Genomic DNA, 41,378 nt, shown 5'->3' on the forward strand with positions numbered 1-41,378 from the left:
TCCGATGCCAGAGGTCTGGCATCGGATTTTCGATGAAGCCTTGCTGAGACTCAAATACTTAAGTGAACAGCATTACGGCCAGACCGGGATTGTCGGGCAGAGGATGCTGGATGAGCCGGCGTGGAACTGGCCGGATTAAGACTTATGATCACTCCCTGTGGCAAGGGAGCTTGACTGTGGCGAGGGGGCTTGCCCCCGTTCGGCTGCGTAGCAGGCGCAAAAATTTGGGGCCGCTTCGCGACCCAACGGGGGCAAGCCCCCTCGCCACAGGTGGGAATGACCATCAGGCTGGAATCACCCCTGCCACTTCCCACCTTCGACAATCACGCTCTCAGGCTTGGTGTCATCGCTCAGTTCCTTGCGCACGTACTGGTCGTACAGCTTGAGCAAATACTTCTCCTCTCCCAGCTTCGCCAACTCGGCATTCACCCAGTCACGCAACTCGATATTGCCCTTCTTCACCGCTGGCGCAATCGGTGCCTCGGCGCCCAGGGTCTGGCTCAACACGCGATAGCCCGGGTTCTGTTTGGCCCAGCTGAACAGCACCAGATTGTCCTGCGCATACGCATCACCGCGACCATTGGCCAGGGCTTGCAGCGATTCGGAGTTTTTCTCGAATTTCAGCAGCTTCCAGTCCGGGTGGTTTTTGGTCAGCCAGATATCCGCCGTCGTACCGGTAGTGACGATGGTCGTGCGCGTGGCCAGGTCGTCGAGGTTTTTCACCGTGCTGGCTTGTGGCACCAAGGCCTGTACCGCGACTTTGAGGTTCGGGTTGGTGAATTCCACCGCCTCCTTGCGCTCCGGGGTGACGGTCATGTTGGCCAGGATCAGATCGACCTTGTCGCTTTGCAGGAACGGAATCCGGCTGGCCGGCTCCACCGCGACGAACTCGACTTTGTTTTCATCGCCCAACAAATCCTTGGCAAATTGACGGCCGATGTCGGTATCGAAACCGACGTAGCGCCCGGCTTCGTTGACGAAGCCGAACGGTGGTTTGTCGGTAAACACGCCAACGATCAGCTTGTCCCGGGCCTTGATTTTTTCCAGGTAGCTGGCGGTTGCGGCAGGCTTGGCCGGTTCTTCGGTTTTGTTGCAACCGGCCAGCAACGCGAGGCCGAGCAGCGGGAGTAGCAGCAGTGAAGCCTTGGCAGTTTTCATAGCAGTTCCAGTTCCTTTGTGTGAGTCGTTTGGGGTAGTGCGGCGACGTAGGAGAACTTCTCCAGGAACTGCTGCGCTCGTGCGGTTTGCGGGTTCGTAAAGAAAATCTCGGGAGGGTTTTGTTCAAGGATTCGCCCGCCATCCATGAACACGATGCGGTCCGCCACAGCACGGGCGAAGGCCATTTCGTGGGTGACAATCAACAGGGTCATGCCGTCGCGGGCCAGGCCTTGTATGACTTCCAGCACCTCCTTGACCATTTCCGGGTCAAGGGCGGCCGTGACTTCATCGAAAAGCATCACTTGGGGGTTCATGCACAAGGAGCGGACGATGGCGATGCGTTGCTGCTGGCCACCGGAGAGCTGGCGCGGGAACGCATCGCGCTTGTCCGAAAGGCCCACACGCGCCAGCAAGGCTTCGGCCTGGTCACGGGCCTCACGGCGATCACGCTTCTGCACTTTCAGTGGGCCGAGCAGCAGGTTGTCGAGCACGTTCATGTGCGGAAACAGGTGATAGCTCTGGAACACCATGCCGATCTGCTGGCGGACTTCGCGCCAGTCGGTGCCCTTGTCCAGCAGTTCTCGGCCGGCAAAATTCAGGCTGCCGCTGTGCGCGACTTCCAGGCCATTGAGGCAACGCAGCAAGGTACTTTTACCGCAACCGCTGGGGCCGAGGATGACGATCACTTCGCCCGTTTTCACTTGCAGGTCGATACCGCTCAGCACCTGCTGTTCGCCGAAAAACTTGTTGAAACCCTTGAACTCGATCAATGCGCTCATGCGTGTGTCCAGCGCCGTTCCAGCACACGCGAGGCGGCCGAAAGCGGGTAGCAAATGAGAAAGAAAAACAGGAACAGGGCGCCGTAGATCAGCACCGATTCGTAAGTGCGCTCGATGATTTGCTGGCCGACCTTGATCACGTCCACCACACCGATCAACACCGCCAGGGAGCTGGTCTTGATGATGCGCGTGTAGACGTTGAGGGTCGGCGGGGTCATGCGTTTCAGCGCTTGCGGCAGCAGCACATAGCCGTAGAGTTGCGGGCCACTCAAACCAATCGACTCCCCGGCTTCACGCTGCCCGCGCGGCAATGAATGCAACGCGCCGCGCACCACTTCGCCGACTTCGCTGGCGCCCCACAGCGACAACACCAACACCGCGCACCAGAAGCTCGGAAGGCTCAGGCCGAAGAAAATCGGCAGGCCAAAGAACAGCAAATACAGCCAGACCAGCACCGGGATCGCCCGGAACAATTCCAGGTACACCCGCAGGATTGCGTTCAGCCACTTCGAATTCAGCGTGCGCAACACGCCGTAGAGCACGCCGCCGACGGTGCTGATGGCGATGCTCAGAAACGAGATCGACAAGGTTTGCGCGGCGCCCTTGCCCAGTTGCGGCAACGACACCCAGAGTAATTCAAGACCCGAACTGGCCATGCTGGAGCCTCCTTTCCAGTCGGCTGAGCAGCAGCGACAGCGGCAAAAACAACAGCACGCAAATCAGCGTCAACACGGCGAGCATTTCGTAGGTTTTGTAATACAGCGCGATGTAGCTTTTGGTGGTGTAGAGAATTTCCGGCACCGCTACCGCCGAGACCACGGTGGTTTCCTTGAGCAGGAAAATGAAATTGGCGAACAGCGAGGGCAGGCTGAGAATGCCGGCCTGCGGCAGGATCACGTAACGCAGCAACTGACCGTGAGACAGGCCAATGGAACGACCCGATTCAAGTTGCGCCGCAGGGACCGCGTCCACACCGGCGCGCAGCACTTCGGTGAGGTAGGCGCCGCCGAGAAAGGTCATGGTGATGATCGCCGCGGCAAACCCCGACACCTTGATGCCCAGCGCCGGCAAGGCGAAATAGACGAAGAACAACTGGATCAGCAACGGCGTGTTCCGCGCCAGTTCGACGTAGAGCCCGACCAGCCGTTGCAGGTAAGGCGTGCGGAACACCAGAATCGTTGCGTTGATCAGCGCCACCAGTAGCGAGGTGCCGATGGCGATAAAACCAACCTGCAGCGTCACGCCCACGGCCTTGAGAAACGCCGGCAGGGTGCTGAGGATAAATGCGTAATCGAAGTTCATTGAAGATCCTGGACGCCGCTCGGTAAGCGACGGTGGCGCAGTCCATGGGCCGTGGATAACGACCCGGCGGATACCGACTTTAAAGGTATAAAAACAAGAATTTAAATACCGTTAAAGCATATTGATATCACGCAAAAAACTATCCGCTGATTTGCTGTCGCAACAGATGACGACTATTTTCCTTTGCGCTGTAGGAGGGATCTTTTTTTCGAAATGCCCCTCCAAGGACGGACAGCTTTTGGCCAGACTCCCTCGGCCGAACCCTCACAAGGAAGAGAAAATGGCTAACGTAAAAGTGCCAGAGCGACTGGATCCGCAGGACATCGTGAAGTTATTGGTGGCGTTGCGCCGGGCGTTGAAGGCTGGGGTGGCCTGATTCTCCAGAGCGCACAGATTCACCTGTGGCGAGGGAGCTTGCTCCCGCTCGGCTGCGCAGCAGTCGCAAACCAGTCAACGCGGTGCGCCTGAAGAAACGCATGTGTCGGTCTTTAGGGTCGCTTCGCAACCCAGCGGGAGCAAGCTCCCTCGCCACAGAGACCTCATTTGCCAAAAATTGTATGCGCACACAAAAACGCCGACGCTTTATCAGCCGTCGGCGTTTGAAACCTTGAAGGGTTTTGTTGCTGCGTCGAATCAGAACGCTGGCAGAACTGCGCCGCTGTACTTCTTCTCGATGAAGGCTTTCACTTCAGGGCTGGTCAATGCCTTGGCCAGTTTCTGGATGGCAACGCTGTCCTTGTTGTCCGGACGAGCCACCAGGAAGTTCACGTAAGGCGAATCTGCACCTTCGATTACCAGTGCGTCTTTAGCCGGGTTCAGACCCGCTTCCAGCGCGTAGTTGGTGTTGATCATGTCCAGGTCGACCTGATCCAGCACACGCGGCAGCATGGCCGATTCCAGTTCCTTGAACTTGAAGTTGTGCGGGTTCTTGGCGATGTCTTTCGGCGTAGCCAGTGCGTTTTTCGGGTCTTTCAGCTCGATCAGGCCAGCCTTTTGCAGCAGGATCAGGGCACGGCCGCTGTTGCTGCCTTCGTTAGGGATGGCAATGGTCGCGCCATCTTTGAGCTCAGCCAGGGTTTTGACTTTCTTCGAGTAGCCGCCGAACGGTTCGACGTGCACACCGATCACGGTTACCAGGTTGGTGCCTTTGCCTTCGTTGAAGCTTTTCAGGTACGGCAGGGTCTGGAAGTAGTTGGCGTCCAGACGCTTCTGGTCAACCTGTACGTTTGGCTGAACGTAGTCGGTGAAGACTTTGATTTCCAGGTCCACGCCTTCTTTGGCGAGGGTTGGCTTGATCAGCTCAAGAATCTCGGCGTGTGGAATCGGGGTCGCCGCAACTACCAGTTTCTCGCCAGCCTGGGCCAGGCCAGCAGTCAGGGCAGCCGCCAATGCGGTGAACAACAGAACCTTTTTCATGCAGTGTCCTTATCGAAAATCTCGGTCGTCATCGACGACGGCTAAATACAAGTGCCAGTGAAGTGCTATCGCTGGCGTGAAGCGGACAATACCGGGATTTTTTATTCCCGAACAATATCTTTTATTCACTTTCATATTCCATTTTGTTCATACAGATCATTCCAGCGTCTGCGTCAGGCTTTCCAGCAAACGCTTGAGCGCGGAACGTTCCGTGGCAGTGCCGTTTTTGATCAACTGAACCGCCTGCTGCTCGATCTGCGCCAGTGATACGGGCGTCTCCAGCAAATTCAGATGGTCGGGCAAAATCTCGTCGCCGGTGCTCACCAGCAACGCGAAATGAATGACATTTTCCAGCTCCCGGGTATTGCCCGGCCAACTGTGGCGCTCCAGCACCAGTTGCGCGGCCTCGCTGATCAGCGGTACCGGCAGGTCGAGGCGATGGCTGTAGATGCCGAGGAAGTACTCGGCCAACGGCAAAATATCGCCCACGCGGTCACGCAATGCCGGCAACTCCAACTGACCTTCACTGAGGTAGTGATAAAGCCGCTCATGAAATTTCCCGGCGGCCACTGCCTGGGCCAGATCAATGCTGGTGGCGGCGACCAGACGCACGTCGACGGGACTCGGTTGATGAGCGCCAACCCGGGTGACTTCGTGATTCTCAAGTGCTGACAGCAATTTGATCTGGATTGGCAGCGGCAAATCGCCGATCTCATCCAGATAGAGCGTGCCGCCATTGGCCGATCCGAACCACCCGGCGCGGCTGCTGGCCGATCCGGTGTAGCTGCCGGCGGCATAACCGAACAATTCGGCATCGGCGTAGGTCGGGCTGATCGCGCCGCAATTGACCGAAACGAACAACCCGCCGCGATCACTGGCGCGATGGATATGCCGCGCCAGCAATTCCTTGCCCGTACCGGTTTCACCGCGGATGAGCACCGAAATCGAACGCGGCGCCAATAGCTCCAGGTCCTTGCGCAACTGTCGTGAGCGTGGATCGACAAACACCAACGCCTTTGCGCGAATGCTCAGGGGACTTTTTTCTGCATCGGGGAAGGTCAGCAGCGGCTGACCGAAGTGTTCAAAGCTCATGGCAGACTCCCGCCCAAAACCGCCGGGAGACGGGGGGCGATTCTAAAAGAAGAAAAGGTTCAAGCGCGGCGCAGGGCGTGATGTTCCATGCGGTTCTGCAAGCGATAGAGGTAGGCAAAACCCTGCTCCCAGCGCTGGTGACCGGACTTCACATTGATGTGCCCGGCACCCGACAAAATCCCCGACTCGGCACCCCAATTACGCGCCAGTTCAAGGGCTCGCGGCGCACTCACGGCGCTGTCGTTATCGGAACTGACGACCTGGCTCGGGAATGGCAGCAGGTCGGTGGGAATCGGTGCGAAGTTACGCAACGCCGGCGCGCACGCCGGGCGCTCGACATCCGCAGGCGCGACCAGCAAGGCACCGCGCACCTGACGCAGAAACTGTACGGGCGCAGCGGCGGCCCAATGGGCGACGGTGATGCAACCCAGGCTGTGAGCGATCAGGATCACCGGCGTGCTGTCGGCGGCAATCGCCTCGGCCAGCGCCGCGACCCAGTCTTCACGACGTGGAGTCAGCCAATCGGCCTGCTCCACCCGCGCGCTGTTCGGCAGGCTGTTCTGCCAGTGGCTTTGCCAATGATCTTCCGGCGATCCTTGCCAGCCCGGCACAATCAGATAGCGAATTGATTCGTTGCGCATGGGGGAGCTCTCCTGCTGCGTGTCTGTTCCTGATCGAGTATAGGGAGAGGATTTATATTCGTTAAGGAATAAGAAGCTATTTATTAAGACCTATATCGAATATGAACACGATCTACTGTGGGAGCGAGCCTGCTCGCGAAGAGGGCCTCACATTCAACATTGATGTCGCCTGACACTCCGCCTTCGCGAGCAGGCTCGCTCCCACAGGGGATTGGGGTTACTGCCGCGGAATAAAAAAAGGGCCGCACCCTGCCAAGGAGACGGCCCCGGAAAACTGAAATCTGTCAGCGCGCGGTGATCACCGATAATTTGGTAATCCCGGCCCGCTCAATCGACGCCATCGCTCGCGCCACCTCGCCATAATTCACCCCGTCATCGGCCTGCAATTGCACGCGCACCTCCGGGTCCTTGGCTTTCGCCGCTTGCAGCTTGAACTCCAGCACATCCGGCTGGATTTCATCCTTGTTGATGAACAGCTTGCCGGCGCCGTCGATGCTCACCACCAGCGGGTCTTTCTGCTCCACCGGCGCCACGGCTTCGGTCTTGGGCAGGTTGATCGGAATCGCGTTGGTCAGCAGCGGCGCGGTGACGATGAACACCACGAGCAGCACCAGCATCACGTCCACCAGTGGTGTTACGTTGATCTCGCTCAGCACCTCATCGCTGTCTTGCGTGGAGAAGGCCATATCAGGACGCCTCCTTCACTTTTTGCGTGTTGCCCGAGGTTGCAACCTTGTGCGCCGTCGGGTGGATCAATACGCGGAACGAACTCTTCTGCGCCAGGCTGTAGAAGTCATGGGCGAAGTCATCCAGGTCCGCCGCCGTCAGTTTCAACCGACGCAAAAAGTAGTTGTAAACCAGCACTGCCGGCACCGCGACGGCGATCCCCACGCCCGTCGCCACCAAGGCCGCGCCAATCGGCCCCGCCACCGTTTCAAGGCTCGCAGAGCCCGCTGCGCTGATGCCTTTCAACGCTTCCATGATTCCCCACACCGTGCCGAACAAACCAATGAACGGCGAGGTGCTGCCGATACTCGCGACCACCGCCAGACCGGTTTCCAGCGAGCGACGTTCACGCACAATCTGCTGTCGCAACGCACGCTCCAGTCGATCCTGATGGTTGATCGCCTGGCTCAAATCATTCGCCTGTGGCGCCTCGCCGACCTGGATCGCCGCATAGCCGGCCTGTGCCACCCGGGCCGCCGCGCCGGGCTGTGTCTCGCTCAACTCGGCCGCTGAATCCAGACTCGAAGCGGCCCAGAATTGCTTGTGAAATTTACGGTCCTGCGCCTTGAGACGGCCGAACTGCACACCCTTGAGCAATGCCAGGCCCCACGTGGCGACGGAAAAAACCACCAGCAGCCAGATCACCGCGCTTTCGATGGATTCAAGTGGAGATGCCAATAACGTCATGATGAATTCCTCGTGTAAACGTTTCGCGCTAAATAGGTTTCGGTTTAATGAATCTTGAAATCGATGGGCACGCTGACCCAGCCTTCCTGGGCGACATCACCTTGTTTGGCCGGCACGAAACTCCAACGCTTCACGGCGTTCAGCGCTGCCTCGTCGAGGGCATCGCGACCGCTGCTTTTCTGGATCTGGATCTCGCCGGGTTTGCCATTGGCGAGCACATGCACGCGCAGCAACACCGTGCCTTCCCAACCGCGACGCTGCGCCAGTGACGGGTATTCCGGCGCCGGGTTTTTCAGGTACGCGGCACTGGCCGAGGCCGGTGTGACCGGTGCGGGCGCCGGGGGTGCAGGCGGCGCGGCGACCGGGGCTGCCGGTTGTGGCGGCGCCGGCGGTTGCTCGACGGCTTTGGGCGCCGGTTTCGGCACGGGTTTGGCGACCGGTTTGGGTTTAGGAATCGGTTTGGGTGGCGGCGGCTTCACCGCCAGTTCGTCTTCCACCGGAGGCGGCGGTTCGACCACCGGTTGAACCGGCTGCGGCGGTGGAGGCTCGACCACGGGTGGCGCCGGGCGCGAGAACTGGATGGTCATCGGCGGAATCTCCGGCGGCACAATCGGCAGCGCTTTCACCGGCTGCTGATTCACCCAATAAATCACCGCGCCATGCACCAGCAGCGCCAATACACCGAGCAGGATCGCTTCGCGTCGACTCAGAATGCCCTTGGGCGTGCGCTGCAAACGCAGCTGGCCCAAGGGCACGCGGTGCGGCCGGCCGAGGTCGACCAACTCACCACTCGGTGCCTGGCGCCACAGCACCTCATGTGCGCTGGCAGCGGTCTGGACATTGCCCATTGTTTAACTCCCTGCGGTCTCTTTGCGATCACCCGAAACGCCGTGCCTGACATCCCCCGCACGACGTGTCGATGGGTGAATCATTGGCGTTGACGCTTATCTCTTAAAGTAATCTTTGAAGTTATGTTTAGACTCGAAACGAATATGCAAAACACCCGTTTCTCGCCAGGCCCCGCCGTTCAAGGGCTGTGGCGCGGCGGCGAAAAACCCATGCTTTGACGGCATCCAAAGTATTCATCGCAGGCATGGTTTTTCGCCGTTTTTGCCCGGGTTTCAGCGGCTGGCGCTGGTTTGCCGGGCGCTCACAGCGGGCGCAATCACCGCCGTTTCCGCGCGCGGCGTCCCCTGCGGCACCCAGTCATAACTCACCGGCAATGCGCGATAGACCCAGTTGCTGATGGCATCGCTGCCCGGCGCTTTTCCGAGGTAAGGACTGACGTATTCCCAAACGTTTTCACCGCTCGCCGTCACCTGGAAGAACCGCCCGTTCATGCCTTCGTCGATCAATGTGTTGCCATTGGGCAAACGTCGCGCACTGCTGATGAACGAGCTGTAGAACGCCCAACCCGGCTGCTTCGAATTGGCTGCGCTGTACTGCCAGACGACCTGGTTTTTCACCGGGTCGATCTCCAGCACCCGCGAGCCGCTGATCAACCCGAGCGTGACCGATGGATACCCGGCCGAACCCTGGTTATCGAACACCAGCAAATTGCCCGCGCCGGGCAGGCCTGCGGGAATGATGTGAGCGTCATGCTGCCCGACGAACTGATCCACCGGACGTGGCAGTTTCTGCGCGGTTTTCGGATCGATCAGCGGCAGATTCGGGCCAAGACGCCAGACAACCTTGCCACTGCTCTTGTCGATGATTGCGATGAAATTAGCGTTGCGCGAGTCGAGTAGCAGGTTGTCCGGGTTGAAGCGTTTGTCGCCGGCATCGAACCACTTGTTCGGGCCAACGAGGCTGAGGTTGTTGATGTGCAGGTAGTCCGGGTTATCGCTGGCGTACACCAACTTCAGTTGCTCAGGCGTGAAGCCGAATTCACCCAGGTGCTCGGACGCCAGCCATTGCCATTTCACCTCACCTTTGGCGCTGACTTCGTAGATTGCGTCGTCGATCACCTCGGGGACTTTGAAGCCCTCGACCTTGTGCACTTTGTTCGCCAACACCACGGTGTTGCCGTTACTCAGGCGTCGCTGATCATGGTGCTGTTGCGCAGCGCCACCGGGTGCCTTGTCGCCCCACTGCCAGACGACTTTGCCGTTCCAGTCCAGTTCGCCGACGCTCTGATTGCCCAGACCGTTGCCGGCAGAACCGAGTTTGCCGGGGTCCTTGTCACTCAGTTGCAGCAGCACGTGACCGCGCTCGCCGCCGACCAGTTTCGGGTCGATGACAGCTGACGGGAAACCCGCCTGCGGCCAGGTTTTCACCTCGTTGCCATTCATGTCGATCAGGTGCGTCTGTTTGTCCGCGCCGCTGAAAATCACGTACTGATTAAAGGCCTTGGCCGGGTCATAACGGGTCACACCCGTGGGGTAAACGCTCGGCGCCGCGAACGCGCCGGCACTGATCACCGCACTGGACAGCAACACCGGTAAAGCCGTTTTGATGCTCATCATGTTGACGCTCCTTGAATGACGAATCAGAAGTCGTAGCGACCGGTCAGGCCCAGGGTTCGTGGCGTGCCGAGCAAGCCTTCATAACCACCGTTGGAGGCGGTCCACAGGGTCGTGTAATAGGTTTTGTCGAAGGCGTTTTTCAGCCACAGCGAGACGTCCCACTGGCCTTGGTTGAAATCACCGCGCAGGCCGGTGGACAGGTTGACGACGGCGTAGCTCGGGATCTGCCCGAAGTCGGAATCCTCAACCGTGCCCACTGCTTTTGAACGGAAGGCATAGCTGCCGGTGACGTATTCTTCGAGGCCGTTACTGAGGTTCCATTTGTATTCGCCGTTGGCGTTGCCGATCCATTTCGAGGCACCGACCACCTGATGACCGCTCAAGTCGCAAGAGGCAGGTGCGCCGGGGGCCAGGCTGACTTCCGGTGGGCACGGCGCATCTTTGTACGAGAGGTAGCTGACGTCGTTGTAGGAGCCGTTGATGTTCAGCGTCAGGCCCCGCAACGGGATCACCGTGCTTTCAAATTCCACGCCGCGTGAGCGAACGGAACCGGCGTTGGTCAGGTATTGCACACGGTTGACGTCGTCGTAGGCATTGGTCTGGTAGGCGTTGACCTGGGTCCAGAAGACGTTGGCGTTGAGTTGCAGGCGTCGGTCCCAGAGGGTGCTTTTGAAACCGAGTTCGGCGTTGTTGGCGCGCTCGGTGCCGATCAGCAACGAGTCGGCGCCAGCGACGGGCGCGGAGCCGACGCCGAGGTTCACGCCGCCCGATTTCTCGCCGTGAGACAGGGTGGCGTAACCGAGCAAGTCTTCAGTGAAGTGGTAGCTGAGGTTCAGCAGACCGGAAGGACTGGAGCTGTACTGATTCAGATCGCCGGAGTCGTAAGCGCCAGCGCGACCGCGCCGGGCGGTGGCCGCCGCGCCGGTCACTGCTGCGCCGCCCAGCGGTGCATCGCGAGTCACCCAGGCATTTTTCTCTTCATAGGTGCCACGCAGGCCAGCGGTGAAGTCCAGTCGTTGGGTGAGGTGCCAGGTGCCTTGGGCAAACAGGGCGAAGCTGTTGGTTTCGATATGGCCATTGCCGACGCTGTCGACGTTGGCCAGTGCACCGCGTGGCGTGCCGTTCCAGATGTCCGCTTGCGGGCCGTAATAAGAAAATGATTTGTTGTCCAGGTCGGAACCGAAATAGTAGGCGCCGACCACGTAGTCAAAGAATTCGCCCTTGGGCGAGGCCAGACGAAATTCCTGGGAATACTGCTTATCCTCCACCGAGACACCCGCGTTGAACGACGCCGGCACGTTCAGGCCATCGTCGTTGCGCGGGGTGAAATTCCACCAGCGATAGGAGCTGATGGAGGTCAGGGTAAAGTCGCTCGGCAAGGTCCAATTGGCCTCGACCGAAGTGCCACCCTGATGCACGGTGACGTGCTGGTCATTGTCCAGATTGACCTTGCGGTGCGGGCCGTTGACCAGTGTCGCGCCAGCGGCGTTGGCCCGAGCCTGATAGAGGTTGACGCCATTGATGGTCGGCCCGGTGTTGAACAGCACGCGGGTCCCGGCACTGGAATCTTCTTCGTTGTAATCACCGATCCAGCGCAGGTTGAACGACTCATTCGGTTTGAACAGCAACTGCCCACGGAAGCCTTCGCGCGAACCGCCATTCAATTCATGGCCGTTGAATTCGTTCTTGATGTCGCCGTCACTGCGGGTGCGATACGCCGAAAATCGCCCGGCGAGCTCATCGTTCAACGGGCCGGAAATGGTGCCCTTGGTCTGGAAATAACCGTCCTCGCCCACCGAAGTTTCGATGCTGCGTTCAGGGGTAAACGTCGGCGCGCGGGTATTGATGTTGATCACGCCCGCCGTGGTGTTTTTGCCGAACAGCGTGCCCTGCGGACCGCGCAGGACTTCAAGCTGTTCAATGTCCATCAGGTCGAACACCGCCATGCCCGGCCGACCGAGGTAAACGTTGTCGATGTAGAGGCCGACACTGCCTTCCAGACCATCGCTCGCCGGGTTGTTGCCCAGGCCACGGATCGACACGCTGGACTGCCGCGCATGCATGTAGGCGACGTTGACGCTGGGCACCAGTTGCTGCAAATCCTGGATGCGATAGACCCGTTGGGTTTCCAGCACCTGGCCGCTGACCACGCTCATTGGCGTCGGCACATCCTGCGAACTTTCCTCGCGGCGGCGGGTGGTGACGGTCACGGTTTCCAGTTGCGAACTGTCGGCTGTGGCTTTGCCCGCGGGGGCCGGTGAGGGGGTCGTGGTATCGGCCGCATAACCTTGGGTCCAACTGGCGCTCCCCGCCAGCAACAGGGCCAGGGGCAGGCGTTTGAGCCGTCGGGGTGTCAGGGGTGAAGCGAGGTTCAACGGACTCATAAAACGGCTCCTGATCAAAAAACACACAGCGGCTATTCAGCGATGCATATTCTTAAAAGTTATTTATTTATGTTTTTACAAAGATTTACTGCATAAGAGATAGCCTTTATAAGGAGTCGACCTAATGCATATCCAATGCATTTCCCCGATATTTTTTATGTGAAAAATGCATATCGATTTGCGCCAACTTCGCCACTTCATCGCCCTCGCCGATCAGCGCAGCTTCGTTGCGGGCGCATTGGCGGTGAACCTGTCGCAATCGGCGTTCAGCCGCAGCATCCAGGCGCTGGAGCACAGCGTCGGGTGTCAGTTGGTGGATCGTGGGCGCAAGGACCTGGCGCCGACCAAACAGGGGCAAATGCTGCTCGAGCACGCACGGCGGCTGGTCAGCGGCGCGCAGCAGATGGCCAACGAGATCAGCCAGTTCAATGGCCTGGAGGCGGGCGAGTTGCGCTTCGGTTGTGGGCCGGCACCGGCGGCGGGATTGATCCCGCGCGCCATCGGCAGCTTTATCGGGCGCTACCCGAAAGCGCGGGTGCAGTTCCAGGTGGATGACTGGCAGAGTTTGAGCAAGCGCCTGCTCAGTGAAGAGTTCGAATTTTTTGTCGCCGACACCCGTTACTTCGAGGCCGATCCGGATTACCTGACCCAGCGCCTGCGCCCGCGCAAATGGCATTTCTGCTGCCGCGCCGGGCATCCACTGGCCGCCCGCGAAAGCGTCAGTGCCGAGGAATTGATGAGCTATCCGATGGCCGTCAGCATTCGCCCACCGAACCTGCGCAAGGTCATCGTCGACTTGAGCGGTCGGCCGGATTTCACCCCCAATGTCGAATGCGAGAACAGCTACAGCCTCTTGAGTGTGGTGATGCGCTCGGAGGCGATCGGGATTGTCGGCGCGTATTCGGATGCGCTGCATAACGCCAAGGGTGAGCTGGTGTGTTTGAAGGTCGACGGGTTGGCGGATGATCTGGAGGAGCTGTATACGCGGTACGGGATCGTCAGCCGGGCGGGGTATCGATTGTCACCGTTGGCGGAGGCGATGATTGCGCAGATAAAGGCGATTGATGAGCAGGATGAGGAAGTGTGTTCGCTGGAGAATCTCGCTGTCTGATCTGGCCCCTTCGCGAGCAGGCTCGCTCCCACAGTTGAACCCCAGTGTATGCAAGACCCATGTGGGAGCGAGCCTGCTCGCGAAGGCGTCAGCTCAGGCAACGATGCACCTGCTGCATAAAACCCATTCCCCAAATGCACTTGCCCCAACCCCGCCCCACCAGCGAAAACCCTCGCCTGTCTTCTGATCGGTGAACCCCATGTCCAACCCCCAAAACCCCGTGCGCAACGTGCTCTACATCATGTGCGATCAACTGCGCCGTGATTACCTGTCGTGCTACGGCCACCCGCATCTGCACACGCCCAACATCGATCGCCTGGCCGCCGCCGGTGTACGTTTCAGCCGCGCTTATACCCAAGGCACGATCTGCGGGCCGTCGCGGATGTCGGCCTACACCGGGCGCTATGTCAGCAGCCATCAAGTGGCGTGGAACGCCGTGCCTTTACCGCTGGAAGAGCTGACCATCGGCGACTATCTGCGCCCCCACGGCATCCGCACCGCACTGGTCGGCAAGACCCACGCCACGCCCAATCTCGATGCCCTGCAACGGCTGGCCATCGACCCGCTCGGCGATCAAGCCTCGGCGCTGAATGAAGTCGGTTTCGAAGCGTACTTTCGCCATGACGGCATCTTCCCCGACGACCCGCTGTTCGACGATAAACGCGAATCCGCGCCCTACACCCATTACTTGCGCGCCCACGGGTTCGAAGGGCGCAACGCGTGGCACGAATGGGCCAATGCCGCCGAAGGTGATCAGGGCGAAATCCTCAGCGGCTGGAAAATGCGCAATGCTCATTTGCCCGCCCGCATTCCCGAACAGCATTCGGAAACCGCCTGCACCACCGACCGCGCCATCGACTTTATTGCCGAGCAAGGCGAGCAGCCGTGGTGCCTGCACTTGTCGTACATCAAACCCCACTGGCCCTACATCGCACCGGCGCCGTACCACGCGCTGTACAGCGCCGGGCAGGTGATCGACCCGGTGCGTGCGGAGCCTGGAGAGGAAAGCGATCACCCGGTGTACAACGCGTTTCGTCAGCATGAAGAGAGCCTGAATTTTTCCAGGGATGTCGTGCGCCTTAACGTGATTCCGACCTACATGGGCTTGATCAAACAGGTCGACGATCAGCTCGGGCGCCTGTTCGACTTTTTGCAAAGCAATGGCCGATGGGATGACACGCTGATCGTGTTCACCAGCGATCACGGCGACTTCCTCGGCGATCATTACCTGGGTGAAAAAGAGTTTCTGCTGGAGCCTGCCGTCGGGGTGCCGCTGATCGTTCGCGACCCGCGTCCGGCGGCCGATATCACCCGGGGTTCGGTGGATGATCGACTTGCGGAAACCATCGACGCGTTGCCGACCTTTCTTGAAGCCCTTGGCTTGCCAAGCGCCGAGCATCGGCTGGAGGGACGCTCGTTGATTGCGCTGCTGCACGGCATTGAAACCGACTGGCGCGGCTATGCGATCAGCGAGTACGACTACGCGTTCCAAGCGCCGGCTCGCGAACGTTTGGCGCAACCGATCGACCGTTGCCGCATGACCATGGTGCGCAGCGAGCGCTGGAAATATCTGGCGTACGACGGCTTTCGACCGCAGCTGTTTGATCTGCTGAATGACCCGCAGGAGTTACGGGATCTGGGAGCTGATCCAGCGTTTGCCTCGGTTCGCGAGGAGCATGCGGGGTATTTGTTTGAGTGGGTGCGGGGGTTGAAGCGCAGGACGACGATCAGTCATCAGGAGATTGATTTGCGTGGGCAACGGTTTCGTTATGGCGAGCCTGAAACCGAGAAAATGGTGCAAATCGGCGTGTGGTAAAAAGCATCCTCGGAACGCCGCCCGGAGCAAGCGCGCTCCCACACTGGATCTCTGTCAAACCCTAGATCCCCTGTGGGAGCGAGCCTGCTCGCGAAAGCGTCCGATCAGACGCCGCTGATTTCAGCTCCCTTGATCGTCTGACTCCGCTGCCCCGCCACCCCGACCGGCACTTCACCTTTGAGCGTCACACGCCGCACCACACGGTCCTGAGTTCCGTAATCATCAACCGCGTAATGCTGGGTCGAACGGTTGTCCCAGATCGCCACATCACCGGCCTTCCAGCGCCAGCGCACGGTGTTCTCTTGACGAATCACATGGCTTTGCAGCAACCCGAACAAGTGCGCGGAATCCGCCTGCGAATAGCCTTTGATGCGCTTGACGAAATGCCCCAGCAACAAGCTCTTCTCGCCGCTGATCGGGTGTACGCGCACCACCGGGTGTTCGGTCTCGTAAACGGTCGAGGTGAAGATTTTGCGGTAGCGCTCCAGCTTCTCCGCCGAGACGTCAGGCTTGCCGCCAGCGTAGTCATATTCGTTGCTGTGCACCGCCACCAGTTTGTCCGCCAGTTCACGCAGTTCAGGCGCGAGTTCGTTGTATGCGGTCGCGGTGTTGGCCCACACCGTGTCGCCACCGAACGCCGGCGCCACGACCGAGCGCAGGATCGAGGCTTTCGGATAGGCCTCGACGAACGTCACGTCGGTGTGCCACGAGCTGGCGCGCTGACCTTCGGCACCATCGAGTTCCAGCAGAAAACGCGTGCCTTCACGCACCGGCACCGTCGGGTGCGCCACTGGTTCGCCGAGCAGATGAGCGAAGGCCTCCTGGCGTTGATCGTCGAGCTGAGTCTGTTCGCGGAAGAACACCACCTTGTATTGCACCAGCGCCTGTTGAATGGCTTCGACGGTGCTGGCGTCCAGCTCACCGGACAGTTGCACGCCGCGGATTTCGGCACCAATGCGACCGGCCACCGGATGGATTTCAAGCGCGTGAACAGCGGGTTTTACAGCTAAAGCGGCATTGCTCATGGGTAGACCCTCTATCGGATTGCTGACGGTTGAGTGACAGCGAAACAACGCTCTATCTATATTCACTTTAGGTCTAATAGATACTCACATGCTTCGTTGACGGAATAAGAGCTTGCATTTAAAACCTCTAGCAACCCTCGTCGCAAATGCCTTCGAGCTATTTTTAGGATGCCGGGAAAGCATATGGATCTTCGTCAGTTGCGCTACTTCATCGCCCTCAACGAACACCGCAGTTTCGTCCGCGCGGCCGACGCCATGGGCATTACTCAACCGGCGTTCAGCCGCAGTATTCAAGGGCTCGAGCAAGAATTCGGCTGTGTGCTGGTGGACCGTGGCAACAAGGACTTGCGCCCCACGCCGGAAGGCCAGGTGCTGCTGCAACACGCCCTGACGCTGGTCCAGGGCGCGGCCTTGCTCAGCGCGGAAGTGACGCAAATGACCAAGCTCGACGCCGGTGAACTGCGCTTTGGTTGTGGCCCCGCACCGGCGGTCAAACTGGTGCCGGATGCGGTGGCCCGGTTCATCAATGCGCACCCGAAAGTGCGCACCCGTTTCGAGGTGGATAACTGGGAAAAACTCAGCCGCGCCTTGAGCCGCGAAGAGATCGAATTCTTCATCGCCGACATCCGTCATTTCGAAGCCGACCCGAATTTCCAGACGCGGGCACTGACGCCCAAGCGCGGGGTATTTTTCTGCCGGCCCGGGCACCCGTTGCTGGCCAAGGAGAGCCTGTCGACCAACGACATGTTCGATTACCCGCTGGCCACCACGTTGATCCCGCCGGGCATTCGCAAGTTGTTGGCGAATCTCAGTGGGCGGATGGATTTTTCACCGAGTATCGAAACTGAACATTTCCCGGCACTGGTGAAGATCGTGCTGCAGTCGAATGCGATTGGCGTCGGCACGGAAGAAGCGTTTATCGAGGACATTGCCAAGGGGTCGTTGGCGTTGCTGCACTGGCGCAATTTGCCGCAGAACATTGAGAGCATGAATGCGCGGTGCGGGATTGTGAGTCGTACCGGGTTTCGGTTGTCGCCGGCGGCGAGGGCGATGATTGAGACGTTGGTGGCGGTGGATACGCAGCAGATGGGTGTCGCGGTTTAGGGACCCTTCGCGAGCAGGCTCGCTCCCACAGGGGATCCAGGGTGTGGCAGAGATCCAATGTGGGAGCGAGCCTGCTCGCGATAGCGTCCGCATGAACGCCAGAGATTCAGAGTTTTGCAGCCGCCAGCTCAGGCGCCACCCAATCACTCACCTTGAACGGCTTGCGAATCAGCTTCTGCTGCGAAGCCAGGTCCACCGCGTCCTGCAACTTGCCAAGAAACACCGGATCCAGCGTCGACGGGAACACCTCACTGAGTTTCTGATCCTGCAAATCCCGCGTGAGGATCACCGGTGGATAACTCGCCAGTCCCGACACCAGATCGATGTACGCCTGCTTGTTGCTGTCCTGCGTCAGCCACGCCACCGCCTGCTGCTGCGCCTTGAGCAGTTTGGCGACCACCTCGGGGTTTTCGTCGACAAACTTTCCAGTGCCGACCAGTACGGCCTGAACGCTACCCGCTCCGCCCAGATCCTTGGTGCTCAGCGGTAACTCGGCCAACCCTTTTGCTTGCAACGCGGCCAACCCGGAGCTGCCCCAGGACGCGTCGATCTGCTTGGCCGCGAGTGCCGCGACGGCACCGCTGAAGTCGAGGTTGATGACCTTCACGTCCTTCTCGCTTAACCCCTGACTGGCCAACGCCGCATCAAAGGACAACTGGGTGGCGGTCCCCCGGAAGATCGCCACGCGTTTGCCTTTGAGGTCTTGCAGCGTCTTGATCCCCGAACCCGGAACCACCCCCAGATACTGCTTCACCCCACGCGCGGAGGCACTGAGCAGCCGGGTGTCCAGACCGTTCGACTTGCCGATGATTGCCGCCAGATCCCCCAGGTAAGCCAGGTCCACCTGGCCATTGGCAAACGCTTCATTGATCACCGGCCCTGCGCCCTTGAAGAAACTCCACTGGATCTTGATGCCCTGATCCGCGAAGGCTTTTTCAAACACCTGCTGGTCACGCAACACGTCCACCACGCCGCCACCACTGTGCTGGGTCCCGGCGCTGAGGTCGGGCACCGCGATCCGGATTTCCTTGAGTTCGGCGGCGTTGACGGTGAATGCCAGCAACCCCGCCAGGGCCGGTGCGGCGAACAGACTGATGACACGTTTGAAGGGAAGGCTCATGGGTGCGGCTCCTGATGGCGACGGGCGTTGAGGAGCTGAAAGTAGGCGCAATCGGCACCAACACTTAAATACTAAAAATTCACATTTTTAGATCATTTAGTCCTAAGCAAGTCACGCCGGGCATCCTGGGACGGTATGCATAACCAGCATCGAAAATATTCTCCGAATGCATTGGATGCGTGTCGGCTGTAGGCCTTAAATGGCTTGGCTTATCTCTCAATAGCATTGATTTGAAATTTTATAGATCGATTTTGCATACCCGACAACGGAGGTCGCCCATGGCCCGTGTTTCCCTGCTCAGCCTGCCTTTGGCCGCCCCGTCGCTTAAAGCCAGGCCCCTGTGGCCGACGCTGAGCCAACGGTTATTGCCTTGGTTGCTGCCGACCGCCTTGTTTGCCCTTTGGTGGCTGGCCAGCCGCAATCACTGGATGAGCGAGCAGATCCTGCCGGCGCCTTCGCTGGTCTGGAACAGCGCGGTGGAATTGTCCCAAGGCGAGTTATGGAGCCACTTGTGGATCAGCCTGCAACGGCTGTTCTGGGGACTGCTGGCCGGTGTCAGCGCCGGGGCTGCACTGGGTGCGGCGCTGGGTTTCAGTCGCCGGCTTGAACGCCTGGTGTTCCCGACATTTGCCGGGTTGGCCCAAGTGCCGACATTGGCCTGGATTCCGCTGTTCATGGTGTTTTTCGGCATCGGCGAAGTGCTGAAACTGGTGGTGCTGATCAAGGCCATTGTGGTGCCAGTCACTCTGCACACACTCGTCGGCGTGCGCGATGCGCAACCCAAATTGCGTGAAGCTGCGGCGGTGTTGCGCTTGCCACCACGGCTGCTGATTCGACGCCTGGTGCTGCCCGCCGCGTTACCGGCGTTCATGGCGGGCGTGCGCCTGGCACTGGCCGCCGGCTGGACGTCGTTGCTGGCGGTCGAACTGCTCGCCTCCAGCGAAGGCATCGGCTACTTGATGGTGTGGGCACGGCAGTTGTTCATGCTCGACATCGTATTCGTCTGCATCGTGGTCATCGGGTTGATAGGTGTGGCGATGGATCGCGGCATCGGTTGGCTGGACAAAAAATGGGTTCACTGGCCGCATCCCGCGACTGCAGAGATTCGTCGCGGTCCACGTTATGAAGGCTGGCAGCGTCTGCAACCGTGGCTGTTGCCTCTGACATTGCTGGTGCTGTGGCAAGTGACGACGGATCAGCAGTGGATCGACGCCAACATTCTGGTCAGCCCGTTGGCGGTGCTGGAGACCACGGGCAACGGCTTGCTCGACGGTACGCTGATCAGCGGCATGGCCCTGAGCCTGGGGCGCACCCTCGGCGGTTTGTTGCTGGGCGGCGGGCTCGGATTTGCCTTGGGCTTGTTGCTGGGACTGTCGCGCAGCAGTGAGCGTGTGTTGGGCCCGACCCTTGCCGCCATCCGCCAGATCGCGATTTTCGCCTGGGTGCCTTTGCTCACGGCATGGTTCGGCCTGGGGGAATTGGCCAAGTGGGTATTCGTCGCCCTCGCCGCCTTCTTCCCGTTGTTCATCGCCACCCAACGCAGCGTCGCCAATCTCTCGCCGCACCTCAACGAAGCCGCGCAGGTGTTGCGCCTGAGCCTCGGGCAACGGCTGCACAGACTGATCCTGCCGGGCGCTGCACCGGGGATTTTTGCCGGTCTGCGCCTGAGCCTGATTTACGCCTGGCTCGGCACCATCGGCGCCGAATATTTCATGCCGTCCAACGGCGGCATCGGCAGCCAGATGATCGGCGCCCAGCAACTGCTGCGCATGGATCTGATCATGGCCGGCATGTTGCTTGTCGGCCTCACCGGCGCCCTGCTCAACCTCATCGGCCAACGCCTCGAAATCCGCGCTACTCGCTGGAGACACGCATGAACGCACCGATTGTCAGCTTCAACCACGTGGGCAAATCCTTCGACGTCGACGGCTTTGAGCTGGAGGCGATTCGCGAATTCAACCTGGACATCGCCGAAGGTGAATTTGTCGCCATCGTCGGCGCCAGCGGCTGTGGCAAATCCACGTTGCTGCGACTGTTGGTCGGGCTCGACACGCAGTTTCGCGGCCAGATCACCGTGGATGGCAAAGCCGTCAGCGGCATCGGTGGCGAGCGCGGCATTGTCTTTCAGGAACACCGTTTGTTTCCGTGGCTGACGGTGGCCGACAACATCGGCCTGGGCCTGGTCAACGAACCGTTGAGCAGCGAACAAAAGCACAAACGCGTCAACGATTTCATCGAACTGGTGGGCCTGAGCGACTTCACCCGCGCCTACCCGCATCAGCTCTCCGGCGGCATGGCGCAGCGCGTGGCGATTGCCCGCGGCCTGGTGGCCAGCCCACGAATTCTGCTGCTGGACGAACCCTTCGGCGCCCTGGATGCACTGACCCGCCAGCAGATGCAGGACGAACTGCTGGCGATTCGCTCGCGGGCAAAAATCACCACGATCCTGGTCACCCACGATGTCGAGGAAGCGATCTTTCTCGCCGATCGCGTGGTGGTGATGGAGCCGCGTCCCGGACGGATCAAGCAAGTGGTCGAGATTGCCCTGCCCCATCCGCGCCAACGCAGCAGTTTCGACTTCCACCAATTGCGTGAAGAACTGCTGCACGAACTCACCAGCGACGACCACTACCAACCGCCCGTACAGGTGCAGGTGCGCGATCTGCCGCTGTCTTTCATTGCCTGCTGAACTGGAGATTCTTGATGCCGCAACGTCCCAATTTTTTAGTGATCCTGGCCGATGACCTGGGCTTTTCTGATATCGGCGCATTCGGCGGCGAAATCGCCACGCCGAACCTTGATGCGCTGGCCTACAACGGTCTGCGCCTGACCGACTTCCACACCGCGCCGACCTGCTCGCCGACCCGTTCAATGCTGCTCACCGGCACCGACCACCACATCGCCGGCATCGGCACGATGGCCGAAGCGCTGACCCCGGACTTGATTGGCAAACCGGGCTATGAGGGTCACCTTAACGACCGGGTGGTGGCATTGCCGGAGCTGTTGCGCGAGGCCGGTTATCAAACGTTGATGAGCGGCAAATGGCATTTGGGCCTGACCGCCGAACTCGCGCCCCACGCCCGCGGTTTCGAGCGTTCGTTTTCGTTGCTGCCCGGTGCCGCCAACCATTACGGTTTTGAACCGACCTACGATGAACAGACGCCCGGCCTGCTGAAATCCACCCCGGCGTTGTACATCGAGGACGACACTTTCATCGACGAATTGCCGAAGGATTTCTATTCCTCCGATGCCTTCGGCGACAAGCTGCTGGAGTACCTCAAGGAGCGTGATCAGACCCGGCCCTTTTTCGCTTACCTGCCGTTTTCCGCGCCGCACTGGCCGTTGCAGGCGCCGGCCGATGTCGTCGAGAAGTATCGCGGTCGGTATGACGCGGGGCCGGAAGTGCTGCGTCTTGAACGTCTGGAGAAACTCAAATCCCTGGGGCTGATTGACGCCGATGTCGAGCCGCATCCGCTGATCCAGCTCAGCGCGCAATGGGATGCCTTGACCGACGAGCAACGGCAGATTTCCGCGCGAGCCATGGAGGTTTACGCGGCGATGGTCGAGCGCATGGACTGGAACATCGGGCGCGTCGTCGACTACCTGCGCCAGCAAGGGCAACTGGACAATACCTTCATTCTTTTCATGTCGGATAACGGCGCCGAGGGTGCGCTGCTGGAGGCGTTTCCGAAGTTCGGGCCGGAGTTGCTGACGTATCTGAATCAGCATTACGACAACAGCCTCGACAACATCGGCCGCGCCAACTCTTACGTCTGGTATGGACCGAACTGGGCACAAACGGCGACCGCGCCCTCGCGCTTGTTCAAGGCGTTTACCACCGAGGGCGGGATCCGCGTGCCGGCGCTGGTGCATTACCCGCAACTGTCGCTCAAGGGGCAAATCAGCCATGGATTTGGCACGGTGATGGACATTACGCCGACCATTCTCGACCTGGCCGGTGTACGGCATCCAGGCAAGCGCTGGCGTGGCAAGGACGTGGCAGAAGTTCGCGGTAAATCGTGGCTGGGGTTTCTATCGGGCGAGACGGCGCAGGTGCATGACGAACACACCGTCACTGGGTGGGAGTTGTTTGGGCGACGGGCGATTCGGCAGGGGCAATGGAAGGCGGTTTACATCCCGGGACCGGTGGGGCCGGCGACCTGGCAGCTTTATGATTTGGGGAGTGATCCGGGGGAGATTCATGATTTGGCGTTGAGTCAGCCAGAGAGGCTGAATGCCTTGATTGAGCATTGGCAGCAGTATGTGGATGAGACTGGCGTGATATTGAGTGAGTCGCCGTTTCAGCCGGATTGATGGTGCCTGAGATACCGCCTTCGCGAGCAGGCTCGCTCCCACAGGGGATTTTTAGTGTTCACAAGTTTTGTGTTCACTGGAGATCCAATGTGGGAGCGAGCCTGCTCGCGAAGGGGCCATCAGACGCGCACGCCCTCCACGGTTTGCCCCTGAACTTCTTCCTTGCGCTCAAACCGGTTCGCCCTTCCAAACGTCCCGAAATCATTGAAGCGCACACCCATCTCGCGCATCACTTGATGCGCCACCGGCACGGTCATCTGGCGGATGTAAAACGGTTCCTTCACCACAAAGTGATGGATGCCATGGCTGCTGCCGAAGTTGAAGCAAAATGCCTGCAACGGCCACAACCACCAGGCGTTCAGCACTTGGCACTGCTTCATCACGTTGCCCGGCTCGATGTCGCCGTAGTAGTGCATGTTCGAGCTGATGAAGTGCAGGCAGAAGGTGCGCAGCACGTTCGGGCCGATGATCACCACGGCCGCGATGTCGATCACCTGCATCACCGACAACGTCGTTGCCGACCACTCGATTGGCGCGCCCATCAGTGACGCGATGCCGTTGGCCGCATGGAAGCCGAGGAACACGTACCACGCGCCCCAATGCACCAGCGCCAGCGGTGCGTAGACCTTGAGAGTGCGCTGGACGATGCTGAATTTGTGCGCCCAGGTCTTGGCTCGCAGCATGCGGATGAACGACGACATCATGTTGTCACCAACCATCAGCAACCGTGCAATCCCCCAAGGTTCACCGTTGGTGATGGCGCGCTCTTCCATGTCGGTTTCAGTGCCCGACACCTTGTGGTGATTGAGGTGCAGATGGCGGCGGATCCACGGATTGATCGTGCTCGGCCGCGCCAGCCACACCAGCCCCATCATCAGGTTGTGCGGCACACGCTGTTTGCGAAAGTACATGCTGTGGATCAGGTCGTGTTCCAGTTCGTGGGTCAACGAGGCGAAAAACGCGTTGAGCAACAGGCATGCCCACCAGGCCATGTGCCCGGTCATGTACAGCGCCGCCGAACCGATCATCCCGGCCAGGGCAAAGGTCAGAATGCCGGCGCCGAGGGCATCCTGATGATTGAGAATCGGGTAGCGTTGACGCAGTTCGACGCCCTTGGCCAGCACCACTTCACGAATATGTGCTGATCGCTGCGCTGCATTCAGTCGCTGGGGACTTGCAGAAGTACCGTGCATGCTTCCATCCTCTGGTTATTGATGTTCGCATCCTGCCTTGTGAATGTTTACAAGGTGGTAGCCATGAACGCCAACCTGTTGACCGGAAGCGCCAATCAGCATGACTGAACCGACCTCCCTCGCCAGCTGGACCCGCGCCCTGCGCAAGCAACTCGATGCCCTGGGCCTCGACAGCACCGCCCTGTGCCATCAGGCGGGGCTCGATCCGCAATTGATGGACGACCCGAACGCCCGTTACCCGTTGTCCGGCACCACGCGCCTGTGGGAAATCGCCGTGCAGGTCAGTGGCGATCCGGCGATCGGCCTGCGCGTGTCGCGTTTCGTCAGCCCCACCACGTTTCATGCGCTCGGCTATGCGCTGGTGGCCAGCGGCAGTTTGCGCGAGGTGTTCGAACGGATCGTGCGCTATCACCAAGTGGTCAGCGATGCCCTGGAACTGGAGCTGACCCGCGCCGAGGACCGCTACCGCTTTCGCCTGAAAATCCCGGTGGGTAACCCGGCACCTGCATTCGAAGCCATCGACGCCTTCACGGCGATTTACGTGCGCACTTGCCGCAATCGCCTCGGTCGCGACTATGCCCCGCTGGCGGTGTACCTGCGCCGCCCGGAACCCGCCGATGCGCATCAATGGCATAAAGTCTTCCGCTCACCGGTGTATTTTTCGGCGGAAGAAGACCGCGTGGAGTTTTCCCTGGTGGATTTCGACAGCCACCTGGACGACGCCAACCCGGAACTGGCTGTACATAACGAAACGGTGCTCAACCGCGCCTTGGCACAGCTCAAACCGCTGACCTGGGAGCGCAAGGTCCGCGACGCCATCGAAGAGCAATTGCCCGAAGGCGAGCCCAGCGCCGAACACATCGCCAAGGCCCTGCACCTGAGTTTGCGCAGCCTGCAACGGCATTTGGCGGACGAGGGCTGTCGGTTCGATACGCTGCTCAATGAAAGTCGCGAAAACCTGGCGCTGCTGCACCTGCGCGATCCGCAATGTTCGTTGAGTGAGGTCAGTTACTTGCTGGGGTTTGCCGATACCAGCAGCTTCAGTCGCGCATTCAAGCGCTGGACGGGAATGACGCCGGGGCAGTTTCGGGATGGGTTGCGCTAACCGGTCCAGATATTGAGTCGCCTCGCCCGGCCTCTTCGCGAGCAGGCTCGCTCCCACAGGGTTTTGCGTTACCCACAGATTTGGAGGTCAACAAAGATCTCCTGTGGGAGCGAGCCTGCTCGCGAAGGCAATCCTCAGCTCACCACCATTTTCCTCAGTGCCAACCTGCACCGTATACAGTGCAAATCAATACAATCTTTGGAAATGCATTGTATTTAGTGCAGTTTCAATCTGAAAACCCGCCCAGCTTTGACCTGACTTTCAGAAATCACCGCCCGCGATCCCGCCGCAACAACTTGCGCACCCGCGCCACCAACTCGCTCACCGCAAACGGCTTGAGCAAATAATCGTCTTCATGCAACTCCAATCCACGCAGGCGATCCTCGATGCCGTCCCTGGTGGTCAGGAACAGCACCGGCGTCTCGCCGAGCTTGCGAATTTGTTGCTGCAACTGCCAGCCGTTGAGCCCCGGCAGCATCACGTCGAGGATGATCAGCTCGTATTCGCCGGTCTCGATAAAGCGCCGGCCGTCCATGCCGTTAAGCGCAACATCGACCGAATAGCTCGCCTCGTTCAGGCCGTTGGCCAGGAGTTTGGCGGTCTCCGGTTCGTCTTCCACTAGCAGTACACGCATGGCACACCTCGATTATCGTCGTCACAGGCTAGGCGCCTTCGCGGGCAAAGCCCACCAATAACGTCGCGCTTTAAAAAATCGCCAGTGCCCGCAATCGATCAGCATCGATAATTTCGATCTCGCCGTACTTGAGATTCAGAATTCCCTGGCCCTGCAATTCCTTGAGCAACTGGTTGGTGGTCTGGCGCGACAGCGACAGCAGCGACGCCAATTGCTCCTGCGGCAGTTGCAGCACACGGCGGGGTGGATCGATTTCGCCGTAGCCTGCGGCGATCATAAGCAAGCGATGGGCGAGACGTGCCGGGGCGGGCATCAGGCTCAACTGTTCGAGGTTGATGAAGGTCAGGCGCAACTTGTGGCTCATCAGCAACGCCAGTTGCCGCCAGTACACCGGCTGTTCGTCGAGCACTTTCAACAGCGCCGCCTGCGGAATGTGCAACAAGGTGCACGTCCCCACCGCGAAGGCGTCGTGGGTCCGCGCCTGGCCATCGAACAGGCAGATTTCGCCGAACCAGTGTGGCGGTTCCACCAGGCTCAACAGCGCTTCCTTGCCCTGTTCACTGACCGCGCCGATGCGCACCGAGCCTTCGAGCACCGCATACAACCCGCACGGCGGATCGCCGCGTTTGAACAGCAATTGCCCGGACGACAGGCGCCGCAGCCGGGCCGCGGCCAGCAGACTATCCTGAAAGGGAACAGGTAGATGACTGAACCACTGGCCGCTCATCAAGCTCGAGCGCCAAACCTGTATGTCCATGGAAACTCCTGGAGATTGTCGCCTGCCTGACAGAGCGGAAAGTGAACCCGGGGCATGATCAATCACCCTACAGGAGGAATAACAATGAAAAGCCTCGTTGACCATCTCAGTCAATACGCCGCTTACCACCGTGACCCGCGCAACATCGCCAGCCACTTTATCGGTATTCCATTGATTGTGGTGGCCGTTGCGGTGCTGCTGTCGCGGCCGCAATGGGCCGGGGGCTGGCTTTCGCCGGCGGTGCTGGTGTCGTTGGCTTCGGCGTGGTTTTACCTGCGCCTGGAGTTGCGCCTCGGAGTGCTGATGACCGTGCTGCTGGGGCTGTCCGTTTGGGCGGGGCAGGTGTTGGCGCAGCAAAGTACCCTGGTGTGGTTATCGAGCGGTATCGGGATGTTTGTGGTGGGCTGGGCGATTCAGTTTGTCGGGCATCACTATGAAGGGCGTAAGCCGGCGTTTGTCGATGACGTGACCGGGTTGATTGTCGGGCCGTTGTTTGTGGTGGCGGAGTTGGCGTTTCTGTTGGGGTTGCGGCATGACCTGAAAGAACAGATCGAGGCGCGGGCCGGGGGTGTGCGGGTCAATCCGAATCGCGCTGCGGCCTAAGACGCTTTCGCGAGCAGGCTCGCTCCCACATTGGATTGTGGCAGCGAGCCTGCTCCGGGCGGCGTTCCGACGAAGCTTTTGATCTTAGAGGTTGGCGAGTTTCTGCCAGACCTTGGGCTTGAAGAACAGCGTTTCACCCTTCGCCAGACCGATCAGGCTGTCGTGATCCTTCACCACTTCCGCCTCGATCAATTCGCTCTGACCTTCAACTTTCAGCGTCACCCGAGTCGTCGCGCCCAACGGACGGATATCGCGCACTTCAGCCGCGTGGTGATCTTCCAGTTCATGCCGCGACAATGACACCTCGTGCGGACGGAACAGCACGTGGTTGTCCTCGCCCAAATGCAGTCGGTTGGAATCACCGAGGAAGTGATAAACAAAATCGCTGGCCGGGTTTTCGTAGACATCGCCCGGTGAGCCAATCTGCTCGATCACACCCTTGTTCATCACCACGATCCGGTCGGCCACTTCCATCGCCTCTTCCTGGTCGTGCGTCACGAATACCGACGTCAGGTTGATGTCTTCGTGCAGCCGCGCCAGCCAACGGCGCAGTTCTTTACGGACCTTGGCGTCGAGGGCGCCGAAGGGTTCGTCGAGCAGCAGGACTTTCGGTTCCACCGCCAAGGCCCGAGCCAGGGCGATACGCTGACGCTGGCCACCGGAGAGTTGCTCCGGGTAGCGATCCGACAGCCAGTCCAGTTGCACCATGTTCAGCAGTTCGTGGACTTTTTCCGCGATCCTGCTTTCATTCGGACGCTGGTTTTTCGGCTTCATACGCAGGCCGAACGCGACGTTGTCGAACACGGTCATGTGGCGGAACAAGGCGTAGTGCTGGAACACGAAGCCGACGTTGCGATCACGCACGTCGTGGCCGGAAACGTCTTCGCCGTGGAACACGATGTTGCCCTGATCCGGGGTTTCCAGGCCGGCGATGATCCGCAGCAGCGTGGTTTTACCGCAACCCGACGGGCCGAGCAGCGCCACGAGTTCACCGCTCTGGATGTCCAGGCTGATGTTGTCCAGCGCCTTGAACGCATTGAAATTCTTGCTGACGTTACGCACTTCGATCGACATGAATTATTCCTCCGCGGCGCTGGCGCGCAGGCGGTTAATACGGTTTTCGCTCCACTGCTTCAGCAGCAGGATGAAGAGCGCCATGATCAGCAACAGGCTCGCTACCGCGAACGCGGCCACGTGGTTGTATTCGTTGTAGAGGATCTCGACGTGCAGCGGCAGGGTGTTGGTCACCCCGCGAATGTGCCCGGAAACCACCGACACCGCACCGAACTCACCCATCGCCCGCGCGGTACACAACACCACGCCGTAGATCAGGCCCCATTTGATATTGGGAACGGTGACGTGCCAGAACATCTGCCAGCCATTGGCGCCCAGCAGGCGCGCGGCCTCTTCCTCTTGCGTGCCCTGTTCCTGCATCAGCGGGATCAGCTCACGCGCCACGAACGGCACGGTGACGAAAATCGTCGCCAGCACGATGCCCGGCAAGGCGAAGACGATCTGGATATCGTGATCCTGCAGCCACGGCCCGAACAGGCCCTGGGCGCCGAACATCAGCACGTAGACCAGGCCGGCGATCACCGGTGACACCGAGAACGGCAGGTCGATCAACGTGACCAGCATGCTCTTGCCGCGGAACGAGTACTTGCTCACGCACCACGCGGCGCTGACGCCGAACACCAGGTTCAGCGGCACCGAAATCAGCACGGCGATCACTGTGAGTTTCAGCGCCGACAGAGCATCCGGTTCGAAGATCGCGGTGAAGAACGCTCCAAGGCCCAGCTTCAGGCCCTGGGACACCACGATGAACAGTGGCAACAGCAGAAACAGCGCAAAAATCAGCCAGCCAAGGCCGATCAGGATTCTTCGCGAAGTGGCACTGCCACGGCGCGCAGCGTTGGCCGAAGAGGCGGCAGCAATAGACGATTGGGACATGGTTCGCGCCTCCTTATGGGGTTTCGATGCGACGTTGCAGCAAGTTGATCAGCAGCAACAGGACGAAGGAAACCACCAGCATCAGTACACCAATGGACGTGGCGCCGGTGTAATCGTACTGGTCGAGCTTGACCATGATCAGCAGCGGCAGGATCTCGGTTTTCATCGGCATGTTGCCGGCGATGAAAATCACCGACCCGTACTCGCCGACCCCGCGGGCAAAGGCCAACGCGAAACCCGTCAGCCACGCAGGGAGCAACGCGGGCACCAGAATGTAACGGAACACCTGTAAAGGTTTTGCCCCGAGACACGCCGCCGCTTCTTCCACTTCACGCGGGATATCAGCCAATACTGGCTGTACGGTACGTACTACGAATGGAAGTGTCACAAAAGTGAGGGCAAGGGTGATGCCGAGGGGGGTGTAGGCGATCTTGAAACCCAGGTCCGCTGCAAACTGACCGACCAAACCGGTGGGGGTGTACAACGCAGTCAGCGCGATACCCGCTACCGCCGTCGGCAAAGCGAAGGGCAAGTCGATCATTGCATCGATGATTTTGCGACCGGGGAAGGTATAGCGCACCAGCACCCAGGCCAGCAGCGTGCCAATGATGCCGTTGATGATCGCGGCATAGAGCGCGGTGCCGAAGCTCAGCTTCAACGCCGCCAGCACCCGTGGCGCCGAGATAATCGCCCAGAACTGATCCCAGGTGAGTTGGGCGGCATGGACGAACATCGCCGCCAGTGGAATGAGCACAATCAGGCTGAGGTACACCAAGGTGTAGCCCAGCGTCAGCCCGAAGCCGGGTATGACGGGGGAGATACGACGCGACATAAAAGTCCTTGGTTGAGAACGCGCAAAGCCCCGACGGTTAAATCGGGGCTCGTTGATGGCTATTTAAGACTACTGCGCCTGATAAATCTGGTCGAACACGCCGCCGTCATTGAAGAACTTCGGTTGCGCGGTTTTCCAGCCGCCGAAGTCTTTGTCGATGGTCACCAGGTCCAGGGTCGGGAACTGCTTGGCGTACTTGGCAGCCACTTCCTTGTCACGTGGACGATAGAAGTTTTTCGCGGCAATTTCCTGACCGGCCGGGCTGTACAGGTGCTTGAGGTACGCTTCGGCGATCTGCTCGTTGCCCTTTTTCTCGGCGTTCTTGTCGACTACGGCCACTGGCGGCTCGGCAAGGATCGACAGCGAAGGCACGACGATTTCGAATTTGTCGGCGCCGCCGTCTTCTTTCAGCGCCAGGAACGCTTCGTTTTCCCAGGCCAGCAACACGTCGCCCTGACCGTTGTTGACGAAGGTGATGGTCGAACCGCGAGCGCCGGTGTCCAGCACAGGCACGTGCTTGAACAGGGTCTGGATGTAGTCCTTGGCCTTGGCTTCGTCACCGCCGTTGGCTTTCAGGCCATAGGCCCAGGCTGCGAGGAAGTTCCAGCGTGCGCCGCCGGAAGTTTTCGGGTTCGGGGTGATGACCGAGACATCGTTCTTGACCAGATCGCCCCAGTCCTTGATGCCTTTCGGGTTGCCTTTGCGCACCAGGAACACGATGGTCGAGGTGTACGGCGTGCTCGCTTCCGGCAGACGCTTCTGCCAGTCCGCCGGCAGGGTCTTGCCGAGTTTGGCGATTTCGTCGATGTCACCCGCCAGGGCCAGGGTCACGACATCGGCACGCAGACCGTCGATCACCGCGCGGCCCTGCTTGCCCGAACCACCGTGGGATTGCTGGATTTTCACCGTGTCGCCGGCGTGGTCCGCCTGCCAGTACTTGATGAACTCGGCGTTGTAGTCCTGATACAGCTCACGCGTCGGGTCGTACGACACATTGAGCAGCTCGTAATCCTTGGCAACCGCGGAACCCGCAAAAAGGGCGCTGGCCAGGGCGGCCAAAGCGAAATGACGAATCGACGACATGGTGAAAGCTCCTGGAATTCTGTTTGTGTTGGCTTTTTTTTATGGAGGCGGGAAACGGGTTGCCGGTTGCTTAGCTCGGCTTGTTGCTCGGACTCTGCAGACGGAATTTCTCTTTGCGTTCGATCTGGACGACCTGGGCGTTATGCACAGTGATCTCCACAGCCCCAAAGCGCAGATCGCGCAATGCGCTTTGGATCTCACGCAAAATGGTTGCTTCGTCTTGGCCATCAACACTACGTAGGGATGCGCTCATGGTGCTGCTCCTTCAACTGAGAGGTTGCCTGGCAGTGACGGCACTGCTTGCGGCGTGAGACCAATAGTAGTGAGGAGTAGATATTCTTAAAAAGACTATTTAAGAATGTTTATATAACCGAAATGATTTGCTTGCTGGGACGCGGGTTTGCGGTGTTTTTGACATTGACTCGCCACAAAAAAGCTTAAAGGCAGGGTTAGCGAATAACGGGCGCGCACATCCAATCCAGTTGCTCTGCCGGCACCGGCCGCCCAAACCAGTAGCCTTGCCCCAGATCACACTCATGCTCAAGCAGGAATGCAGCCTGCTCGACCTGCTCGATCCCTTCGGCATGCACCTGCATCCCCATGCTCTGCGCCAAGGCGATGATCACTCGCACAATCGCCGCGTCATCTTCATCACACGGCAACCCGGCGACGAAGCCCTGGTCGATCTTGAGTTTCTGCACCGGTAATCGCTTGAGCCGCAGCAGTGACGAATATCCCGTGCCGAAATCGTCGATGGCCAGCCGCACACCCAACTCGCGCAGGCGATGCATCTGCTCCAGCGCGACCTCCGGATCCTCCATCACTGCGCTTTCGGTCACTTCCAACTCCAGATACGCCGGATCAAGCCCCGTGGCATCCAGCACCTGAGCCACCTGCTGATACAGTTCGCGCCGGGCAAACAGTCGCGATGAAACATTCACCGCCACAAACGCCAACTCCACGCCCGCCGCTCGCCACTGACACATTTGCTGGCAGGCCTGGCGCATGACCCAGGCATCGATCTCGGCAATCAGCCCGGTACGCTCGGCGATGGGGATAAACTCTGCCGGCGACACCAGCCCGCGCTGCGGATGCGCCCAACGCACCAGCGCTTCGACGCCGATCAGGCGACTGGTCTTGAGGTCATGCACGGGTTGGTAATAGACGCGCAGCTCTTGCTGCTGGAGCGCGCGGCGCAGCTCAAAGGCAATTTCCACCCGCTGCTGGGCGTGGGCGGTCAACTCTTCGGTATAGAGCGCGTAGCCATCCCGGCCCGCACTCTTGGCCTTGAACAAGGCCGAATCGGCGTTGCGCAACATTTGCTCGGCACTCAAGGCATCACTCGGAAACTGACTGATGCCGACGCTGGCATTGATAAACAGTCGATGCCCGTCAATGTGGAACGGCTCGCGCAGGCCATCGATGATTCGTTGAGCCAGCGCCGCAGCTTGGGCCACTTGCGGACAGCTTTCGGCGAGCACCGCGAATTCGTCACCGCCCAGACGCGCCAGGGTCATGCCTGGCCCGAACATGGCATTCAAATGCTCTGCCACCGCCTTCAGCAGTTGATCACCGACGGTATGCCCGAGGCTGTCGTTAATCATCTTGAAGTGATCCAGGTCGATCATCAGCAACGCGCAGCCCCGTTTATGGATTTGCGCCGATGCCAGCGCCTGTTCGACACGGTCGGTGAACAACAGCCGATTGGGCAGATCGGTCAGTGGATCGTGATGAGCCAGGTGCTTGAGCTCGTGCTCGGAGTTTTTGATCGCACTGATATCGGAAAACACCGCCACGTAGTGGCTACATCGGCCCTGATCATGAATGATGCGGATGGTTTGCCATTGCGGATAGATTTCACCGCTTTTTCGGCGATTCCAGATTTCCCCGCTCCACTCACCGGTGCTGTTGAGTGTCGCGAACATCGACTGGTAGAACGCGGGCGGATGATGGCCGGATTTGAACAGACTGGGTTGCTGGCCCAGCACCTCGTCACACTGATAACCGGTGATCGCCATGAAGGCCCGGTTCACATGGACAATCAGCCCGTTGCTATCGGTGACCAACACACCCTCACGGGTGCAATCGAACACAGCGGCGGCCTGGCGCAAACGCTCACGGTCGGCATGGCGCTCGCGCAGTCTGGCGCCGATCCCCAGGCATTTGAACAGTCGGGCCCGGGCAATGAAGATCAAACCGGCGCTAAGTGCCACCCAGAAGTAACCGTTGATCAGTTGCCATCGTAATAGCTCGGCAGAGCTATCGAAGAATCTGTTCAATAAATAGCCACTAACGGCCATCCAGGTGACTGAAAGCAGAAGATAAAGCAGCGCTGCACGCAAGGCATCGCGATAGGTGGCAGACATTAGAGCGTCCATGTCCCCATAGAAAGGTTGGAATTATAGGTCAAGGACACATTCAGCCACTCTTATCTGAAAGGGCGACTGGTTTTATCCGTGGGCTTAGTGATAATGCAACGGCTGTTTTTTTCTTTATCGAGGGCCCTACAGCCTATGTGGTACGAAGGTTTACTCGGCTTGTCGCCTTGGTCACTGGTGGCAGTCACCCTGCTGATGACCCACGTCACGATCGTTGGCGTCACGGTCTATCTCCATCGTTATTCAGCCCATCGCTCGCTTGAGCTCAATGCCGGCCTGAAACATTTCTTCCGCTTCTGGCTGTGGCTGACCACGGCGCAGAACACCCGCGAGTGGACCGCTATCCACCGCAAGCATCACGCCAAATGCGAAACCGTCGATGACCCGCACAGCCCGGTCGTCAAAGGGCTTTCCACCGTTTTGCGCAAAGGTGCCGAGCTGTACCGCGCCGAAGCGGAAAACCCGGAGACCCTGCGCATCTACGGCAAGAACTGCCCCGAAGACTGGATCGAACGTAACCTCTACAGCCGATTCCCGCTGTTGGGTGTGGCGATCATGGGCGTCATCGACCTGCTGCTGTTCGGCACCATCGGTATCACCATCTGGGCCATCCAGATGATGTGGATCCCGGTGTGGGCCGCCGGCGTGGTCAATGGCCTTGGCCATGCCATCGGCTACCGCAACTTCGAATGCCGCGATGCAGCCACCAATCTGGTGCCTTGGGGCATCCTTATCGGCGGTGAAGAACTGCATAACAACCATCACACCTACCCTAACTCGGCAAAATTGTCGGTGAAGAAGTGGGAGTTCGACCTCGGTTGGGCCTGGATCCAGGTCTTCAGTTTCTTCCGTCTGGCCAAAGTCCAGCGGGTCGCTCCTATCGCGCACCGGGTTGAGGGCAAAGGCAGCCTGGACATGGACACCGCCATGGCGATCCTCAACAATCGCTTCCAGATCATGGCCCAGTACCGAAAATTGGTAATCGCGCCTCTGGTCAAGCAAGAGCTGGAAAAGGTCGATCACTCTGTCCGCCATCAATTCCATCGCGCCAAGCGCCTGCTTTCGCGGGAAACCAGCCTGCTGGACGAAAAACACCACGTTCGCATCCAGACCATGCTCGAACACAGCCAGGCGCTGAAGGTAATTTACGAGAAACGCCTGGCCTTGCAGCAGATCTGGGTCAAGACCAGCTCAAATGGTCACGACATGCTCGCCGCCATCAAGGATTGGGTGCATGAAGCTGAGGCCAGCGGGATTCAATCCCTGCGCGACTTCGCCGACCAGTTGAAGACCTACTCCCTGCGCCCTGCCGCTGTCTGATGCCGTTGATCGGTGCGCCCCGCCAGCGGGCGCACCCTTCGGAACTAAGCTCCAAATCCCCTATCTCAAAGACACTTCGCCCCCCCTGGCGGGTTTCGTTGTCGCCGCTTTCGAATCCAGAACAGCGCACGCCCTTTGAGATTTGTCCCGATGGTCCCCAAAAACCTGCACGACTCATCCTTTGCGCAATCGCCCGACACGGCTCAAACCCTGATGGCGCTGATGCATGCCCAAAGTGAAGTGGCGCGACTGAGCGAACGCGAACAGCTGTTCAGTTCGCTGCTGGTGAGTGTCAATGCGGTGCTGTGGGCATTCAACTGGGAAACCCGGCAGGTGCTTTACGTCAGCCCGGCCTATGAGCGAATTTTCGGTCGCTCCGCCGGCAGCTTGCTGTCCGACTACAACGAATGGCGCGACAGCATTTACCCCGACGACCTGGACTACGCCGAACGCAGCCTGGCCGACGTGCTGGTCAAAGGTGCGGTTGAAGACCGCGAATACCGCATCATCGATGCTAATGGGCAGGTGCGCTGGCTCAGCGACAAATGCTTCGTCAACCGTCAGGCGGAACCTGGCCAACCCGTGATCATCGTCGGCATTGCCGAAGACATCACCGAAAAGAAGCGGATGGAAGCCGAACTGCAGCGCCTGGCCACTACCGATGTACTGACTCAAAGCAGCAATCGCCGGCACTTCTTTGAGTGCGCGCAAAAGGAATTCGCCCAGGCACGCAAGCAAGGAACACCGCTGGCGTTCCTGTTGCTGGACATCGATGATTTCAAAGGGGTCAACGACACATACGGTCATCCGCAAGGTGACGTGGTGCTGCAACAGATCGCAGAGAGCGGTCGCGCAGCGTTACGCCGAGGCGACGTGTTCGGGCGGATCGGTGGTGAAGAGTTTGCGGCGGTGTTTCCCGGCTGCGCGCCCGACATGGCCCTGCAAGTGGCCGAACGGTTGCAACGGCAGATTCAGCAATTGAGCTTTAGCCATGACGAGCAGACGTTTGGCATTACTGTCAGCCAGGGTTTGACCAGCCTCACCGACGAGGACGAAAGCCTCGACAGCCTGTTTGCCAGGGCGGATGCGGCGATGTATGAAGCCAAGCGGCAGGGCAAGAACCGGATCATTTCCGGTTAACTAACCGAACACTTCCCCACTGTGGGAGCGAGCCTGCTCGCGATGGCGGTGTGACGTTCAAAACAGATGCTGACTGATACACCGCTATCGCGAGCAGGCTCACTCCTACAGGGGTATTTGGCAGGTTCACTTTTTGCGTAATCGCATCAGTTCCGGCAAACCAATCTTGAGCAACCGTGCTGTTCGGCTTTTCGCCACCGCTTCCACGCCCTCATGTTCGGTCAGGCGCGCCAATTGCGCCGCCATGTTCATCACCAGCGCTTCGCGTGAGTAAACCCCGCCACCGAGCTGATAGACCGCCGCAATCAGCTCTCGCAACTCCAGCGGCAGACGCCAGCGCGTGCGCAGTGCCGAACCGTAGGCCGCGCCGAACTCGGCCAGCGCATTGCCGACTTCCTCCCATTCATCCAGATCACCTCCGCCCTGCTTCCACTCTTGCAAACATCGCAGCAGCGCCAGGTCGCCAAGACGATGCAGCATGCCCGCGCAGTAACACCGCTCTTGTTCCAGATCCAGCAAGCGTGCCAGCGTGCGGGCGTATTCGGCGGTGTGCAGCGACAACTCCCAATTACGCTCGGCATAGTCCGCCAGTAGCGGATCGTCGAGCCGGGCGCTGCGCTTGAGGGCCAACCCCAAAATCAGGTTCATGCTTTGCCCGGAGCCCAAACGGTGCAAGGCCTGGGACAGGGTCTGCACGGGATCACCCAGGTGATGCGCAGCACTGTTCGCGGCGGCGATCAGCACAGCGGTAATCTGCGGATCGGAGCGAATTTCGTCTTCCAGCCGCTTCAGATCCAGTCCGCCGGGATTGAGGCTGCGCTGGACTGCAATCTGTACGTCAGTCATCAACGGCGCACCGTCTGTCAATTCTCGACGACGCTCCAGATACACCGACAACGTCATGCCGGGGGCCAACTTTGGCACCTCACAGGAAACCTCCTCACCGGCGTTCAGCAGCAGCTCTTGCAGACGCTGGGTAAGGTTTTCCATGTTCAGGGGTTTGGTCAGGTACGCCGTGGGCGCCAAAGGCAAAGCCTCGTGCACGCTGCCACTGTCGTTGCGGCTGCTCATCAGAATGAACGGCAGTGGCGGATTGCGTCGGCGTTGACGCACGTTTCGCAAAACATTCAAGCCATCGACACCGGGCAACTCCCAGTCAACGATCGCCAGGTCGTAAGGAATTTCCGCCAGCCTGTCGATAGCGTGCTGACCATCAGCGCACAGGTCCAGCCGCGCGTCGCAGCGCACATTCAATAACACCTGTTTGAGCAGGTCTCGAGACCACGGGTCGGCCTCGGCAATCAACACCCTCGGTGCAGCGGGTAAATCAACGACAGTCATGCAGCACGCCCCCTCGCAATGCTTGAACCTTAGTCAACACTGGCGATTCGAGACAGTTCAAATGACCTGAATGTGTTTCAAGAGGCGTAAAAAAACCCGCCGGAGCGGGTTTTTTGTCGATCAGGTCACACTAGGTGATCACAGCTCGGAGAAGCACTCTTCGATGATCGCCAGACCTTGGTCCAGTTGCTCGTCCGGCGAAGTCAGCGGTACCAGGACGCGCAGAACGTTGCCGTAGGTGCCGCAGGACAGCAGGATCAGGCCCTTATCGCGAGCCTTGGCCACAACCGAAGCTACTGCAGCAGCGTTTGGCTTGTGGCTGTCGCCGTTTTCGAACAGCTCCACAGCGATCATCGCGCCCAAGGCACGGACTTCGCCGATCACCGGGTACTTGGCCTGGATGGCCTTGAGGCCAGTGACCAGACGCTCGCCAACAGCCTTGCAACGGTCCAGCAGGTGTTCTTCTTCGAACACTTCCATCACGGCCAGGGCCGCGGCGCAAGCGATCGGGCTACCGGCGTAAGTGCCGCCCAGGCCGCCTGGAGCGATGGCGTCCATGTATTCGGCCTTGCCGCACACACCGGCCAACGGGAAGCCGCCAGCGATGGATTTGGCGAAGGTGGTCAGGTCGGCGGACACGCCCATCTGTTCCATGGCGAAGAAGGTGCCGGTACGGCCAGCGCCGGTTTGCACTTCGTCAGCGATCAACAGGATGCCGTGCTGGTCGCACAGTGCGCGCAGACGCTTCATGAACTCTTTAGGCGCGACGTAGAAACCGCCTTCGCCCTGAACCGGCTCGATGATGATGGCAGCGATGTCACGCGGCTCAGCGTCGTTCTTGAAGATGCGTTCGATGCTGGCGATCGAGTCGTCGACGCTCACACCGTGCAGTTCATTCGGGTACAGCGCGCGGAATACGCCGCCTGGCATAAGGCCCATGCCGGCCGAGTACGGAACGACTTTACCGGTCAGGCCTAGGGTCATCATGGTGCGACCGTGGTACGCGCCGGTGAAGGCGATCACGCCAGCGCGGCCGGTGGCGGCACGAGCGATTTTCACGGCGTTTTCTACCGCTTCGGAACCGGTGGTGACCAGAAGGGTTTTCTTGGCGAAATCACCAGGTACCTTGGCGTTGATTTTTTCGCACAGTTCTACGTACGGTTCGTAGGCCAGGACCTGGAAGCACGTGTGGGTCAGCTTGTTCAGCTGCTCGGTCACGGCGGCGATGATTTTCGGGTGCACGTGACCGGTGTTCAGCACGGCGATACCGCCGGCGAAGTCGATGAACTCGCGACCTTCAACGTCAGTCACGGTGGCGTTCTTCGCGGACTCGGCGAAGATTGGGTGAATCTGGCCAACACCGCGTGGTACAGCGGCTTCGCGGCGTTTCATCAGGGATGCGTTAGTCTTGCTCATAAAGTCCTCATTCGCCGCTCATCGGGCGGCGTGGCTCAAGGAAAATGCAGCGGGGAGGCAACTACGGCAGCATGCGATGATCGACTGCCACAGCTTTCCCGGCTGCAGATAAATTTCGTTTGAAGCGCGCAAAGGGACAGCGCTCTCGTGCCCTTTGCGTTTGAAGCAAAATCCCTGGCCGAGCTTAGATGCCCAGGCAGAGGTATTTGATTTCCAGGTAATCCTCGATGCCATACTTGGAGCCTTCACGGCCCAGGCCCGACGCCTTGATGCCGCCGAACGGCGCGACTTCGTTGGAGATCAACCCGGTGTTGACGCCGACCATGCCGTATTCCAGGGCTTCAGCCACACGGAACACACGGCCCAGGTCACGAGCATAGAAGTACGAGGCCAGACCGAACTCGGTGTCGTTGGACATCGCGATCACTTCGGCTTCGTCTTTGAAGCGGAACAGCGGAGCCAATGGACCGAAGGTTTCTTCCTTGGCCACGGCGGCGTTCTTCGGCACGTTGGTCAGGATGGTCGGTTCGAAGAAGTTGCCTTCCATGACCTTGCCACCGGCCAGAACGGTTGCGCCTTTGCTGATCGCGTCAGCAATGTGCTCTTGAACCTTGGCCACGGCTTTTTCGTCGATCAGCGGGCCAGTGGTGGTGCCTTCTTCCAGACCGTTGCCGATCTTGAGTTTGGCCACGGCCACTTTCAGCTTCTCGGCGAACGCGTCGTAGACAGAATCCTGAATGTACAGACGGTTGGCGCAGACGCAGGTCTGGCCGTTGTTGCGGTATTTGGAGATGATCGCGCCTTCGACGGCCTTATCCAGGTCCGCGTCGTCGAACACGATGAACGGCGCGTTGCCGCCCAGTTCCAGGGACACTTTCTTGATGTCCTTGGCGCATTCAGCCATCAACTGGCGACCGATTTCGGTCGAGCCGGTGAAGGACAGTTTGCGAACGATCGGGTTGCTGGTCAGCTCGCTACCGATGTCGCCGGCGCTGCCGGAAACAACGCTGAATACGCCTTTCGGGATGCCAGCACGCTGAGCCAGTTCAGCCAGGGCGAACGCGGAGAATGGGGTTTGCGAAGCAGGCTTGAGCACCATAGTGCAACCAGCGGCCAGGGCCGGGCCGGCTTTACGGGTGATCATCGCGGCCGGGAAGTTCCACGGGGTGATGGCAGCGGTCACGCCGATTGGCTGCTTGATCACGATCAGGCGCTTGTCTGGCTGGTGGCCCGGAATCACGTCACCGTAGACGCGCTTGGCTTCTTCGGCGAACCATTCGATGAAGGAAGCGGCGTAAACGATTTCGCCCTTGGCTTCGGCCAATGGCTTGCCCTGTTCGAGGGTCATCAGGCGAGCGAGGTCGTCCTGGTTCTCAATGATCAGCTCAAACCAGCGACGCAGTTTGTTCGCGCGATCCTTGGCGGTCAGTGTACGCCAAGCCGGCAGCGCTTTGTCAGCGGCTTCAATCGCACGGCGGGTTTCGGCAGCGCCCATTTTCGGCACGGTACCCAGAATTTCGCCGGTGGCCGGGTTGTTTACTTTGATCGTCTGACCATTGTCCGCGTCGACCCAAGCGCCATCGATAAAGGCTTGCTGGCGGAACAACTGGGTGTCTTTAAGCTGCATGTCGGCTTTCCTTAACAGCACCGCGGCAGGCGCGGAGCGAATTATGATTGTAGAAAGGCGCCCTATAGGCTGCCGTCAGGGAAATCATTCACTGGGCTGAAGCACATAAATAGCGCACTGATTGATACCGTGCGGTTCAGCACCCAGACAAGAGCGTTTGATATCTCAAACGAATCCTAGGATCAAAGGGGGTAAAGGACAATAGCCTGTTCGAAAAAAAGAACGAAAACGCCGCATTTACCTAATTTTTCTGATCAACGTAGCAAACGCAGATTACGCTTTCAAAAAACACAGGCGATTCAGCAGCATGGACGCACGCAGCACATATGAGTATCATGGCGCCCGCTTGCACCAGTAGCTCAGCTGGATAGAGTACTGCCCTCCGAAGGCAGGGGTCGTGGGTTCGAATCCCGCCTGGTGCACCATACGCTGCAAATGAAAAAGCCTCAGATCTTAGGATCTGGGGCTTTTTTGTGGGTAATGCTTTATCAACTTCGGACAATGACGTTGTTTTTGGCGTGAACTGGCGCTGCGCATCACTTAAGGGAGCCCGATCTCTGAGACTTGCGAGGCCGTCGGGGGCATAGGTCACCCTGCGAGCCCTGATCGAGTCTCAGGGGCCTGTCACGTGGCTTGGAAGTCATGACCAAGGCCTTGAACTGGCCGGCTCACCATCAGAACTGCCCCCAAATCATGAGTCCCGCACCGTGCTGTTGAAACACAGCACTACGGTACGAACTTTCCTGCGGGCAAAACAAAACCCCTACCTGCATACGCAGATAGGGGTTTCGGAATTTAATCTTGACGATGACCTACTCTCACATGGGGAAACCCCACACTACCATCGGCGATGCATCGT

36 protein-coding genes and 1 tRNA gene are annotated in these 41,378 nt (G+C 59.5%); 11 read left to right on the forward strand and 26 right to left on the reverse strand.

What is annotated here, in order from left to right:
- Positions 1-294: 294 nt before the first annotated feature.
- The 12 genes from AC07N8_RS27755 to AC07N8_RS27810 all read right to left on the reverse strand — a co-directional run bounded on the left by AC07N8_RS27755 (position 295) and on the right by AC07N8_RS27810 (position 12,650).
- Positions 295-1,158: a transporter substrate-binding domain-containing protein gene (locus AC07N8_RS27755; RefSeq protein ID WP_123436343.1), complete on the reverse strand. Its 864-nt coding sequence runs from the start codon at positions 1,156-1,158 to the stop codon at positions 295-297.
- Entirely contained in the window at positions 1,155-1,937 is a 783-nt protein-coding gene (locus tag AC07N8_RS27760) for an amino acid ABC transporter ATP-binding protein (protein WP_493146914.1), read from the reverse strand. Before AC07N8_RS27760 ends, AC07N8_RS27755 begins: the two co-directional genes overlap by 4 nt.
- Positions 1,934-2,593, reverse strand: coding sequence for an amino acid ABC transporter permease (locus AC07N8_RS27765; protein ID WP_493146912.1), 660 nt, complete (start codon positions 2,591-2,593; stop codon positions 1,934-1,936). The genes AC07N8_RS27760 and AC07N8_RS27765 overlap by 4 nt, the downstream gene beginning before the upstream one ends.
- Positions 2,574-3,239 carry an amino acid ABC transporter permease gene (locus AC07N8_RS27770; protein WP_403139343.1) on the reverse strand — a complete coding sequence of 222 codons (666 nt, stop codon included), beginning with the start codon at positions 3,237-3,239 and terminating at the stop codon, positions 2,574-2,576. Before AC07N8_RS27770 ends, AC07N8_RS27765 begins: the two co-directional genes overlap by 20 nt.
- Before the next feature lie 633 nt (positions 3,240-3,872).
- The gene (locus AC07N8_RS27775) at positions 3,873-4,655 is read right to left on the reverse strand and encodes a MetQ/NlpA family ABC transporter substrate-binding protein (protein WP_027922262.1); all 783 of its coding nucleotides are present in this window, start codon (positions 4,653-4,655) and stop codon (positions 3,873-3,875) included.
- Positions 4,656-4,811: 156 nt separating this feature from the next.
- Positions 4,812-5,747, reverse strand: a complete 936-nt coding sequence (locus AC07N8_RS27780; RefSeq protein WP_493146909.1) for a sigma 54-interacting transcriptional regulator — start codon at positions 5,745-5,747, stop codon at positions 4,812-4,814.
- A gap of 59 nt (positions 5,748-5,806) precedes the next feature.
- Positions 5,807-6,388, reverse strand: a complete 582-nt coding sequence (locus AC07N8_RS27785; protein WP_483840877.1) for an alpha/beta hydrolase — start codon at positions 6,386-6,388, stop codon at positions 5,807-5,809.
- 284 nt (positions 6,389-6,672) lie between these two features.
- Positions 6,673-7,074, reverse strand: coding sequence for an ExbD/TolR family protein (locus AC07N8_RS27790; RefSeq protein WP_259498175.1), 402 nt, complete (start codon positions 7,072-7,074; stop codon positions 6,673-6,675).
- Position 7,075: 1 nt separating this feature from the next.
- Positions 7,076-7,801, reverse strand: a complete 726-nt coding sequence (locus AC07N8_RS27795) for a MotA/TolQ/ExbB proton channel family protein (RefSeq protein WP_493146907.1) — start codon at positions 7,799-7,801, stop codon at positions 7,076-7,078.
- 44 nt (positions 7,802-7,845) lie between these two features.
- Positions 7,846-8,649: an energy transducer TonB gene (locus tag AC07N8_RS27800; protein WP_493146906.1), complete on the reverse strand. Its 804-nt coding sequence runs from the start codon at positions 8,647-8,649 to the stop codon at positions 7,846-7,848.
- Positions 8,650-8,922: 273 nt separating this feature from the next.
- Positions 8,923-10,266: an aryl-sulfate sulfotransferase gene (locus AC07N8_RS27805; protein WP_493146903.1), complete on the reverse strand. Its 1,344-nt coding sequence runs from the start codon at positions 10,264-10,266 to the stop codon at positions 8,923-8,925.
- A gap of 23 nt (positions 10,267-10,289) precedes the next feature.
- The gene (locus AC07N8_RS27810) at positions 10,290-12,650 is read right to left on the reverse strand and encodes a TonB-dependent receptor (RefSeq protein ID WP_493146899.1); all 2,361 of its coding nucleotides are present in this window, start codon (positions 12,648-12,650) and stop codon (positions 10,290-10,292) included.
- A 166-nt stretch (positions 12,651-12,816) separates the two neighbouring features.
- On the opposite strand from AC07N8_RS27810, the gene AC07N8_RS27815 reads away from it, so the two are divergent.
- Both AC07N8_RS27815 and AC07N8_RS27820 read left to right on the forward strand, forming a co-directional pair.
- Positions 12,817-13,761: a LysR family transcriptional regulator gene (locus AC07N8_RS27815; protein WP_483840872.1), complete on the forward strand. Its 945-nt coding sequence runs from the start codon at positions 12,817-12,819 to the stop codon at positions 13,759-13,761.
- A 199-nt stretch (positions 13,762-13,960) separates the two neighbouring features.
- The gene (locus AC07N8_RS27820; RefSeq protein WP_493146897.1) at positions 13,961-15,577 is read left to right on the forward strand and encodes a sulfatase-like hydrolase/transferase; all 1,617 of its coding nucleotides are present in this window, start codon (positions 13,961-13,963) and stop codon (positions 15,575-15,577) included.
- 104 nt (positions 15,578-15,681) lie between these two features.
- On the opposite strand, the gene AC07N8_RS27825 is transcribed toward AC07N8_RS27820, so the two are convergent.
- A complete protein-coding gene (locus AC07N8_RS27825; protein ID WP_483840870.1) occupies positions 15,682-16,602 on the reverse strand; it encodes a TauD/TfdA dioxygenase family protein in 921 nt (306 codons plus the stop codon).
- 183 nt (positions 16,603-16,785) lie between these two features.
- On the opposite strand from AC07N8_RS27825, the gene AC07N8_RS27830 reads away from it, so the two are divergent.
- Positions 16,786-17,706, forward strand: coding sequence for a LysR family transcriptional regulator (locus AC07N8_RS27830; protein ID WP_483840869.1), 921 nt, complete (start codon positions 16,786-16,788; stop codon positions 17,704-17,706).
- Between the two features lie 106 nt (positions 17,707-17,812).
- Here AC07N8_RS27830 and AC07N8_RS27835 read toward each other — a convergent pair whose 3' ends face one another.
- A complete protein-coding gene (locus tag AC07N8_RS27835) occupies positions 17,813-18,826 on the reverse strand; it encodes an ABC transporter substrate-binding protein (protein ID WP_483840868.1) in 1,014 nt (337 codons plus the stop codon).
- 278 nt (positions 18,827-19,104) lie between these two features.
- Between AC07N8_RS27835 and AC07N8_RS27840 the strand changes: the two genes are divergently transcribed.
- Genes AC07N8_RS27840 through AC07N8_RS27850 form a run of 3 tightly spaced genes read left to right on the forward strand, consistent with a single transcriptional unit; the run spans position 19,105 to position 23,140 of the window.
- Positions 19,105-20,703, forward strand: a complete 1,599-nt coding sequence (locus AC07N8_RS27840; RefSeq protein WP_493146894.1) for an ABC transporter permease — start codon at positions 19,105-19,107, stop codon at positions 20,701-20,703.
- Positions 20,700-21,515 (forward strand): ABC transporter ATP-binding protein, encoded by an 816-nt coding sequence (locus AC07N8_RS27845; RefSeq protein WP_483840866.1) that lies wholly within the window; start codon positions 20,700-20,702, stop codon positions 21,513-21,515. Before AC07N8_RS27840 ends, AC07N8_RS27845 begins: the two co-directional genes overlap by 4 nt.
- Positions 21,516-21,529: 14 nt before the next feature.
- Entirely contained in the window at positions 21,530-23,140 is a 1,611-nt protein-coding gene (locus AC07N8_RS27850) for an arylsulfatase (RefSeq protein WP_493146890.1), read from the forward strand.
- 119 nt (positions 23,141-23,259) lie between these two features.
- Here AC07N8_RS27850 and AC07N8_RS27855 read toward each other — a convergent pair whose 3' ends face one another.
- Positions 23,260-24,333 carry a fatty acid desaturase gene (locus AC07N8_RS27855; protein WP_493146888.1) on the reverse strand — a complete coding sequence of 358 codons (1,074 nt, stop codon included), beginning with the start codon at positions 24,331-24,333 and terminating at the stop codon, positions 23,260-23,262.
- A 100-nt stretch (positions 24,334-24,433) separates the two neighbouring features.
- On the opposite strand from AC07N8_RS27855, the gene AC07N8_RS27860 reads away from it, so the two are divergent.
- Positions 24,434-25,438 carry an AraC family transcriptional regulator gene (locus AC07N8_RS27860; protein ID WP_483840863.1) on the forward strand — a complete coding sequence of 335 codons (1,005 nt, stop codon included), beginning with the start codon at positions 24,434-24,436 and terminating at the stop codon, positions 25,436-25,438.
- A gap of 268 nt (positions 25,439-25,706) precedes the next feature.
- Here the strand turns inward: AC07N8_RS27860 and AC07N8_RS27865 are convergent, their stop codons facing one another.
- Positions 25,707-26,072, reverse strand: coding sequence for a response regulator (locus AC07N8_RS27865; protein WP_483840862.1), 366 nt, complete (start codon positions 26,070-26,072; stop codon positions 25,707-25,709).
- A 70-nt stretch (positions 26,073-26,142) separates the two neighbouring features.
- Positions 26,143-26,829 (reverse strand): Crp/Fnr family transcriptional regulator, encoded by a 687-nt coding sequence (locus AC07N8_RS27870; protein ID WP_493146885.1) that lies wholly within the window; start codon positions 26,827-26,829, stop codon positions 26,143-26,145.
- An 84-nt stretch (positions 26,830-26,913) separates the two neighbouring features.
- On the opposite strand from AC07N8_RS27870, the gene AC07N8_RS27875 reads away from it, so the two are divergent.
- Positions 26,914-27,432 (forward strand): Mpo1 family 2-hydroxy fatty acid dioxygenase, encoded by a 519-nt coding sequence (locus AC07N8_RS27875; RefSeq protein WP_493146881.1) that lies wholly within the window; start codon positions 26,914-26,916, stop codon positions 27,430-27,432.
- Between the two features lie 84 nt (positions 27,433-27,516).
- Here the strand turns inward: AC07N8_RS27875 and AC07N8_RS27880 are convergent, their stop codons facing one another.
- From AC07N8_RS27880 to dibA, 6 genes are all read right to left on the reverse strand, one after another.
- Positions 27,517-28,506, reverse strand: a complete 990-nt coding sequence (locus AC07N8_RS27880; RefSeq protein WP_483840859.1) for a sulfate/molybdate ABC transporter ATP-binding protein — start codon at positions 28,504-28,506, stop codon at positions 27,517-27,519.
- 3 nt (positions 28,507-28,509) lie between these two features.
- Entirely contained in the window at positions 28,510-29,382 is an 873-nt protein-coding gene (gene cysW, locus AC07N8_RS27885; RefSeq protein ID WP_027922271.1) for a sulfate ABC transporter permease subunit CysW, read from the reverse strand.
- A 13-nt stretch (positions 29,383-29,395) separates the two neighbouring features.
- The gene (gene cysT, locus AC07N8_RS27890; protein ID WP_483840858.1) at positions 29,396-30,214 is read right to left on the reverse strand and encodes a sulfate ABC transporter permease subunit CysT; all 819 of its coding nucleotides are present in this window, start codon (positions 30,212-30,214) and stop codon (positions 29,396-29,398) included.
- A gap of 69 nt (positions 30,215-30,283) precedes the next feature.
- A complete protein-coding gene (locus AC07N8_RS27895) occupies positions 30,284-31,297 on the reverse strand; it encodes a sulfate ABC transporter substrate-binding protein (protein WP_493146878.1) in 1,014 nt (337 codons plus the stop codon).
- Between the two features lie 70 nt (positions 31,298-31,367).
- On the reverse strand, positions 31,368-31,550 hold the full coding sequence (gene oscA / locus AC07N8_RS27900) for a sulfur starvation response protein OscA (protein WP_134419279.1): 183 nt from the start codon (positions 31,548-31,550) through the stop codon (positions 31,368-31,370).
- Between the two features lie 196 nt (positions 31,551-31,746).
- Positions 31,747-33,663, reverse strand: a complete 1,917-nt coding sequence (gene dibA, locus AC07N8_RS27905; RefSeq protein ID WP_493146875.1) for a phosphodiesterase DibA — start codon at positions 33,661-33,663, stop codon at positions 31,747-31,749.
- Between the two features lie 147 nt (positions 33,664-33,810).
- Here dibA and desA point away from each other — a divergent pair, with 147 nt between their 5' ends.
- On the forward strand, positions 33,811-34,995 hold the full coding sequence (gene desA, locus AC07N8_RS27910; RefSeq protein ID WP_027922276.1) for a delta-9 fatty acid desaturase DesA: 1,185 nt from the start codon (positions 33,811-33,813) through the stop codon (positions 34,993-34,995).
- Between the two features lie 150 nt (positions 34,996-35,145).
- A complete protein-coding gene (locus AC07N8_RS27915) occupies positions 35,146-36,135 on the forward strand; it encodes a GGDEF domain-containing protein (protein WP_483840856.1) in 990 nt (329 codons plus the stop codon).
- Positions 36,136-36,261: 126 nt separating this feature from the next.
- Here AC07N8_RS27915 and AC07N8_RS27920 read toward each other — a convergent pair whose 3' ends face one another.
- From AC07N8_RS27920 to gabD, 3 genes are all read right to left on the reverse strand, one after another.
- Positions 36,262-37,476, reverse strand: coding sequence for an HDOD domain-containing protein (locus AC07N8_RS27920; protein WP_483840855.1), 1,215 nt, complete (start codon positions 37,474-37,476; stop codon positions 36,262-36,264).
- 138 nt (positions 37,477-37,614) lie between these two features.
- A complete protein-coding gene (gene gabT / locus AC07N8_RS27925; RefSeq protein ID WP_123436364.1) occupies positions 37,615-38,892 on the reverse strand; it encodes a 4-aminobutyrate--2-oxoglutarate transaminase in 1,278 nt (425 codons plus the stop codon).
- Between the two features lie 184 nt (positions 38,893-39,076).
- Positions 39,077-40,519 (reverse strand): NADP-dependent succinate-semialdehyde dehydrogenase, encoded by a 1,443-nt coding sequence (gene gabD / locus AC07N8_RS27930; protein ID WP_493146871.1) that lies wholly within the window; start codon positions 40,517-40,519, stop codon positions 39,077-39,079.
- Positions 40,520-40,867: 348 nt separating this feature from the next.
- Between gabD and AC07N8_RS27935 the strand changes: the two genes are divergently transcribed.
- Positions 40,868-40,944 (forward strand) — tRNA-Arg (locus AC07N8_RS27935).
- Positions 40,945-41,378: the final 434 nt, after the last annotated feature.

Source organism: Pseudomonas sp. GW821-FHT10C09 (genome assembly GCF_059415465.1).

Bases quoted from the DNA above. Each gene is read 5' to 3' on its own strand.
- desA (WP_027922276.1), top strand. From the start codon at position 33,811: ATGTGGTACGAAGGTTTACTCGGCTTGTCGCCTTGGTCACTGGTGGCA.
- AC07N8_RS27810 (WP_493146899.1), bottom strand. From the start codon at position 12,650: ATGAGTCCGTTGAACCTCGCTTCACCCCTGACACCCCGACGGCTCAAA.
- AC07N8_RS27775 (WP_027922262.1), bottom strand. From the start codon at position 4,655: ATGAAAAAGGTTCTGTTGTTCACCGCATTGGCGGCTGCCCTGACTGCT.
- AC07N8_RS27765 (WP_493146912.1), bottom strand. From the start codon at position 2,593: ATGGCCAGTTCGGGTCTTGAATTACTCTGGGTGTCGTTGCCGCAACTG.
- AC07N8_RS27875 (WP_493146881.1), top strand. From the start codon at position 26,914: ATGAAAAGCCTCGTTGACCATCTCAGTCAATACGCCGCTTACCACCGT.
- AC07N8_RS27805 (WP_493146903.1), bottom strand. From the start codon at position 10,266: ATGATGAGCATCAAAACGGCTTTACCGGTGTTGCTGTCCAGTGCGGTG.
- AC07N8_RS27785 (WP_483840877.1), bottom strand. From the start codon at position 6,388: ATGCGCAACGAATCAATTCGCTATCTGATTGTGCCGGGCTGGCAAGGA.
- AC07N8_RS27820 (WP_493146897.1), top strand. From the start codon at position 13,961: ATGTCCAACCCCCAAAACCCCGTGCGCAACGTGCTCTACATCATGTGC.
- AC07N8_RS27780 (WP_493146909.1), bottom strand. From the start codon at position 5,747: ATGAGCTTTGAACACTTCGGTCAGCCGCTGCTGACCTTCCCCGATGCA.
- AC07N8_RS27790 (WP_259498175.1), bottom strand. From the start codon at position 7,074: ATGGCCTTCTCCACGCAAGACAGCGATGAGGTGCTGAGCGAGATCAAC.
- AC07N8_RS27815 (WP_483840872.1), top strand. From the start codon at position 12,817: ATGCATATCGATTTGCGCCAACTTCGCCACTTCATCGCCCTCGCCGAT.
- AC07N8_RS27895 (WP_493146878.1), bottom strand. From the start codon at position 31,297: ATGTCGTCGATTCGTCATTTCGCTTTGGCCGCCCTGGCCAGCGCCCTT.
- AC07N8_RS27755 (WP_123436343.1), bottom strand. From the start codon at position 1,158: ATGAAAACTGCCAAGGCTTCACTGCTGCTACTCCCGCTGCTCGGCCTC.
- AC07N8_RS27880 (WP_483840859.1), bottom strand. From the start codon at position 28,506: ATGTCGATCGAAGTGCGTAACGTCAGCAAGAATTTCAATGCGTTCAAG.
- AC07N8_RS27870 (WP_493146885.1), bottom strand. From the start codon at position 26,829: ATGGACATACAGGTTTGGCGCTCGAGCTTGATGAGCGGCCAGTGGTTC.
- gabT (WP_123436364.1), bottom strand. From the start codon at position 38,892: ATGAGCAAGACTAACGCATCCCTGATGAAACGCCGCGAAGCCGCTGTA.
- AC07N8_RS27855 (WP_493146888.1), bottom strand. From the start codon at position 24,333: ATGCACGGTACTTCTGCAAGTCCCCAGCGACTGAATGCAGCGCAGCGA.
- dibA (WP_493146875.1), bottom strand. From the start codon at position 33,663: ATGTCTGCCACCTATCGCGATGCCTTGCGTGCAGCGCTGCTTTATCTT.
- oscA (WP_134419279.1), bottom strand. From the start codon at position 31,550: ATGAGCGCATCCCTACGTAGTGTTGATGGCCAAGACGAAGCAACCATT.
- gabD (WP_493146871.1), bottom strand. From the start codon at position 40,519: ATGCAGCTTAAAGACACCCAGTTGTTCCGCCAGCAAGCCTTTATCGAT.
- AC07N8_RS27770 (WP_403139343.1), bottom strand. From the start codon at position 3,239: ATGAACTTCGATTACGCATTTATCCTCAGCACCCTGCCGGCGTTTCTC.
- AC07N8_RS27860 (WP_483840863.1), top strand. From the start codon at position 24,434: ATGACTGAACCGACCTCCCTCGCCAGCTGGACCCGCGCCCTGCGCAAG.
- AC07N8_RS27850 (WP_493146890.1), top strand. From the start codon at position 21,530: ATGCCGCAACGTCCCAATTTTTTAGTGATCCTGGCCGATGACCTGGGC.
- AC07N8_RS27760 (WP_493146914.1), bottom strand. From the start codon at position 1,937: ATGAGCGCATTGATCGAGTTCAAGGGTTTCAACAAGTTTTTCGGCGAA.
- AC07N8_RS27840 (WP_493146894.1), top strand. From the start codon at position 19,105: ATGGCCCGTGTTTCCCTGCTCAGCCTGCCTTTGGCCGCCCCGTCGCTT.
- AC07N8_RS27845 (WP_483840866.1), top strand. From the start codon at position 20,700: ATGAACGCACCGATTGTCAGCTTCAACCACGTGGGCAAATCCTTCGAC.
- AC07N8_RS27800 (WP_493146906.1), bottom strand. From the start codon at position 8,649: ATGGGCAATGTCCAGACCGCTGCCAGCGCACATGAGGTGCTGTGGCGC.
- AC07N8_RS27920 (WP_483840855.1), bottom strand. From the start codon at position 37,476: ATGACTGTCGTTGATTTACCCGCTGCACCGAGGGTGTTGATTGCCGAG.
- AC07N8_RS27795 (WP_493146907.1), bottom strand. From the start codon at position 7,801: ATGACGTTATTGGCATCTCCACTTGAATCCATCGAAAGCGCGGTGATC.
- cysT (WP_483840858.1), bottom strand. From the start codon at position 30,214: ATGTCGCGTCGTATCTCCCCCGTCATACCCGGCTTCGGGCTGACGCTG.
- AC07N8_RS27915 (WP_483840856.1), top strand. From the start codon at position 35,146: ATGGTCCCCAAAAACCTGCACGACTCATCCTTTGCGCAATCGCCCGAC.
- AC07N8_RS27825 (WP_483840870.1), bottom strand. From the start codon at position 16,602: ATGAGCAATGCCGCTTTAGCTGTAAAACCCGCTGTTCACGCGCTTGAA.
- AC07N8_RS27830 (WP_483840869.1), top strand. From the start codon at position 16,786: ATGGATCTTCGTCAGTTGCGCTACTTCATCGCCCTCAACGAACACCGC.
- cysW (WP_027922271.1), bottom strand. From the start codon at position 29,382: ATGTCCCAATCGTCTATTGCTGCCGCCTCTTCGGCCAACGCTGCGCGC.
- AC07N8_RS27865 (WP_483840862.1), bottom strand. From the start codon at position 26,072: ATGCGTGTACTGCTAGTGGAAGACGAACCGGAGACCGCCAAACTCCTG.
- AC07N8_RS27835 (WP_483840868.1), bottom strand. From the start codon at position 18,826: ATGAGCCTTCCCTTCAAACGTGTCATCAGTCTGTTCGCCGCACCGGCC.